This window comes from Microbacterium sp. LBN7 (assembly GCF_045690345.1).
Lineage (GTDB): Bacteria > Actinomycetota > Actinomycetes > Actinomycetales > Microbacteriaceae > Microbacterium.
Map to the genome: position 1 here is coordinate 280,818 of NZ_CP147856.1, position 55,752 is coordinate 336,569.

Sequence of the window (55,752 nt, forward strand, 5' to 3'; positions counted from 1 at the left end):
GACGCGGGCGATATACCGGCACCAGCAGAGTGACACGATGAGCGACGCGACACCGCCCGCATCCGAGCCGCCGGATTCCCCTCCGGCGCTCCCGCCGCCGCGTCGCCTCAGCATCCTGACCGCGCTGGAGCATCCCTTCGGCCTGGGGTTCGCTCTGGTCCTGGGCGGACTCGCCGCATTCGTGCTCGGCGTCGCACTCACGTCGCTTTCGACCATCCTCATCTACATCGCATTGGCGATCTTCATCGCCCTCGGACTCGATCCCGTGGTGAAGCGGCTCGAGCGGAACGGCATGTCGAGGCCGCGCGCCATCGCGGTCGTCTTCGGCGTCTTCCTCGTGGTCGTCATCGTCGTGCTCGCCTTCATCGTGCCTCCCGCCCTCCGGCAGATCGCCGAGTTCGCCCGCTCGATCCCCTCGGCGATCGCGCAGTTCCAGGCCTCCGACTGGTACCGGGGATTCGAGGCGCAGATCGGCGACGTCGTCGGCACCGCGCTCGATCAGCTCTCGGCCTTCCTCGCCGACCCGGGCAATCTGCTGCTGCTGGGCGGCGGTGCGCTCGCGATCGGCTTCGGCATCGGGAACGCGATCTCCGGGATCCTCATCGTCATCGTGCTGACGCTCTACTTCCTCGCGTCGCTGTCCACCTTCCAGACGAGCTTCTATCGCCTCGCGCCGGCGCGCGACCGGCCGAAGGTCGCCGAGCTCACCGAGACCATCACGGACTCGGTCGGCGCCTACCTGATCGGGATGGTGGTCCTCGCGGCCTGCAACGCCGTGTTCGCGACGATCCTGCACTTCGCGCTGGGGCTGCCGTTCCCCGCCTTCATGGGACTCGCCGCCTTCCTGATCACCCTCATCCCGCTCGTGGGACCCGTGCTCTACTGGATCATCGCCTCGGTGCTCGCGCTGTTCACCGACCCGCTCCTGGCGCTGATCTTCGCGGTGCTGTACCTGATCTACATGCAGTTCGAGGCGTATCTGCTCACCCCGCGGATCATGAACAAGGCCATCGCGGTGCCCGGCGCCCTCGTCATCATCGGCGCGCTCGTCGGGGGCACCCTGCTCGGACTGCTCGGCGCCCTGGTGTCGATCCCCGTCGCCGCCGCGATCCTGCTGATCATCAAGCAGGTCACCATCCCCCGGCAAGACGCCAAGACCTGAGGTCGGAGTCCGTCATGAGCACACCGAAGATCGCGGAGCTGCAGAGCCGACTGGCCGCCCTCGAAGAGGAGAACGCCGTGCTCCGCGGCGGCCTGCCGGTGTCCGGCCCGGGCTCCCCCGCGCCCGCACGGAGACGGCGGACCTGGGGACGGACGCTCCTCGCCACGGTGCTGATCACGCTCGGCGCGCTCCTCGCCCCTGTCGCGGTCGTCGCGACGTGGACGCACGTGCAGCTCACCGACACCGAGCGGTTCGTGAACGGATTCGCGCCGCTCGCCGACGACCCAGCCGTGCAGTCGGTGGTCACGACCCAGGTCGTCGCCGTCATCGGCGAGCAGATCGACATCCCCGCGCTCACCGCCGACGTCATCGACGGCATCATCGACCTCGGCACCGGCGAGCGCGCGACACGGGCACTCGAACTCCTGAAGGGTCCGGCTGCCGAGGGTGTGCAGTCGCTCGTCACGACCGTCGTGACCCGGTTCGTGGAATCCGACGCGTTCGCGGATGTGTGGGCATCGGCGCTGCGCGTGACCCACGCGCAGGTGACCGGAGCGCTGCAGAACGATCCGAGCGCAGCGGTCACCCTCGGTGAGGGCGGCACGATCGGCATCCAGCTCGCCCCGATCATCGACCGCGTGAAAGAGGTGCTCGTCGATCAGGGCATCGGCTTCGCCTCGTCGATCCCGGCCGTCGATCGCACCGTCGTGGTCGCGACATCCGACGCGCTGCCCACCGTGCAGCTCGCGTACGGCCTGGCGGTCGCCGCGGGACTGTGGCTGCCCTGGGTCGCGATCGCCCTGCTGATCGCCGGAGCCCTCGTGGCTCACCGCCGCTCAGTCGCGACGATCGTGTCGGCCCTCGCGCTGGCCGCCTCGATGCTGATCCTGATCGCCGGGTTCGCCGTGGGTCGTGTGTTCTTCGATGCGGCCATGCGCTCGGGTCCGATCCCCGCCGATGCGGCGGGCGTGATGTACGAGACCCTCGCGGGGCCCATGCGCGACACCGCCGTGGCCGTGCTGGTGCTCGCCGTCGCGGTCGCCGTCGTCACCTGGTTCAGCGGCCCGTTCGGGGTGCCGCGGCGACTGCGTGCCGCCGCACAGGCGGGCGCTGCCCGACTTCGGGCGGGCATGGCACGGCACGGGGTGACAGCGGGGCGTGCGGGCCGCTGGCTGCATGCCCAGCACACCCTCCTCCGTGTCGTGATCGCCGCCGTCGGCGCCGCCGTGGTCCTCCTCGTGCGTCCCCTCACGTCCGGCCTCGTCGTGTGGACGGTCGTGCTCGCCGCGATCGTCATCATGATCCTGGAGATCGTGGAGATCCCTCCGGACGAGACCCGCGCCGTGACCCCGGATGCAGACGATCTCGTCGCCGAGCGATCCGAGGCGTGACATGGCGAAGGAACGCAGGTCGCACGACGACGCGGAGACGACCGCCCCGCTCCCGGCCGCCCCGGACTTCGTCCTGCGACGGAGCAGGGGGCGGGATGCCCGAGCGCGGGCGCCCCGATCGGCGCAGGGGCCCTGGGTCGCGCCGCCCGGACGCAGCGACCCGATCGCACTCCTCGAGGAGCAGGCGGAGTCGCGCGTCTCCGAGCTCGTGCCGATCCGGTACGCGCGGATGGCCGCGTCAGCGTTCGCGTTCTATCGCGGCGCGGCGCTGCCGATGGCCGCCGATCTCGCGACCGCGGCGCACAGCGGCGTCATCGTGCAGCTCTGCGGAGACGCGCACCTGTCGAACTTCGGCGTCTTCGGCACCCCGGAGCGGCAGCTGATCTTCGACATGAACGATTTCGACGAGACCCTCCCCGGACCGTTCGAGTGGGACGTCAAGCGACTGGCGACGAGCTTCGCCGTCGCCGGACGGCAACGCGGATTCACGCCGTCGGAGATCCGGGAGTGCGTGGAGCAGGCGGTCCGCGGCTATCGCATCACCGTCAGCAGGGCGGCCGACGCGTCGGTGCTCGATGCCTGGTACGACCGGTTCGATGCGGACAGTGCGCGACATCGCATCCGATCGGAACGACGACGTCGGCGAGCCGATGACGAGGCTGTCGAGCGCCTGGAGGCCGCGCTGCGGAAGGCCCGCAAGCGCGACCGCAGGAAGTCGTTCTCGAAGCTGGTCGGCGTCGAGGACGGACAGCTCCGCATCACCGCGGACCCGCCCCTGATCGTCCCCGTGGAGGATCTGGTCGACGGCGTCGACGACGTGGACGACGCCGGGGCCATGCGGGAGATCCTCGACGCCTACCGTCAGACGCTTCCCGGAGCACGGCATCCGCTGTCCGAGTATCGATACCGGCACATGGCCAGGAAGGTGGTGGGAGTGGGCAGCGTGGGCACCCGAGCCTGGGTCATCCTGCTGAGCGGACGGGACGACGACGATCCGCTGCTGCTCCAGGCGAAGGAGGCGCAGCCCTCGGTGCTCGAGCGCTTCCTGGGACCGAGTCGGTATGCCGGATCCGGCGAGCGCGTCGTCAGAGGTCAGCGACTCATGCAGGCCGCGTCCGACATCTTCCTCGGGTGGCAGCAGGTCACGGGACTGGACGGTCGAACACGCGACTTCTACATCCGGCAGCTGCACGACTGGAAGGGCGGGATCGATCCGGAGACGATGACGCCGCGGGGTGCCGCGCTCTATGCACGCGTCTGCGGCGAGACCCTCGCGCGGGCTCACGCGCGCAGCGGTGACCGTCTCGAGATCGCCGGATATCTCGGCAGGGGGCGTCGGTTCGAGGATGCCGTCGTCGCGTACGCGGACTCGTACGCGGACCAGAACGATCAGGACCACGCCGCGTTCCGGGAGGCGCTCGCATCCGGGCGGCTGCCCGGCGGCGAGCGGGAGAGCGCGGAACCGTGACAGCGACGACGCGACGCGGGGATCCGGTGGCGCGCCATCGCGCGCGCTACACCGTCGTCCGCGATCGCCACGGGGTCGCGGGGTACACCGTCGCCCTCGCGCTGCTCGTGCTCTCGTACGCGCTGTGTGCCACGCAGCGATCCACCGATCCGAGTCCGTTCGCCTTCCTGCTCATCCTCGCGACCGTCGCCGTCATCTTCCACGTCACGGCGGTGCGCGCGATGATCCAGCACGTCGCCTGGGTCGTCCTGGCCGCAGCAGCCGTCGCGACGACGCTCGGAACCGTGTTCGGGGCCGCCGGGCACGTGCTGGACGTCGTCTTCTCCACGGCGTCGATGCTCGCCCTGCTCGTCGCCCCGGCCGCGATCGTCGCCCATCAGGCGAAGCGGCGCGGCTTCAACCTCGAGGCCCTGCTCGCGACGATCACGGCCTACGTGCTCGTCGGCCTGTTCTTCGCCTTCCTCTTCAATCTCCTGTCGCTCGTGACCTCGACGCCCATGTTCGGCGAGGGCAGCGAGGAGTCGCTCTCCAATCAGCTGTTCTTCTCCTTCACGACGCTGACCACGACCGGATATGGCAACATCGCGCCGGTCACCGCGGGCAGTCAGGCCGTCGCGGTCGCCGAGGCGATCACGGGCCAGCTGTTCCTCATCACCGCCGTGGCCCGCATCATGCGCGGAACAGGCGACAGGAGCGCGATCGACCGCGCACGCACCGCGACTCCGGAGGAGATCTCATGAGGAGATGGAACGTCGTCATCGTGCTCGGCTGCGCGCAGTTCGTCATGGTGCTCGACGGCACCGTGATGAACGTGTCGATCTCGACCGTCGTCGTCGACCTCGACACGACCGTCGCCGCGATGCAGGGGGCCATCACCTTCTACACGCTGACCATGGCGGCGTTCATGCTGCTGGGGGCGAAGCTCGGCGACGTGTGGGGTCGTCGCCGGGCCTTCGTGATCGGATCGTGCGTGTACGCGGTCGGCTCTCTCGTGACCGCGCTCAGCCCGAACGTGCAGACGCTCTTCCTCGGGTGGTCGGTCATCGAGGGGCTCGGGGCCGTGCTCGTGATCCCGGCGATCGCCGCTCTCGTCGCGGACAACTACCAGGGGCGCGACCGGGTCACGGCGTTCGCCGTGATCGGCGCCGTGTCGGGCGCGGCGGTCGCCGCAGGCCCGTTGATCGGCGGTTTCGTCACGACCTACTTCGACTGGCGCTACGTCTTCGTCGCCGAGGTCGTGATCATGATCGTCGTGGTGCTCTGCGCTCGAGTGATCACCGATGCGACACCGCGCACGAGCATCCGCATCGACCTGCTGAGCGTCGGACTGTCGTCGGCCGGGCTCGTCGCCGTCGTCTTCGGGATGCTGCAGAGCAAGATCTGGGGCTGGATCGTGCCCCTGCGCATCCCCGTCATCGGCGGCGTCGACGTGGCGCCGCTCGGCATCTCGCTCACCGCATGGCTCGTGGTCTTCGGCGTGCTGCTGATCGCGCTGTTCATCGTCCGGCAGCGCCGGCTCGTGCGCCTCGGGCGACCGCCGCTCGTGAACGTCGAGATGTTCGGGATCTCCTCGCTCCGCAGCGGGCTCTCGGTGCTCGGTGCGCAGTACGCCGTCACGGCCGGTCTCTTCTTCATGGTGCCGGTCTACCTGCAGATGACGCTCGGGCTCGACGCGCTGGAGACGGGGATCAAGATCTTCCCCCTGTCGGTGGCCCTCGTGCTGTTCTCGATCGTGGGGACCGGGCTCTCGAAGCGGATGTCGCCGCGGACGATCGTGCGGATCGGACAGCTGCTCCTGGTGTTCAGCTCGCTCGTGCTGCTCGGCTCGGCGACCAGCGATCTGCGGAGCGGACTCTTCGCCGCCGGCATGTTCCTGTCCGGGGCAGCCCTCGGGCTGCTGGCTTCGCAGCTGGGGAACGTGAACATGTCGAGCGTCTCCGCGAAGGAGACGAGCGAGGTCGGCGGGCTGCAGGGAGTGTTCCAGAACCTGGGTTCGTCGCTCGGCACCGCCTTGATCGGCTCGATCCTGATCGGAGCGCTGTCGACGTCGTTCGCCTCGGGCGTCGCGGAGAGCGATCTGCCCGCAGAGACGCAGACACAGGTGAGCGCCTCGACGGAGCACGGCGTCACGATCGTCCCGGCCGCCGACGTGCCGAAGATCGCCGAGGCCGCCGGCCTCAGCGAGGATGACGCGGATCAGCTCGCGCAGATCTACCGCGACTCGCAGCTCTCGTCGCTGCGGGTGGCGTTCTTCGGCCTGATCATCATCAGTCTCCTGGCGCTCTTCTTCTCCCGCGGCATCCCGAGCGGGATCGAGGTGCGTCGACGCACGGAGGCCGCCTGAACTTTCGTTAAATTGTGCACAACTCAATTGCGTGACATACTCCAAGTATGGCCGTGACCGATGAGATGGTGTGCTTCTCGCTCTACTCCGCCGCCCGCGCCACCACCCAGGCGTATCGTGCGCTGCTCGCCCCCTGGGGGCTGACCTACCCGCAGTACCTCGTGCTCGCCATCCTCTGGCACGAAGGCGACCAGACGATCGGCTCGCTGGGCGAGGCGATGCAGCTCGACTCCGGCACCCTGTCGCCCCTGGTGCGCCGCCTCGAGCAGGCCGGCCACGTCACGCGATCGCGCCGCGCGGATGACGAGCGGGTCGTCACGGTGACCCTCACCGCCGACGGCCAGTCGCTGCGCGGCGAGCTCGCGTCCATCCCCGCACAGGTGGCCGGCTTCTCCGGCATCCGCGACGACGAGCACCGCCGCCGACTCATCGCCGAGTTGCAGGAGCTCACCGCGCTGCTGCAGGACGCGACCACGAACGCCGCCGCCGCGCACGCTCGCGGCGGCGAATGACCACCGATCGAAAGGAAGAACCGCACCCCATGGAAGCTCTCTACACCGCAGAGGCCCTCGCCACCGGAGCCGGACGCGACGGCCACGTCGCCACGAGCGATCGCCGCGTCGAGTTCGATCTCGCGATTCCGAAGGAGATGGGCGGAAGCGGCGATGGCGCGAACCCCGAGCAGCTCTTCGCCGCCGGGTACGCGGCCTGCTTCCACTCGGCGCTGCAGAGCGTCGCCCGCGCCCAGAAGGTGCGCATCGCCGACTCCTCGGTGGGCGCGCGCGTGCAGATCGGCCAGAACGGTCGTGGCGGGTTCGGCCTCGCGGTCGAGCTCGAGGTCGTGATCCCCGAGATCCCGCACGAGCAGGCCCAGGCCCTCGCGGACGCCGCGCACGAGGTGTGCCCGTACTCGAACGCGACCCGCGGCAACATCGATGTCACCATCACCGTCTCCGACGACTGACCCGAGAGGCAGAACCACCATGCGCGCACTCATCCATTCCACATTCGGCACGCCCGAAGAGGTCCTCGAGGTCCAGGAGCGCCCCGTCCCGGAGCCCGGTCCCGGTCAGGTGCGCCTGCGCATCGTCCTCTCTCCCATCCACAACCACGATCTCTGGACGGTCCGCGGCACCTACGGCTTCAAGCCCGAGCTTCCCGCCGCCTCCGGCACCGAGGCGCTCGGCATCGTCGACGCCGTGGGCGAGGGTGTCGAGCACCTCGCCGTCGGCCAGCGCGTCGCCACCGGCGGCACGTTCGGCGCCTGGGCCGAGTACATCCTCGCGAGCGCGGCCGGACTCGTCCCGGTACCCGACTCGCTGCCGGACGAGAGCGCCGCCCAGCTCGTCTCGATGCCCTTCAGCACGATGACCCTGCTGCAGTTCCTGAACGTGACGGAGGGCGACTGGATCGTCCAGAACGCGGCGAACGGCGCCGTCGGGCGGATGCTGGCTCAGCTCGGCGCCGCCCGCGGCATCAACGTCCTCGGACTCGTCCGCCGTTCCGCCGGCGTCGACGAGCTCCGCGCGCAGGACATCGACAACGTGATCGCCACCGACCAGGACGACTGGAAGGAGCAGGCGGCCGCTCTCATCGGCGATGCCCGCGTCGTGGCCGGCGTCGACTCGGTCGGTGGAGCATCCGCCGGACAGGTGCTCTCGCTCCTCTCCGAGGGGGGAACGCTCGTGGCCTTCGGGGCCATGGACTCCCCCACCATGGAGATCGCGTCCTCCGACGTGATCTTCAAGCAGGCCACCGTGAAGGGCTTCTGGGGCAGCAAGGTGATCCCGGCGCTCGATCCGGCCGACCGCAAGGCCCTCTTCGGCGAGCTGTTCCAGCGCATCGCCGACGGAACCCTCACGCTTCCCGTCGCGGGCGTCTTCGACGCCGCCGACATCGCCGAGGCCGTCCGCGCCAACGGGACCCCCGGCCGCGTGGGCAAGGTGCTGCTGAAGTTCTGACGCGCATCGGGAGGCGGCCGGCGACGCCCCCTCCCGTTGCCCAGTGTCCGACCCCGGGTGCACACTCCCCTCATGGAGATCACACTCGCTCAGCCCGAGGGGCTCGTCGTCAGCCCGGCATTCAGTCACGTCGCCGTCGTGCCCCCGGGTGCGACCACGATCTACGTCGGCGGTCAGAACGGCGTCGACACCACGGGAGCCGTCGTCTCGGCCGATGCCGCCGAGCAGTCGGCTCGCGCCGTCGAGAACGCCAGGATCGCATTGGAGTCGGCCGGCGCGGGTCTCGGCGACGTCATCAGCTGGACCGTCCTCATCCATCAGGATGCCGATCTGCGCGCCGCCTACGGGGCCGTCGCGTCGAAGCTGGCGCGTGAGGGGGCGCCGCCCCTGGTCACCGCGGCACTCGTCGCGGGTCTCGGCGTCCCGGGAGCATTGATCGAGGTCAGCGCGGTGGCCGCGGTCATCCGCTGAGGCGCGCGGTCTCCGAGCGTGAGCGCCGGGCGCGGACCCACCTGTCGATGGCGACGGCCGCCCATGCGCCGCCGAGACCGATGATGACCACCACGCCGAGCGTGACGAGCGCGTAGGCCCCGGAGGTCACCGAGCTCTCGACGAGAAGCCTGCTCACGACGGGCGAGACCAGAGCCAGCAGGAGGACGACGTAGGCGGCGGGTGTGCGCTCCCTGACGATCAGCCACCCGCCGAGGCTCACGAGGAGCGTGATCAGCCCCTGATCAGTGACGAACTGCCAGACGCTGATCGGCTCGACGATGTTGCCCACGCCCCGTTCGATGCCGATCGTGGCCCAGAGCAGCAAGGTCACGCAGGCCAGGGTGACGGCGCCGAGACGCCGCGCGGCCGAGGTGGGGAACATCGCGAACGACACGATGTACAGGCCGAGACAGACCAGGAACTCGAAGACGTCGACGGCCGGGATGTCGGTGCCCAGGACCCCGGCGTAGTTCTCCGCCTGGATGAACGCGTCGAAGCTCGTGACGATGTTCAGGTAACCCGCGAACAGCACGCCGCCCATGCTCGCGCCGTATCGCGCATTCCTGTCGAATCGCACTCGCTCCGCCATGCCTAGACCTTAGCGATATATCCGTCGTCGACGGTCGACGCTCGGCGGTCCTGCGCGTTGCTACTATGCGAGAGGAGGTGCGGGTGGAAGACACAAGCAGCACGCAGGCGGACGGGGACTCGTCCTCGCCGCAGTCACGTCGTGACTTTCTTCGTCGAGCGGGAATCGGCGCCGCGGGTCTCGCGATCGGCGGGTCGGCAGGAGCCGCCGTCACCGCGGCGGCCACCGCCAGTCCGCCGGAATTCGCACCGCTTCCGACGCGCAAGGTCCCGGGATTCGATCACGTCGTCGTGGTCATGTTCGAGAACCGCAGCTTCGACAACATGCTCGGCCACCTCTACAGCGCCGAGGAGAAGTCGAAGGACGAGTTCGACGGACTCGCGCAGGGCTCGTACTCCAACCCCGGTCCGGACGGCGAAGCGATCGAGGCGCACATCTACTCCGGCTCCACAGACCACATCATGCAGTCGCCGCAGCCGGACCCCGGTGAGCACTTCCCGCATGTGAACACCCAGCTCTTCGGCACGGTCGATCCGGCGGGCAACGCCCACATCCGGAAGAACGGCCAGATGCCGCCGTTCAACACGCCCCCGACCGGAGCGACTCCCACGAACGACGGCTTCGTGCGTGACTACGTCATCAACTTCGAGCTCGACAAGGGTCGACCTCCGACGGCCGACGAGTACCGGATCGCGATGGGCGGCTTCAGCCCCGAGATGATGCCCGTGCTCTCGACCCTCGCGCGCGAGTTCGCCGTCTATGACGCGTGGCACGCCGCCGTTCCGTCCCAGACGTTCTGCAACCGCCTCTTCTTCCATGCCTCGACCTCTCACGGGTACGTCACGAACCACGGCGGCGACGGGTACTACAAGTGGATCGACGGGCCGGCGGCACCGACGATCTTCAACCGCCTCGAGGAGGCGGGCATCCCGTGGCGCATCTACTACGACGGATCGCAGCTGGTCTCGCTCACGGGACTCCTGCACTCCCCCGTGCTGCAGCCGTACTGGAAGACCAACTTCCGGGAGATGAGCCAGTTCTACGAGGACGTGAAGAGCGGCGATCTCCCGGCCTACAGCTTCATCGAGCCCCGCATGGTGTTCAACCACAACGACATGCATCCGCCGTGGGGCGCGCACGTCCGCGAGACCGACGTCGAGATCGACGGCGAGACCGTGCCGGTCTACAACAGCGCACTGTCCGATGTCCGCGCCGGCGATCGGCTGGTCCAGGACATCTACGACGCGATCCGCACGAGCAAGTCGCACAAGGGATCGAACGCGATGAACACCGCTCTCGTCATCACCTTCGACGAGCACGGCGGGACGTACGACCATGTGGCCCCGCCGCAGACGACGCCTCCCGACCGCAGCGGCCCCGGTGAGATGGGGTTCGTCTTCGATCGGCTCGGGGTGCGCGTGCCCGCCATCGTGGTCAGCGCCTACACGGCCCGAGAGACCGTCATCCACGATGAGATGCACCACGGCTCGATCATCAACACCCTGTGCCGTCAGCACGGGCTGTCGCCCCTGACGCTGAGGGATCAGACGGCGAACCCGATCTTCAACGCGATCAACCTCACCGAGCCTCGGCAGCCGTACACCTGGCCGAAGCCGCGCGCGCTCTACGTCGGGCGCAATCCGGAGGAGGATGATGCGACCTCGTCCGCGACCAAGCACAAGCACCGCCCGCTCACGGCTCCGGCCGTCGGCCTCACGGGCCTCCTCCTCGCCCGCTACAACCCGGGTTCGAAACCTCCCAAGACCTACGGCGAGGCGTACGAAGCGGTCACCCGGTACGGATCAGGGCTCTTCGGCGTCTACGACGAGTGAGCCTCGGCTCCCTGCTCAGATCCGGCCGCGCACCGGCGTCCGCTCGACGGGGTCGCCGTCGTCCGGCATCGCCATCTCCACGCGGACGCCCAGCAGGCGGATCTCGCGCTCGGCGTCCAGAGTCGAGCCGAGCGCGACAGCCGCGTCGATGACGTCGTCCCGTCGCTCGGTCGGAGAGGCGAGCTTGCGGCCCAGCGTCTTCGTCTCGAACGGCGCGTACCGAACCTTCAGATGGACGCGGATGACCGGCCGCCCCTCGGCTGCGCAGTCGTCGAAGGCCTGCCCGGCGAGCTCGCGGAGCGAGGCCTCGACCTCCGCCGTGGTCGTGAGGTTCTGCTGAAAGGTCGTCTCCCGACTGTGGCTGCGCGCGATCCAGGGCGTGTCGTCGACGACGTGCGGCCCGAGGCCGGATCCGAGGCCGTGATACCAGACGCCCATCTTCGGGCCGAACTCCGTCACGAGCTCCTGCTCGTCGGCATCCGCGAGCTCTCTGACCGTCTGGATGCCGTGATCGGCGAGGCGCTTCTGCACCTTCGATCCCACGCCCCAGAGATCACGCGTGGGCTTCGCACCCATCACCTCGAACCAGTTCTCCTCGGTGAGCCGGAAGGTGCCCCGGGGCTTGCCGAACTCGGTCGCGATCTTGGCGCGCACCTTGTTGTCGCCGATGCCGACCGAGCAGTGCAGGCCGGTCGCGTCGAGCACGGCCGCCTGCGCATCGCGCGCCGTCTGCTCCGGGTCGTCGGTGGTCACCCCGAGGAAGCACTCGTCCCAGCCGATCACCTCCAGCACGACGCCGGGGAGGGTTCGCAGCGCTGTCATGACCTCGGCGGAGGCGGCTGCGTACGCCTCGTGATCCACGGGCAGGAACACCGCGTCCTCCGGCGCCTTCCGCGCGGCGATCTTGAGCGGCATCCCCGAGCCGATGCCGAACTCCCGCGCCTCGTAGGATGCGGTCGAGACCACGGCGCGCTCGGTCGGGTCGCCGCGTCCGCCCACGATCACAGGACGGCCGGCGAGCTCGGGGCGGCGCAGCACCTCGACAGCGGCGATGAACTGATCCATGTCCACGTGCAGCACCCAGTCGGCCATGCAACGAGTGTGGCGGCTGGTGGACCGGATGTCACCCCTCTCAGCCGAGAGCGATGCCGATCGCCGTGCCGATCACGGCGAGGAGCGGGAGCGTCCCCTGCATCACCGCGGCACGGATCTTCGTGCGGTCCGAGAGCACCAGCACGAGCGCGGCGGCGGCCATCATGCCGGTGCCGGCGAAGACGAGCGTCAACCCGACGGTGGGTGACCCGACGATCACGAGACCGATGCCGAGCAGCGTCGTCAGCGCCAGGAAGAGGTTGTAGAAGCCCTGGTTGAAGGCGAGCTGCTTCATCGTGACGGCATCCGCCTCGCTGGCGACGCCGAAGATCTTCCTCGTCTCGGGCTCGGTCCACTTCAGCGACTCGAGCGCGAAGATGAACACGTGGAAGGCCGCAGCGGCTGCGGCGAGGACGAGACCGACGATGAGCATGGACCGATTCTCTCAGAACAGCCGGCTCAGACGAGGAAGATCGGCAGAAGTCCGGGGTTGTGCGCGTGCACGAGGACGGCGAAGACGACAGCGTCGAAGAGCAGGTGCACCGTCACGACATAGGCGAGAGAGTGCGTCCGCAGGAAGATGAAGCCCTGCAGCAGAGCGAACGGGATCGTGAGCAGCGGACCCCACTCGCGGTAGCCGAGCTCCCAGAGGAACGACACGAACACGATCGCCTGCAGCACGTTCGCGACCACGTCGGGGAAGTGCCGGCGCAGCAGGGCGAACACCGTGCAGATGAAGAAGAGCTCGTCCCAGATGCCGACGGCGCCGACGCCGACGAACAGTCGCACGATCAGCTCGGGCGTGTCGACGACCGGCCAGTTCTGATAGACGCCGCTGGTGATGAAGTAGAACGGCAGGATCAGCCACCCGAGCACCAGCACCGCGACGAGCCAGCCCCACTGGAGGCGGCCCCAGCGCTTGCGGGTGCGCCAGGGGAAGCTGATGGCACGGTCGCGGTAGACGAACCGGGAGATCACGTAGGGCACCACGACCGCCCCGCCCAGAGCGAGCGTGAACCGGAGCATCGCCATGTCGTCGAGCTCGGCGGCGAGCGGGATCACGCTGACGATCAGCATGCCCACGGCGATGAGCGACAGGTCCCTGGTCAGCGAGGGATCGGATGCTGTCACCTTCCCGCGCTCGAGAGCCCAGGCGGCACCGACGCCCAGCGCCAGCAGCACCCAGCCGAGCCACGGGATCTCCAGGACGAAGAACGCGGGCGCCGCGGCGCAGACGAGGAGCGCGGGCGCGATGCCGCGTCCGAGCGCGGTGTCGCCCCGCACGACGGTCACGCGCGGTCCCGCCGCCGATACACGAGATCGCGGATGTCGCGTCCCTTCGCGATGCCCTTGCGCTCGAACGCCGTCATGACCCGACCGTCGAAGCGCTCGGCCCACTCGCCGTCGAACGCGCGCTCGAACAGCGGCTCCGCATCGAGCACCTCGCGCATCTGCTGGGCGTAGTCCTCCCAGTCGGTGGCGAGTCTCAGGAGTCCGCCGTCGCGCAGCGCCCGCGCCGCGTTGTCGGCGAATCCTGGGCGCACCAGGCGCCGCTTGGTGTGCTTCTTCTTGTGCCACGGGTCGGGGAAGAAGATCCACACCTCCCGGGCCGCGGCCTCCGGGAGGAACGAGGCCAGCACCTCTGGCGCGTTGGCCTCGACGACGCGGAGGTTGCGAGCGCCCTCCCGATCGGCGTCGAGCATCGTGCGGGCGAGGCCGGCGCGGAAGACCTCCACGGCGAGGAAGTCGTCTGCAGGGCGCGACGAGGCCGCCGCAACGATCGCGTGGCCCTGCCCCGAGCCGATCTCGACGTACAGGTCGGCGGCGCGACCGTATTCCTCAGCGGGATCCAGGCGCGCCTCCGGGTGCACCGACGTCCAGGCCACGTCCCGCGGGACGTCGAGCAGATAGTGCGGGGCCAGGTCGGAGAAGGCGCGGTCCTGCGCCTCCGACATGCGGCCGCTGCGGCGTACGAAGGACACCGGCTCGTCACGGAAGGTGCGGGGTTCGGGCATGATTCCAGGGTAGTCGGCGGAGACGCTCACTCCGCGGGCGCGGTCACGAAGTCGATGAGCTCTTCGACGCGCCCCAGCAGCGCCGGCTCGAGGTCCCGGTAGGTCGTCACCTTCGAGAGGATGTGCTGCCACGCGCGCCCGGTGTCGGCCTGGGTCTCGTACGGCCAGCCGAACGCGCGGCAGATGCCGGTCTTCCAGTCGGTGCCGCGAGGGATCTCCGGCCACTTCGCGATGCCGAGGGCGCGCGGAGTCACGCACTGCCACACGTCGACGAACGGATGCCCGACGATGCGCAGGTGGCGGCCGTGCGGACCGCGCGCCACGGCATCCGCGATGCGGGACTCCTTCGATCCGGGAACGAGGTGGTCGACGAGCACTCCGTAGCGGCGGCTCGCGCTCGGCGGTTCCGCGGCCAGCAGATCGTCGAGCAGGTCGACGCCCTGCAGGAACTCGACGACGACGCCCTCGACGCGGAGGTCCGCGCCCCACACCTTCTCGACGAGCTCTGCGTCGTGCTTGCCCTCGACGAGGATGCGGCTGGGCAGCGCGACGCGTGCGCGCTGATCGGCGACGACGAAGGATCCGGATGCCGTGCGCCGCGGACCCTGCTCCGACGCTGCGGGAACGACGAGTCGCACGGGAGCGCCGTCGATCAGGAACCCACCGCCGAGCGGGAACAGCCGCTTTCGACCGAGGCGGTCCTCGAGCTCCACGTTGCCGCCCTGCACACGGGTCACGGCGCCGCAGTAGCCGTCGTCCGCGACCTCGACCACGAGGTCGATCTCGGCCGGCACCTGCGGCACCTTCTTCGCCCCGCGCTCGCGCCAGCCCGCCGAGAGCACATCCGATCCGTACCGGTCATCCATGCCTTCCAGCGTATGTGTCTCCGCTGATGGCGAACGGAGATCGGGCAAGGGATGCTGTCGCGTGTCGGCCTCTGTGCATAGACTCGTGCCATGGGGCTCGGCTGCCGGTCGGAGGGAAAAGCATGACGAAACGGTGGCTCACGCTGGCCGCGTTGACCGTGGCCGCCGTCGCAGGGGCGTTCTCCGCCTCCGCGGCATCCGCCACCGATCCGCTCACGCTCGACTCCGGGTACGTCACCGACGACGCCGGGGTGCTGAGCTCCGCGCAAGAGGATGCCGTCGAGGCCCGTCTGACGGAATTGAGCGCGAACTCGAACGCCGACCTCTTCGTCGTCCTGGTCGACGACTTCTCCTCCCCCTCTGACAACGCCGAGTGGGCGGACACGGTCGCGCAGAACAACAACCTCGGCTCCGAGCAGTATCTGCTCGCGATCGCCGTCGAGGGCCGCAGCTACTACATCTCCGCCGCACCCGACGGCCCGCTGAGCGACAGCAAGCTCGACGACGTCGAGAACAAGATGGTGCCGCTCGCCGCGCAGAACGACTGGGTCGGGGCGATCACGCTCGCGGCCGACGAGATCCAGGGCGACGGCGGCGCGGGCGCTCTGCGCGTGGCGCTGATCATCGGCGCCGTCGTGGCGGCCGGCCTGCTCCTGTGGCTCGTCATCGCGCTCGTCCGCCGCTCGCGACGCGACGCCGAGGTGCGGCGGCGCGGCGCGATGCCCGAGACGCCCGACCCGAACGATCCGTTCTCCACACTCACCGACGAGCAGGTCGAGACGCAGGCAGGGGTCGCCCTCGTGCAGGCCGACGATGCGATCACCTCGAGCAAGGAGGAGCTCGGATTCGCCGTCGCGCAGTTCGGCGAGGGCGCCACGGCCGAGTTCACGCATGCCGTCGAGGCGGCGAAGGCGAAGATGTCCGAGGCCTTCGACCTCAAGCAGAAGCTCGACGACGAGATCGAGGACACGATCCAGGACCACCGGGCCTGGCACATCCGCATCATCCAGCTCGCCGACGAGATCGGCGACGTCCTGGAGGAGAACACCGAGGCCTTCGACGAGCTGCGCAAGCTCGAGCAGAACGCCCCTCAGGAGCTCGAGCGGGTTCGCGGCGAGCGGGCGGCCCTGGCACCCGTTCTCGCATCGGCCGCTCCCGCCCTGGCGGCGCTGTCGGCCTCGTACGATCCCGCAGCGCTCAGCACCGTGTCGGACAATCCCGCTCACGCGCAGGAGCGCGCCACTCTCGCGGATCGCTCGATCGAGGCCGCAGGCCAGGCGATCGCGGCCGGTCGATCCGGCGAAGCAGCGTTCGCGATCCGCACCGCCGAGCAGTCGGTCGCGCAGTCGGCGCAGCTCGCACAGGCCATCACGGCGCTCGGGCAGGAGCTCGCGACGATCGAGACCCAAGCGCAGGCGCTGATCGTCGAACTGCAGGGCGATCTCGCCGCAGCCCAGCAGCTTCCGGATGCCGGCGGCACGATCGCCGCGGCCGCATCCGCGACGGCCCAGCAGGTGCAGCTGGCGCAGACGCAGCTGGCCGGCGCGGGCCGCAACCCGCAGGCCGCGTTCGCGACGCTCACGGCTGCGAACGCGCAGATCGACGCCGCCCTCGCGCAGGGTCGGGAGACCGCAGAACGCGCCCGTCGGGTGCAGCAGGTCCTCGACCAGACCCTGACTCAGGCGAACTCCGAGATCCGCGCGACGCGCGAGTACATCGAGACCCGCCGCGGCACGGTGGGCTCCACCGCGCGCACCCGCCTCGCCTCTGCCGAGGCCAGCCTGACCCAGGCGCAGAATCTGCGGGCGACGGATGCCGAGGCGGCACTGGCCGAGGCGAACCGCGCGGTCGAGCTGGTGCGCCAGGCGACCTACGCCGCTCAGTCCGACGTGCAGTCCTACAACTCCCCCTCCGCCGCGGACGACGGATGGGGAGGCGGGCTGTTCGGCGGCTCCGGCTCGTCGTCCGGCGGCTCGGGAATCGGTGGCGACATCCTCGGCGGCATCATCGGCGGACTCCTCTCCGGTGGTGGAGGCGGCGGAAGCTCCTCCCGCAGCAGCAGCTGGCGCTCCGGAGGGGGCGGCGGCTACCGCAGCTCCGGTTTCGGAGGAGGCTCCCGCAGCAGCTCGCGGAGCAGTTCCCGCAGCAGCAGCAGCGGCCGCAGCGGTCGATCCGGAGGTAGGCGCTTCTGATCCGCACATCGACAGGTACCCCAGGCTCACGACTCCGTCCCTCTGAAAGGAATCACGCATGACCAAGCAGTCCATCTTCGGACGTATCTCGACCCTCGTCCGCGCGAACATCAACTCGCTCCTCGACTCTGCCGAAGACCCGCAGAAGATGATCGATCAGCTCGTTCGCGACTACACGAACAGCATCGCCGACGCCGAGTCCGCGATCGCCGAGACCATCGGCAACCTGCGCCTGCTCGAGCGCGATCACGAAGAAGACGTCCAGGCGGCCACCGAGTGGGGCAACAAGGCTCTCGCCGCCAGCCGCAAGGCCGACGAGATGCGCACGACCGGCAACGCCGCGGACGCCGACAAGTTCGACAACCTCGCGAAGATCGCGCTGCAGCGCCAGATCAGCGCCGAGCGCGAGGCGACCGGCGCCGAGCCGCAGATCGCCGCGCAGACCGAGATCGTCGACAAGCTCAAGAGCGGCCTCAACGGCATGAAGGACAAGCTCGGCGAGCTGAAGAATAAGCGCAGCGAGCTGCTCGCCCGTGCCAAGGTCGCCGAGGCGCAGACCAAGGTGCAGGACGCCGTCGGTTCGATCAACGTCCTCGACCCCACCAGCGAGCTCGGGCGCTTCGAAGACAAGGTCCGCCGCCAGGAGGCCATCGCCCAGGGCAAGATCGAGCTTGCGGCCTCCAGCCTCGACGCGCAGTTCGAGAGCCTGGAAGACCTCGGCGAGCTGACCGAGGTCGAGGCGCGCCTCGCCGAGCTCAAGGCCGGCGGCACCGCGCCGCGCCAGGCCATCGAAGGCTCCTGACACACCCCGCCGATGCCCCGGACACCATTCGTCCGGGGCATCGGCGCTTTCTCCCCCGGAGGCAACCCATGGTGCGATTCCTCGTCGTCCCGCAGTGGCAGGGCTCGCCCGCACCGCGCGCGATGCTCCTCGTCGACGGCGCCTCCGCGATCGCCGGCGACCTTCCGCGCGCGGCGACGACCCTGCTCGATGTGCCCGTCGAAGCCGGAGAGTCACTCGGCACCGGCGTCCGTCGCCTGAGCGCGCTGCTGCGCACTCGCGAACTGGTGCGCGAGCATCTGCAGGAGGGCACCGTCATCATCGGCGGCGACTGCAGCGTCACCGTCGCGGCCCTCGCGGCGCTGCCGGGCGGAACGGATGACCTCGCGGTGGTGTGGTGCGATGCGCACGGCGACCTCCACACGCCGGAGACCTCGCCGTCCGGAGCCTTCTCCGGCATGGCCCTGCGCGCCGTGCTCGGGCAGGGAGAGGAGCAGGTCGTGCTCTCCCCCGGCATCCCGCGCGATCGCATCGTCACGGTCGGCATGCGCGACGTCGATGACGCGGAGGTCGACCAGCTCGACACGCTCACACAGCTCTCCGTCGACGACCTCGCGCGCACCGATGCGCTGGCCGAGGCCGTCAGCGCGACGGGAGCGGCCCGCGTCTGGGTGCACATCGACGTCGACGTGCTCGATCCCTCGGATCTCGCCGGAGTCTCCTCCGCCGCTCCCTTCGGCGTCTCTCCCGCAGTCCTCGGCGCGGCGATCCGTCGGCTGCGGGAACAGGTTCCGCTCGCGGGCGCCACCATCTCCGGTTTCGCGCCTCGCTCCCCGGCGGATGCGGTCGACGATCTGGGCGCCCTTCTGCGCCTGGTCGGGGCTGTCGCGTGAGCGCGGACTGGAGGCCGACGGCGGAGGCGGCGCTCGCCCGCGGGCGACGATTCGATCGTCGCATCCCCTCGTTCCTGCTGCGTTCGCCGATCAGCCGCGTCGGCTACTGGTGGGGCACGGGAGTCGGCTGGCTCTGGGGCTCGCTGTGGAGCACGGGCCCGGTCGAGCGCCGCGCGGGTCTCTGGATCTTCCAGGGCATGCCGAGATGGACATTCAACCGGGGCGGAGTGTGCGTCGGCGGATGCTTCCTCACCGGTGACACGCGTCCGACGGACGCGGTGCTGCGTCACGAGGCGGTGCACAAGGAGCAGTGGCTGCGCTACGGCTTCCTGATGCCGCTGCTGTACCTGTTCGCGGGACGCGACCCGCTGCGCAACCGCTTCGAGATCGAGGCGGGCCTGGAGGACGGCAACTACGTGCGCCGCGCGCGCTGACGGATCAGCGGTCGGCGGGCAGCAGTCCGAAGCGCTCGGGAGCGTGGATGAGCGCGGGCTCGATGTCGAGCGTGTGCGTCAGGTGATCCACGATGTCCGCCGTGCCGAGGTAGCCCCCGAGAAGCGTGACGTGCGTCTGGATCTCGTCGTCGCACATCATCTCGTCGGCCCATGCGCAGGTGGCGCGAGCGAGGGCCTGTCCTGGTGCGCACGAGCGCCCTGAGCCCGGTGCGCCGGACCGCTGTCCGCGAGCGAGCCACGTGACGGTCATGCGTCCGGGAGCCTCGACCACGCCGATGTCGGACGCGTCGGGGACCTCGATGAAGATGCGGCCGGATGCGCACAGGGGAAGAGTGCCCAGGAACATCTCGAGGTCGGCGAGCGAGTGCTCGTCAGCGGTCACCAGGTGGTGCGCACGGCGTCGCGCTTCGCGGCGCTGGGCACGCGTGCTGCGGAGCTCGAGGGAGGTGTTCATGGTGTCTCCATCGTACACCAAGTGAAGGCTTGCCTAACCTTCCTCGACGAGTGCCTTCTTCAGAGCTGCCAGCTCGGCATCCGTCATCCCGTTCGCACGCAGATAACCGGCTGCCGAACCCCAGCGCTCGTCGACCTGCTCCAGCAGCGCACGCATCACGGGCGCCGGCGACTGCGTCGCAAGGGCGACGGCGTGCACCGCCTCGGGATGCTGCGACCGGAGGTAGTCCGCGATGCGCTGCGAACGCTGCGCCGGCAGCTGCGACTCCGTGAGCGCGTAGTCGGCGATCACAGCCTCGCGATCAGCGCCGACGGCGGACAGCGCGAGCGCGACGGTCACGCCCGTTCGGTCCTTGCCCACAGTGCAGTGCACGAGCGTCGGCTTGCCCTCGGCGATGATCCGGATGGCGTCGACCAGACGCTCCCCGCTCTCCTCGAGCAGGTGCAGGTAGAGGTCGTCGAGGCTCGTGTCCGCCTCGAAGAACGAGCGCACCGACCCGAGGAACAGCGGAAGGTGCGTGGTCTCCGGGCCCTCGATCTCGGTCGGCTCCGCCGCGACCTCTTCGCCGTCGCGCAGATCGACGATGTGCTGGATGCTGCTCTGCAGCGCGGTCGCACCGCGGGGCGTCGCACCCGACAGCTGCCCGGATCGCAGCAGCACGCCCGAGCGGATCCGTCCGCCCTCCGCGGGGATGCCGCCGACGTCGCGGACGTTGTTGACGCCGTCGATGTCGAGGATCGTCATGCCTGCGCCTGCGGAGCACGAGGCGGCACCGGGTAGCGTCCGGCGATGACGATGCGGTTGAAGGCGTTGATGGAGACGCATGCCCAGCTCAGTGCCGCGTACTCCTTCTCGGTGAACACGCTCCCCACCAGGTCGTAGACCTCGTCAGACACACCGTCGTCGGCGATGAAGGTGAACGCCTCGGCGAGCTCGAGCGCTGCGCGCTCCCGGTCGCTGAACACGCCGCTCTCACGCCAGACCGGGATCTGGGTGATCGTGTCGGTGTCGAGACCGGCCTTGAGCGCCCGATCGACGTGGAGTCGGGCGCAGTAGCTGCATCCGTTCAGCTGCGAGCAGTGGATCATGACGATCTCCTTGAGTCGATCGTCGATGCCGTTGGCGGCGCAGATGTCGCCGACCGTCCTCGCGAACGCGTCGAGCGCCTGATACGCCGCCGGCTCGGTCTTGGAAAGGTGCACGCGCGTCTCGCTCATGTCTCCATGATATTCGTCGCGCGAACAGGGCGCCCTCGGTCATCGACAGGCGGTGAAATGCGAAATGCTCAGCACCAAGAAGGATGACTAGTGAATATGTCCGTAGATGTCCGCATATTGCTTGTCATATCGCTCCGCAATTTCCTGCCGCCGAATCCGAGGAGCAGAATATGGACGTGGCGATCGACATCACCGAGTTCAGCTATCTTCCCGCACAGGCCGAAGCCCTGGGCGTCCCTCTCCCCCCGGTCGAGCGCGTGACGCTCCCCCTCCCCGGTGGTCGCACAGTGAGCGCGCTGCGCTTCGGGATCGAGGCACCACGGGTCACGCTTCTGCACGGCGCCGGGCTGAACGCGCACACCTGGGACACCACCTCGCTCGCCCTGCAGCAGCCGCTGCTCGCGATCGACCTGGCCGGCCACGGAGACTCCTCCTGGCGGACCGACGCCGACTACACTCCGCGCACGCTCGCCGTCGACGTCGCCGCTGCCCTCGATGCCTGGACCGCACAGCCCCAGCTCGTCGTCGGGCAGTCTCTCGGCGGGCTCACCGGCGCGGCCCTCGCCGCGGCTCGACCGGACCTCGTGTCGGAGCTCGTCGTGGTCGACATCACCCCGGGCATCGACGTCAGCGCCGGGCCCGCTGCGCTGCGCGCCTTCTACGAAGGGCCCACTGACTTCGCCACTCGCGCTGAGCTCGTCGACAAGGCGATGTCCCTCGGCTTCGGGGGCACCCGACCGGAGACCGAGCGCGGCGTCTTCCTCAACACCCGCGTGCGGCCGGACGGGCGCATCGAGTGGAAGCACCACTTCGCACATCTCGCTGCTCGAGCGCTCGCTGCCCACGATCCGGGATCGGCCGTCGCCCCCTCCGCGCTGCACGAGACCGGCTGGGACGACCTGGCGGCCGTACGCGCCCCGATCACGCTGGTGCGCGCCACCCGCGGCTTCGTCAGCGAGGCGGATACCGCGGAGCTGCAGCGCCGCATCCCCGAGGCGCGCGTGGTCGTCGTCGACGCCACCCACAACGTGCAGGAGACGGCGCCGACGTCGCTCGCCGACCTCGTCGCCTCCGCCGCAGCCGGCACCTCCCCCGGCACCGGTTTGTGACGATTCGTTCCGCATCCGCCCCGCATCCCTCCCGCCATCCCTAGGCTCGATCCAACGGCACACAGCAACTGCCGCACCGAGAGGAAACGCCTCATGTTCCGACGCACCCGACGTCTCGCGCTGATCTCCGCCCTCGCGGCGACCGCCGTCATCCTCAGCGCCTGCTCCGGCACCCCCGCGGAGACCCCGTCCTCGTCTCCCGGGAAGCCCGACCCCGACGCGACCCTGCACGTGGGACTCGTGCTCGAGCCGACCAACCTCGACATCCGGCACACCAGCGGCGCCGCCATCGAGCAGATCCTCATCGACAACATCTACGAGGGTCTCGTGACGCGCACGCAGGACAACGAGATCGAGGGCCGGATCGCCTCCGACTACGAGGTGTCCGCCGACGGGCTCACCTACACGTTCACTCTGAACGACGGTGTCGCCTTCCACGACGGCACCCCGCTCACATCCGCCGACGTCGTCGCCTCCTACGAGACCGTGCGCACCGACGCGACCGTGCAGGGCAACGCGGAGTTCGCCTCGGTGGCCTCGATCACCGCGCCGGACGCCACGACCATCGAGATCGTGCTCTCCGCGCCGAACCAGAACTTCCTGTTCGCCCTCACCGGGCCCGCGGGACTGATCTTCAAGTCCGGTGACACGACGGACCTGAAGACGGCAGAGAACGGCACGGGTCCGTTCACTCTCACACGCTGGAACAAGGGCAGCACGATCACCTTCGCGCGCAACGAGGCCTACTGGGGCGAGGCGGCCGGTGTCGCCGAGGTGGAGTTCCAGTACATCCCCGACTTCACGGCCGGTGTGAACGCCGCACTCGCCGGCGACGTCGACGTGCTGACGGCGGTGGACCCGAACCTCGCGTCGCAGCTCGAGGACTCCGGGGACTTCACGCTCACCAAGGGCCGCACCACCGACAAGGCGACGCTGGCCTTCAACAACAAGAAGGCGCCGCTCGACGACGTGCGCGTGCGCGAAGCCCTGCGTCTGGCCATCGACCATGAGGCCCTGATCGAGGCCGTCGGAGCCGGCACCACCCTGTACGGACCGATCCCGGAGCTCGACCCCGGTTACGAGGACCTCTCCGACGTCATCTCGTACGACCCGGAGAAGGCCAAGGAGCTCCTCGCCGAAGCCGGCCAGGAAGACCTCGAGCTCACCCTCACCATCCCGAGCTTCTACGGGACGACCGTGCCGAAGGTCCTGATCTCGGACTTCGCGAAGGTCGGTGTGACCCTCGAGGTCGATTCCGTGGAGTTCCCCGCCTGGCTCGAGGACGTCTACACCAACCATGACTACGACCTGAGCTTCGTGCTGCACGTCGAGCCGCGGGACTTCGGCAACTTCGCGAATCCGGACTACTACTTCGGCTACGACAACGCCGAGGTCCAGGGGCTCTACGAGCAGGCGCAGGCCGAGGTGGATCCCGACAAGTCCGCCGAGCTCCTCGCGCAGGCCGCCCGCATCGTGTCCGAGGACCACGCCGCGGACTGGCTGTACAACGGCGAGACCGTCACCGCAGTGAGCCCGATCGTGGCCGGCTTCCCCGAGGACTCGATCAACTCGCGCATCAACCTCGCGGGCGTCACCGTCTCCGCCGAGAAGTAGGAGCGGTCGGCCCTCCGTGCTCCGCTACGCGCTCGTCCGAGGAGCCCTGCTCGTCGCAGGGCTCCTCGTGTCGAGCGTGCTCATCTTCCTGACGCTGCGGGTCTTCCCCGGCGACGTCGCGCAGCTGATCGCCGGGACGCAGGCCTCCCCCGCCGAGGTCGACGCCCTGCGCGAATCGCTCGGACTCGATCGCCCGCTCCTCGCGCAGTACACCGACTGGATCGGCGGCATCTTCCGGGGGGATCTCGGCACCTCGCTGCTCTCCGGTGCCTCCGTCGGTGAAGAGCTGTTCCTCAAGTCGCAGGTCACCGTCCCGCTCGGGATCATGTCACTGCTGATCGCTATCCTGATCGCCGTGCCCTTCGGGATCGTCGCGGCGCTCCTCCGCGGCCGTCGCGGCGGCACGGCGCTCAGCGTCGGTGCCCAGACGCTCGCGGCCGTCCCCGTCGTCTGGGCGGGCATGATGCTGATCGTGGTCTTCTCGGTCTGGCTCGGCTGGCTGCCGCCGCAGGGGTTCCCGCGCACCGGCTGGTCGACGCCGGGAAAGGCCATCGAAGCTCTGCTGCTCCCTGCGCTCACGATCGGGATCGTCGAGGGCGCGATGCTCATGCGCTTCGTCCGCAGCGCCACGCTGCAGGCGGCCGGCCAGGACTTCGTCCGCACCGCCGCCGCGAAGGGTCTGACGCGCACCAGGGCGCTGATCCAACACGGCATCCCTGCGGTGGGTCTGTCGATCATCACGGTCCTGGGACTCCAGGTGGCCGGGATCATCGTGGGATCGGTCGTGATCGAGCAGCTGTTCACGCTGCCCGGCATCGGACGGATGCTCGTGGCCGACGTCGGCACCCGCGACCTGATCAAGGTGCAGAGCGAACTGCTCGTGCTCACCGGATTCGTGCTCGTGGTCGGCTTCCTCGTCGATCTGCTGCACCGCGCGATCGACCCCCGACAGCGGGAGGCCGCATGATCCCCCGCTGGCTGACGAGGCTCTGGGCGACGGCGACCGGTCGCTTCGGGCTCATCGTCGTGGCGCTGATCGCCGTCACCGCGCTCGTGTCGTCGTTCTGGACGCCGTTCGATCCGCAGTCGTCGAACATCGGCGACCGCTGGCTGCCGCCCAGCTGGCCGCACCTGCTCGGCACCGACGACACCGGTCGCGACATCCTCAGCCTGATCATGGCCGGGGCACGGACGGCCGTGTTCGTCAGCGTCGGCGCCGGCGTGGTGGCGACCGTCATCGGCATCTCCCTCGCAGCGCTCGGAGCCCTCACCACGCGCTGGGTGCGAGAGACCGTCGCCGTGTTCGTCGACATCCTCATCGCGTTCCCCGTGCTGCTGATCGCCATGATGATCTCCTCCGTCTGGGGCGGATCGCTGTGGGTCGTCATCTGGGCGGTCGGGATCGGCTTCGGCGTCAACATCGCCCGTGTCACCCGTCCGGAGCTGAGGCGGGTGCAGCAGAGCGACTTCGTGCTCGCCGCCCGCGCATCCGGACTCACCCCCGCGCAGAGCCTCGCCCGGCACCTGCTTCCGAACGTCGCACCGGTGTTCATCGTGCAGCTCTCCTGGTCGATGGCCGTCGCCGTCCTCGCCGAGGCAGGGCTGTCGTACCTCGGCTTCGGCGCATCGGTGGTCGAGCCGAGCTGGGGCATCCTGCTGGCCGACCTCCAGCGGTACATCGGCGTCCATCCGCTCTCCGTGATCTGGCCGGGCCTGACCATCACCGTCACGGTCCTCGCCCTGAATCTGCTCGGCGACGGGCTGCGCGAGGCGACGGACCCGACTCTGCGCCACCGTGCGGCGGAGCTGCACACCCCGGCGGTGGTCGCATGACGCTCGCCGTGCAGGACCTGGTCATCGACATCGAGGGACGTCGGGTGGTCGACGGCGTCTCCTTCGACGTGCCGGACGGCTCGCGCCTCGGGCTGATCGGCGAATCCGGCTCCGGCAAGTCGCTCACCGCCCTCGCCGTGCTCGGACTCCTCCCCGAGGGGGCCACCGCGAGCGGCAGCATCCGCTGGAACGGCACCGAGCTGATCGGCATGCCGGATCGCGAGCTCGCGAAGCTGCGCGGCGACGACATCGGCATCGTCTTCCAAGAGCCCCGGACCGCGCTCAACCCGATCCGGACCGTCGGACGACAGATCGCGGAGTCCATCCGGATCCACGAGGGGCTCGGCCGCCGCGAGGCCCGAGACCGCGCGATCGCCGAGGCGGAACGCGTTCGCCTGCCCGATCCGGCGTCGATCGTGGACCGCTACCCGCACCAGCTCTCGGGCGGCCAGCGGCAGCGCGTGGCGATCGCCATGGCCCTCGCCTGCCGTCCGCGACTGCTGATCGCCGACGAGCCGACCACGGCGCTCGACGTCACGATCCAGTCCGAGATCCTCTCGCTGCTGCTGTCGCTCGTCGCCGAGGAGGGCATGTCGCTCGTCTTCATCACGCATGATCTCGCCGTGCTCGCGCAGGTGGCGACGGAGGGCGTCGTCCTGGAGCACGGACGCGTGATCGAGGCGGCACCCGTGTCCACCCTCCTGACCGCGCCGACATCTCCCGTCACCCGGGCTCTGCTCCGTGACGCGACCGCCACGCTCTGGCGACCGGAAGGCGGCGCGTCATGAGCCTGATCGAAGCGCGGGATCTGAGCCGGGACTTCGTCGTCCCGAAGCACTCATCCTTCGAGCGCACGCGTCGGCAGACCGCACTCGCGCCCACCGATCTCGACGTCGTCGAAGGATCGTCGATGGGGATCATCGGCGAGTCCGGCTCCGGCAAGTCCACGCTCGTCCGCCTCCTGCTGGGGCTCGATCGTCCGACGACCGGGACCGTGAGCGTGGACGGGCGCGCCGTGGACGCCACGGCCTCCGCGAAGTCCCTGCACTGGCTGCGCCGCGAGACAGGGCTGGTGTTCCAGGACCCGTACGCGTCGCTGGACCCGCGGATGTCGGCGGGGCAGATCGTGCGCGAACCGCTGTGGGCGCTCGGGATCGAGGGCGACCACCGGGCGAGGGTCCGCGAGGTCCTGGAGCAGGTCGGGCTGGAACCGGAGATGGCCGACCGCTATCCCCACGAGTTCTCCGGCGGGCAGCGCCAGCGGATCGCACTCGCCAGAGCCATCGTGCACCGTCCGCGCATCCTCGTCGGAGACGAGCCGCTGTCCGCTCTCGATGTCACGGTGCGCGCGCAGATCCTCGAGCTGCTGATCGAGCTGCGACGAACGACCGCCCTCACCCTGCTGCTCGTCTCGCACGACATCGGGGTCGTGCAGAACCTGTGCGACGCGGTCGTCGTGATGAAGGACGGCCACATCGTCGAGCGCGGCTCCACGAAGGACGTGCTCCTGCACCCGCAGGCGGCCTACACGAAGAAGCTGCTGTCGGCGATCCCGGTGATCCCCGGCTCCTGACCCGGCCTCAGCGACCACCGAAGAGGCTCCCCCGCCGCCGCCCCACGGGCTTGAGCACACGTCGCATGTACACGGTCCCGAGGTCGCGCCCGAACTTGTAGCCCACGCGTCCCATCCGCCCGGCCTCGACGAAGCCCAGCTTGGCGTGCAGACGGATCGAAGCCTCGGCTCCGCTGTCGCTGATGACCGCGACCATCTCCCGCAGTCCGATCTGCTCGCAGGCGTCGATGAGCGCTTGCAGCAGGGCCGCACCGAGCCCCTTGCCGCCGGCACCCGGCCCGAGGTAGATCGAGTCCTCGACCGTGTAGCGGTAGGCGTTCTTGCCCGCCCAGGGCTGCGCGAGCGCGTAGCCGATCACCTCGCCCCGCGATGAGACCGCGACGAGGAACGGCAGCTTCAACCGCTCGAGGAGCGCGAACTTGTCCCGCCAGTACGGGATGCTGCTGCGGCGCTCGTCGAGCGTCACTGCGGAGTTGCTGACGAAGTGGTTGTAGATCTCCCGGATATGGGCGAGGTCGTTGGCGCGTGCAGGACGGATGACGTATGAGAACACCTCCGGTGCCGCCTCCGGGCGCAGATGGCGCGGCAGGACACGACGACGGTCTCCCGGCTCGAACTGCATGGGTTCAGCTTAGGGAGGAAGGCGCGTCGCCCTCCACTCTCCAGTCCACCGGATCGGCGCCGAGTTCCTCGAGGAGTGCGTTCGCCCGGGAGAACGGCCGGGAGCCGAAGAAGCCGCGGCTGGCGGAGAGCGGCGAGGGGTGCGCCGACGCGATGACCGGCGTCTCGCCGAGCAGCGGCTGCAGGTTCGCGGCATCCCTCCCCCACAGGATCGCGACGAGCGGCTGGTCGCGGGCCACGAGGGTCCGGATCGCGAGTTCGGTGACGACCTCCCAGCCCCAGCCGCGGTGAGACGCCGCCGCACCCGGCTGCACGGTGAGGACGCGATTGAGCAGCAGCACGCCCTGGTCGCTCCACGCCGTCAGATCGCCGTGCGGCGCCGGTGGGATGCCGAGATCGCTCTCGCGCTCCTTGTAGATGTTCGCCAGGCTGCGCGGGAGCGGGCGCACCTCGCGGTCGACGGCGAAGGACAGACCGATCGGATGCCCGGGCGTCGGATACGGGTCCTGACCGGTGATGAGGACCCGCACCTCCGACAGCGGCCGCTGGAAGGCGCGAAGCACGTTCTCCCCGGCAGGAAGATAGCCGTGACCGGCTGCCTGCTCGGCACGGAGACGCTCCCCCAGGGCGGTGATCTGCTCCTGCGCCGGCGCGAGCGCCTCGGCCCAGCCCGGATCGATCTGCCCGTCGGCGGCGAGCTCGGCGAGGGTACGGGCCATCGTCAGTCGATGGATCGCACGCGCAGCGGGCCGCGGGCGAGAAGGTGCTGGGCCGACTGGGCGACCGGACGCATCGTGATCTGGTCGAGGTTGACGTGCGCCGGCGACTCCAGCGCGTAGGCGATGACGTCGGCGACGTCCTCTGCGAGGAGCGGCGCCTCGACGCCGGAGTACACGGCTTCGGCCGCCACCGTGTCGCCGCCGAGACGGTTCAGCGTGAACTCCTCGGTGTGCACCATGCCGGGAGCGACCTCGACGACGCGGACCGGCTCTCCGTTGAGCTCCTGACGGAGCACCTTGACGAGCATCGACTCCGCCGCCTTGGCGGCGTTGTATCCCGCCCCTCCGGCGTAGGCCGTCTGCGCGGCCGTCGACGTGATGAACACGGTGTCGGCGTGCCCGTCCGCTGTCGCCGCGCGGCGCAGGAGCGGGAGGAGCCCTGCCACCAGACGCTGCGTCGCCAGCACGTTGGCGTCGAACATCCACTGCCAGTCGTCGATCGACGCGTCCTCCACGCGATCCGTTCCGCGCGCTCCGCCCGCGACCTGCACGAGGGCGTGCACGGGCCCGGACTTCTCGAGCTCGGCCACGAGCGCGTCGACCGCTGCGGCGTCGGTGAGGTCGCAGGCGATGGCCGAGGCCCCAGTCTCCTCGGCGAGCGCGGTCAGCCGGTCCTCCCGTCGGGCGACGCCGACGACATCCCATCCGCGGGCGCGGAGCTCGCGCACCGTCGCCGCGCCGATCCCGGAGCTCGCACCTGTCACCACTGCACGTCTGATCACCATGCCTCCACCGTACGATGTTCCCGCGCGATTTCGCGGTCCGGCACTGTTACGTCACATTTCCCGTCCCTTGTTGACACGAGCCGATGTTCCGTACTCTCGCTGCAACGGCATCCGCCATCCGACCTTCACACGTTCCAGGGGGAACACATGACCGCACCCGAGTCCTGGCGCTTCGAGACCAAGCAGATCCACTCGGGTGCCGCACCCGATCCGGTCACGAAGGCCCGCGCCACGCCGATCTACCAGACGACGTCATACGTGTTCGACAGCGCGGACCACGCCGCGAACCTCTTCGCCCTCGCGGAGTTCGGCAACATCTACACCCGCATCCAGAACCCCACGCAGGACGTGCTCGAGCAGCGCCTCGCCGCGCTCGAGGGCGGCACCGGCGCCCTGGTCCTGTCCAGCGGTCAGGCGGCCTCCACGTTCGCCGTGCTCAACATCGCCGAGGCGGGCGACCACTTCGTCGCCTCGAGCTCGATCTACGGCGGAACGTACAACCTCTTCAAGTACACCCTCGCGAAGCTCGGCATCGAGGTCACCTTCGTCGAGAACCAGGACGACCCCGAGGAATGGCGCCGCGCGGTCCGCCCGAACACGAAGCTGTTCTTCGCCGAGACCATCGGCAACCCGCAGATCAACATCCTCGACATCCGCACGGTGGCCGACGTCGCGCACGAGAACGGCGTCCCTCTGATCGTCGACAACACGATCGCCACGCCGTACCTGATCCGCCCGTTCGAGTTCGGCGCCGACATCGTCGTGCACTCGGTCACGAAGTTCCTCGGCGGCCACGGCACGACCATCGGCGGCGTCATCATCGACGGCGGCACGTTCGAGTGGTCGAAGAACGTCGAGAAGTTCCCGGGTCTCACGGTTCCGGACCCCTCGTACCACGGCGCGAGCTACACCGCCGCGGTCGGCGACCCGCTCGCGTACATCATCAAGGCGCGCGTACAGCTGCTGCGCGACCTCGGATCGGCCATCGCCCCGCAGAGCGCCTGGAACCTCATCCAGGGCGTCGAGACGCTGTCGCTGCGCATCGAGCGCCACGTGCAGAACGCACAGGAGATCGCCGAGTGGCTCGACAGCCGCGATGACGTCGCGACCGTCAACTACTCCGGACTGCCCTCTTCGCCGTGGTACGCCAAGGCGAACGAGTACGCCCCCAAGGGTGTCGGCGCCGTGCTGTCCTTCGAGCTCAAGGGCGGTGTCGAGGCCGGCCGCGAGTTCGTCAACAGCCTGTCGCTGTTCAGCCACCTCGCCAACATCGGCGATGTGCGCTCGCTCGTGATCCACCCGGCATCGACCACCCACGCCCAGCTCACGCCCGAGCAGCAGCTCACGGCCGGCGTCACTCCTGGCCTCGTGCGTCTCTCGGTGGGCATCGAGAACGTCGACGACCTCAAGGCCGACCTCGAAGAGGCTCTCGCCGCGGCTCGCCGCGTGTCGGAGGCCGCTCGCGCCTGATCCGCACACCGCACGACACGAAGATGCCCCGAGCCCCTGCTCGGGGCATCTTCGTGTCGGCAGGCCTCCACACGGCGAGTGCACAGCACGGCCGCGCCAGAATGGGAGGTCTGCCCGAGGAGCGCACGATCGACACCACATCCGTCCGACCGACCACGCCGAGACCGTCCTCTCGGCGCTCCCGCGCGCGCACGCGACGGCTCATCGCGGTGGCCGGGCTGATCCTGCTGGTCGCGGTGATCTGCGTCTGGGTGCCCGGACTGATCGGCACGGCCGCGGCCGCCGCCCTGCCGTGGACCGGTGTCGCGCTCGCGATCGTGGCGGTCATCGCGCTGTTCCTCGCGCGTCGCGTGCTCCTCCTGCTGCTGGTCCCCGCTCTCGTCTGGGCAGTCGCGATCCTCCCCTCGCTCCCTGGTCCGGGCACCGGCCCGGCGACGGATGCCACGCCGCTGACCGTCGTCAGCCAGAACGTACGCGCGCATTCCGGCGGCGCCGCCGCGTCAGCCGACGATCTCGCGGCCCTCGACGCCGACGTGATCGCCCTCACCGAACTCGACGGGGACAGCCTGACCGCGGCGAGCGCGGCGCTGGCCGAGGAGTACCCGCACTCGTACGCGATCGGGACGGTGGGTGTGTGGAGCCGCTTCCCGATCGACGACGCGGTGCCGCTGACGCTCGGACTCGACTGGAAGCGCGCACTCCGCGTCTCGGTGCGCACTCCGGATGCCGACGTCGCCGTGTACGTCCTGCATGCGGCATCGGTGCGCCCGGGACAGCAGCACGATCGCGACATTATGCTGGAGGGCATCGCCCAGGCCGTCGCCGACGACGAGGCCGGCTCGATCATCGTCGTCGGAGACTTCAACGCCGCGTCGGCGGATCCGGCCCTGAGCGCGGTCCGCTCCCGGCTCGACTGGGTCCGACCGACCGACGGCACCCTCGGCATGACCTGGCCGGCCGCCCTGCCCCTCGTCCGCATCGACCACGTCTTCGTGCGGGGCCTCGACGTGCACAGCTCCACGACACGACGCGCCGGGAACAGCGATCATCTCGCGACCGTGACGAGCGTCAGCGTCGGGATCCGGGACGCGGACTCCGCCCCGGGACCGTAACGTTCGACGCACCGGTCCCCCGCCAGGCGAGAATGGGAACATGGACTGGCAGACGACCTCCGAGGACACGGTGCCCTCAGCGCCCGTGACGGAGGCCGATGTGCGGCTGCTCCGTGCTCGCCCTCCGGCGACCGGCGCGTGGCGCGACGGAGACCCCGTCGGCGGTCGGCGCTTCGGGAGCTTCGGCGCGTTCACGACCGAGAGCGGTGCGGTCCTTCCCGGCATCCGTCTCGCCTACGAGAGCTGGGGCGAGCTGAACGCCGCACGGGACAACGCCGTGCTCGTGCTGCACGCGCTCACCGGTGACAGCCACGTGCGCGGGGCGGCCGGTGCGGGTCATGCGACCGCCGGGTGGTGGGAGGACATCACCGGTCCCGGCGCTCCGCTCGACACGGACCGCTGGTTCGTGATCGCCCCGAACATGCTCGGCGGCTGCCAGGGCTCGACGGGGCCGGCGAGCGTCGCGCCCACCGGCTACGAGTGGGCCTCTCGCTTCCCCTACCTCACGATCCGCGACCAGGTGGCGGCGCAGGTGCGTCTCGCCGATGCCCTCGGCATCGACCGGTGGGCCGCTGTCATCGGCGGCTCGATGGGCGGCATGCACGCTCTCGAGTGGGCCGTCACGCATCCCGAGCGCGTCGCGCGTCTCGCCGTGCTCTCCTCACCCCCGGTCACCACCGCCGACCAGATCGCGCTGAACACGGTGCAGCTCGAGGCGATCCGGATGGACCCGCGCTTCCAGGGCGGGGAGTACTACGACCTCGGCGACGGCGACGGTCCTCACCGCGGCCTCGCCCTCGCCCGGCGGATGGCTCTGCTGAACTACCGCAGTCCGATCGAGCTCAACCAGCGGTTCCAGCGCTCGTGGCAGTCCGGCGTCTCCCCGCTCGGCCACGGCGGTCGCTTCGCCGTCGAGTCCTACCTCGACTTCCACGGGAACAAGTTCACGCGCCGCTTCGATGCGAACAGCTACATCACGCTGGTCGAAGCCATGAACTCGCACGACGTCGGGCGGGATCGCGGGGGTGTGGAGGAAGCTCTGCGCGCAGTCACGGCCAGGACACTCGTGATCGGCATCGACAGCGACCGCCTCTTCCCCGTGGACGGACAGCAGCGCATCGCGCGGAGCATCCCGGATGTCGTCGGCGGCGAGGCGGTCGTGCTCACCAGTGACTTCGGGCATGACGGCTTCCTCATCGAGACGGAAGCCGTCGGCACGCACCTGCGGCAGCTGCTCGCCGACTGAGCCCGAGGCTCAGCTCCGTACGAAGCGCCAGGGCAGGGTTCCGGCCTCGAGTCTTCCCTGCTCCCAGGCGAAGGCGCGCCCGGCGTCGGTGTCGAGCACGCGCGTCTGGAAGAGCTGCGCAGCGCCTGCAGAGGACAGCGCCGACGCCGCGTCGACGAAGCCGGTGAGCTGGTGCAGGGTGATCCACGTCGGCGGGAAGAGCACCCACTCACCGGCGGCGTGTCGCGCCAGAGCGTCGGCCGGGCTCGCCCAGGTGAGCTCCGCCACCTCGTCCGCCGACGCCACAGGCTCCGCAACGGGAGCCATCGCGAGGAAGAACCAGGTACGGATCCGCGTCGGCGCCTCGAGCGGCGGACGCCACTCCGACAGCGGCACCAGGTCCGCGACCGCGAGGCCGACCTCTTCGCGGGTCTCCCGGATACCGGCGCGACGCGCGTCGTCGCTCTCGGCCTCGCCGATACGCCGATCGGCCGGCTCGACCTTCCCGCCTGGGAAGACCCACGCACCGGCGAACGACCCGCGATCGGGACGGCGGATGAGAAGCACCTCGAAGCCGGGATCGGCAGCACGCAGCAGCACGACGGTGCCCGCCACGGGCAGGGATTCGTCGGGAGAGCTCACCCCGCCACTCTAGGACGCGACGAGTACAGCAGCGGAGGCGCGGCGCGCTTCGAGGCGGTACGACAGCAGGGCGATCAGCAGTCCGGCGACGGCGAGCCCTGCTCCGGTCAGCGCCGGAGCCGTGAACCCCCAGCCCAGGGCGATGACGACGCCGCCGAGGAAGGCTCCGAGGCTGTTGCCGATGTTCAGGGCCGAGTGGTTCATCGCGGCGGCGATCGACTGGTTGTCCCCCGCGACATCCATCAGCCGTGTCTGGATGGTCGGGCTGAGAACCGATGAGACGAATCCGACGATCAGGACCATCAGGCACAGAGTCACGATCCAGAACGACAGCACGGCGAGCAGGACGAACGTGGCTGCCATCACGGCGAGCCCGATCAGCAGCGTGCGGCGCAGGTCGATGTCGGCGAGGTGGCCGCCCACGAGGTTTCCGATCGTCATGCCGATGCCCATCAGGACGAGCACGATCGGCACGGCCCATTCCGGCGACCCCGCCACCTCGGTGACGACCGGTGCGATGTAGCTGTAGACGGCGAAGAAGCCGCCGAATCCGATCGCTCCGACGCCGAGCGTGAACCACACCTGCGGGATGCGGAACACCCCGAGCTCCTGGCGCATGGTGCGGCCCGGCGACCCGGGGTGCGCGGGCACGAACAGCGCGATGCAGAGCGTGGCCAGGGCGAAGACGAGCGCCACGACCGCGAATGCGGTGCGCCACCCCCACTGCTGGCCGAGGAAGGTGCCCAGCGGTACACCGACGACGTTGGCGACCGTCAGCCCCGTGAGGATGAACGCGACGCCCTTCGCCCGGTTGCCCGGACCCATCACATCGGCCGCGACGAGCGCGCCGATGCCGAAATAGGCGCCGTGCGGAAGGCCGGCGAGGAAGCGTGAGATCCCGACGAGCTCGAACGACGGGAGCACCACGGTCAGGGTGTTGAAGACCGTCAGAGCCAGCGCCAGCACGATCATGACGCGATGCCGCGGGTACCGCGCGACGAAGCCCGCGATGGTCGGGGCGCCGATGACGACGCCGAGCGCATACAGGGAGATGAGCCACCCGGCCTGACTCAGGGCATCCTCCCGACTCGAGGACCAGAGGGCGGGCAGCAGGTCACCGGCGATGTCGGGCAGCAGGCCCATGACCACGAACTCGGTCATGCCGATGCCGAAACTGCCGATGGCGAGAGAGAGGAGCGCCCTCTTCGCCGCACCCCTCGATTCTGTCGAGGGATTCACCGGATCAGCTTACCGGTCCCCGGACTCCTCGATCCGCCCCGTCCGGGTGAGGCTCATGAAGACATCGACCTCGTCCTCCCGGTCGACGACGAAGCCGTGGCGCTCGTAGAGGCGCCGCGCGGCGCTTCCCTGCAGCACGTTGAGCCGATAGAGCACGTCGTCCTGCAGGACCATCGTCAGGATGCGTCCGCCGACGCCACGCCCCTGGTGCGATCGAGCCAGGTAGAAGTGCTCGATCCAGTGGGTGTCGTCTTCGCGACGCACGGCGATGCAGCCGACATCCTCGCCGTCGACGACCACGATCCGCGTGACCGATGGATCATAGGCGTCGCGGAGCCGCTGCCGCACGCGGACCGCGTCATAGCGCCCGAGACGCTCCAGGTCTGCGCGGAGCACGATCGCGCGGAGATCGGCGAGCCAGCCCAGGTCCGCAGACTCCGCAGGGCGGAGAGTCACCTCCGCGCGAGCGCGACGGTCAGTCATCCGCCCCGTCGATCGCCGCCTCGAGCCGCTCGATCTTGGCATCGAGCTCTCCGGAGTACCCCGGACGGATGTCGGCCTTGAGCACCAGCGAGACCCGTGAGCCGAACGGCATCACGGCCTCGGTCGCGCGCTTCACGACGTCCATCACGGTGTCCCAGTCAGGCCCCTCGACCTCGGTGAACATGCTGGTGGTGCGGTGCGGCAGGCCCGATTCGCGGACGACGCGCACCGCCGCGGCGACGGCATCGTGCACGGAGTCGTCGGTGCGCTCGGCACCGCCGGCGGGGATGCCGCTCGGGGCGACGGAGAAGGCGATCAGCATGGTTCACTCCCTGGGTTTCGAAGGTCGGTGGGCAGGCACACGGGCGAGAGCCCGGATGCCGACGGCGAGAAGCACGAGGAGAAGGACGTTGCGCAGCGTGAGCACCAGGACCGGCAGCAGCTCCGCCCGCAGCAGCGCGTCATAGCTCAGCGGATAGACGAGGCAGGTCAGCGCGCACAGGGTCAGCACGATCAGCGCGGGCACGCGGGCCCGGATGCCGTCGAAGATGATCCACAGCACGACGGGTGCGATCAGCCAGGTCTGGAACTGCGGCGAACCGACCTTGTTCGTCACGATGAGCACGACGACCAGGCTCAGGGCGAGCGGCGGGAAGAGCCGGGCGAAGGATGCTCCGCGCGCGGCCTTCACGGCGCCGATCGCGGCCACGGCGGCCGCGGCGATGATCATGAGCGGCGTGAGGATCGCGGTGACCGCCTCCGTGCCGGACCCGGTGATCTGGAACGTCAGGATCTCGAAGCTGTACTCGATGCGCGCGGAGCCGGCGACAGCAAGCCACAGGAACGGCGTCGCCGCCACGGCCTCGATCTGCAGTCCGCGCCCCGTCTGCTCGGTGAGGAAGCCGAACACCTCGGTGTCCGCCCCGAGCAGCAGCAGCACCACGACGACACCGGCGCTGACGGCTGCGGCGGCGAGCAGCATCCGGATCCGCGCACGGACGGCCAGGATCGCCGCCAGGACCAGAGCACCCGGCCAGATCTTGATCCAGGCGCCGATCGTCAGCAGCGCGACGGCCACGACGGGTCGCGACGCGAGCCAGAGTCCGCCGATCACGGCGAGCGGGACGGTGATCGCGTCGATCCGGTAGATCGCGATGGGACCGAGGAGCAGGACGGCGGCGATCCAGAACCACGCGGCGACGCGCCGCGGCCGGGACGGCGCTCGTCCGATCAGGACGCCGAACGCGACAGCGTCGAGCACCGTGACCAGGAGCGCCCAGGCGACCAGGTAGGCACCGGAGACTCCGAGAAGCGGCACGAGCGGCGCGGCCAGTCCCGCGGTCAGCAGCATCGGCACGAGGGCGAGCTGTGGATAGACCCACGTCTCGCTGACACCCATGATCGCTCCCCCGCCGATCGCCGACGACGCCCAGGGCTCATAGACCAGGACGACGTCGCCCATGGGCTGGCTCGGATACACCCAGCCCAGCGCGGCCGTGACGAGGTGCACGAAAAGGAAGACACACCACAGCACGACCACGCGGATCGTCCGGGTCCGGCTCACGCCAGGACGTCCGCGATCGCGGACGGGAGAGCATCCGCGACATCCATCGCGACGATCGGGTGTCCCGGTGCGCCCTCGAGCACACCCGCGGCGATGCGGGCGGCATGGCCGTGCAACCACGCTCCCGCCGCTGCGGCCTCCGCCAGAGAGGCGCCGGGATTGGCGGCCGTGACCGCGCCGAGAGCGCCGGCGAGCACATCCCCGGTCCCTGCCGTCGCCAGCCAGCCGGTCCCGGCTTCCACGGCGATGACGGCTCCGGACGGGTCGGCGATCAGCGTTCGAGCGCCTTTGAGCAGCACGGTTCCACCGATCTTCGCGGCGACCTGGGACGCCGCCTCGGCACGGTCGTCGCCCGACGAGGGCACCCGCAGACGCTCCCGCAGCCTCGAGAACTCGCGCGCGTGCGGCGTCACGAGGAAGGGAGCGCGCGTGCCAGGCGCGAGGTCGAGTGCCCCGGCGTCGATGATCACCGTGGCCGACCCGGAGAGGATCTCCCGCAGCGCCAGGGTCTCGGTGTCGCTGCGCTCCCCCGGATCCGTGCCCGACCCGATCACCCAGACGTCCACCCGCGTTCCGCCCGCGTCGGGACCGGCGACCGTCTCCGGACGACGAGCCAGCACGGCATCCGCCACTCGGGACGCCCCGACGTACCGGACGAAACCGGCACCTGCCCGCCACGCGGCCTCGACACCGAGGACGGCGGCACCGGGGTAGGCGGGCGAGCCGGTGCGCAGCGCGACGACGCCACGGGCGTACTTGTCGTCGTCCGACGTCGGCACCCGGAGGAACCGCGCGGTATCGCTGCGTGTCCACTCGCGCACCTCGACCATGACTCCACGTTAGCGGGACGGCCCCCGCCCCGCGCACGCGGGGGTAACGTCGAACGGTGAGCCTCCTCTTCTCCCCACTGACCATCCGATCCGTCACGTTCCGCAACCGCCTGTGGGTGTCGCCGATGTGCATGTACAGCGCCGTCGACGGCGTCGTACAGGAATGGCACCACAGCCATCTCGCCCAGTTCGCATCGGGCGGCGCGGGGCTCATCGTGGCGGAGGCGACCGCCGTCGTGCCGGAGGGTCGCATCTCGCCGCGCGACGTCGGACTCTGGAACGACGACCAGCGCAACGCCTGGGCTCCCATCGTGCAGGCGATCCACGATCGCGGTGCGGTCGCCGGGATCCAGCTCGCCCACGCGGGTCGCAAGGCCTCGACCTGGTGGCCGTGGGCGGAGAGTCGCGGCTCGGTGCCGTCCGACGAGGGCGGGTGGACGACGAGCGCACCGTCCGCCGTCGCCTTTGAGGGCTTCGCTGATCCGGCCGCGCTGGATGCCGCAGGGATCGACCGCGTGGTCGACGCCTTCGCCGCGGCCGCCCGACGCGCGGTCGACGCGGGCTTCGACGTGCTCGAGCTGCACGGGGCGCACGGCTACCTGCTGCACCAGTTCCTGTCGCCGCTGTCGAACCTCCGCGACGACGAGTACGGCGGGTCGCTGGACAACCGCGCCCGACTGCTCCTGCGCGTCGTGGACGCCGTCCGCGCCGAGGTCGGCGAGGAGGTTCCGCTGTTCGTGCGCATCTCGGCCACGGACTACGCCGACGGCGGCTTCACCGCCGACGAGGCGGCTGTGGTCGGAGACTGGGCGTCTCAGCACGGCGCGGACTTCATCGACGTCTCCAGCGGCGGGCTCGTCGCCCACCAGCGGATCGAGGTCTTCCCGGGCTACCAGGTCCCCCTCGCCGAGACCGTCCGGCAGGGAGGACGCATCCCGGTCTCGGCCGTCGGACTCATCACGGCGGCGGAACAGGCCGAGCAGGTGCTCGCCGCGGGGGCGGCCGATGCGATCTTCGCCGGACGCGAATGGCTGCGCGATCCGCATTTCGGCCTCCGCGCGGCGCACGAGCTCGGCGCCGAGGTCGCCTGGCCGCCGCAGTACGACCGCGCACGCTGGCGCTGACCGGCGCCGTGCCGGACGAAGGCCGCCGCCCCGAGAACCGGGACGGCGGCCTTCGTCGTGAGGCGTGCGCGGTCAGCGTCCCCGGATGCGACGGGTCGCGTCCTGCACCTCGCCGACGAGCTCCTCCAGGATGTCCTCCAGGAACAGCACGGCGGTCGTGCGGCCGTCCGCGTCGCGCACCTTGGCCAGATGACGACCGGCACGGCGCATGAGCGCGAGGGCGTCCTCCAGATCGGTGTCCTCCTGCACGGGGACCATGTGGTGGATGCGCTTCGCCGGAAGCGGCTCCACCAGCTTCTCGGCGGCGTCCGGGCCGTCGGAAGCCCGCAGGATGTCCTTCAGATGGACGTAGCCGACCGGCACGGCATCCGCATCGACGATCACGTAGCGGGAGAACCCGTATCGGGCGACCGCCTTCTCGATGTCGTCGGGTGTCGTCGACTGCGGCAGCGTGATGAGGTCGCTGAGCGGAACGGCCACGTCGCGCGCCTTCTTGTCCGTGAACTCCACGGCGGCCGCCACGGTTCCCGCGGTGTCGGTCAGCACGCCCTCGCGGCGCGACTGATCGACGATGGTCGCGACCTCGTCGAGCGTGAAGGTCGAGGCGGCCTCGTTCTTCGGCTCGACCCGGAACAGTCGCAGCACGCCGTTGGCGGCCGCGTTCAGGAGCCAGATCACCGGCATGAAGATCTTCGACACCCACACGAGCGGGGTCGCCAGGATCAGCACCGCCCGGTCCGGCACCGAGAACGCGAGGTTCTTCGGCACCATCTCGCCGAACACGACGTGCAGGAACGAGACGATCAGCAGCGCGATCGTGAACGACACGACATCGACGACGCCGTCCGACCAGCCGAGCGCGTGCATCGGCACGGCGAGCAGGTGGTGGATCGCGGGCTCGGAGACGTTCAGGATCAGCAGCGAGCAGATCGTGATGCCGAGCTGCGATGTCGCGAGCATCAGCGTCGCGTGCTCCATGGCATAGAGCGCGGTCTTGGCAGCGCGCGAGCCCTCCTCGGCGCGCGGCTCGATCTGCGAGCGCCGCGCGGAGATGACCGCGAACTCGGCGCCGACGAAGAACGCGTTCGCGACGAGCAGCACCACGAGCCAGGCGAGTCCTCCCCAGTCGTTCATCGGGTGGCCTCCTCTGCGGTGTCGTGCGGTCTCGGGACGTATCTCACGCGGTCGACCCTCCGGCCGTCCATCCGGACGACCTGGAGCATGCCGCTGTCGACCGTCACCTCGTCTCCGACGGTCGGCACGCGCTCGAGCACGCTCATGACGTACCCGCCGACCGTGTCGTAGACGTCGCCCTCCGGAACCACGACTCCGGCGCGGCTTCGCAGCTCGTCCGGTCGCAGTTCACCCGGGAACATGATGCCGTCGCGCCCGCGGACGATGCCGGCCCTCGTGCGGTCGTGCTCGTCCGACACCTCGCCGACGAGCTCCTCGACGAGGTCCTCGAGTGTCACGAGACCCGCGGTGCCGCCGTACTCGTCGACGACGATGGCGAGCTGGTAGCCGCGAGCGCGGAGCTCGGAGATGAGACCGTCGACGTGCACGGTCTCCGGGACCCGGAGCGCGTCCGTCGCGAGAGCGCCCACCGGCACCTCCGCGCGACGCTCACGCGGCACCGAGATGGCCGCCTTCAGGTGCACGACGCCGGAGATGTCGTCGAGGTCGTCGTCGTAGACGGGGAAGCGGCTGTGGCCGGTGCGACGTGCCAGCTGGATGACGTCATCGGCGGAGTCGCCCGCGGCGAGCGCATGCATGCTCGGCCGGGCCGTCATGACATCGGCGGCGCTGAGCCGCGAGAAGGTGAGCGTGCGGTCGAGCAGGCTGGCCGTGTCGGCCTCGAGCAGCCCCGCGTTCGCGGAGCGGCGGACGAGGGACGAGAGCTCCTCGGCGCTGCGCGCACCGGAGAGCTCCTCCTTGGGCTCGATGCCCATGCTGCGCAGCACACCGTTCGCGCTGCCGTTGAGCACCACGATGGCGGGTTTGAACACCGTCGTGAACGCGACCTGGAAGGGGATGACGAGCTTGGCGGTCTGCCGCGGCAGCGCCAGCGCGAAGTTCTTCGGGACCAGCTCGCCGAGGATCATCGACAGCACCGTGGCGACCAGCATCGCGACGATGGTCGCGATCGGAGCGACGGCAGCCTCGGGGATGCTCCAGGCGAGGAGAGTCGGACGGAGCAGGTTCGACAGCGCGGGCTCCATCGTGTAACCGGTGAGGAGCGTCGTCAGCGTGATGCCGAGCTGCGCCGACGAGAGATGCGTCGACGTGTGCTTGAGGGCGCTGATCGTGAGCGAGAGCCGGGATTCGCCTCGTGCCTGACGCGCCTCGAGGTCGGCGCGGTCGAGATTGACCAGCGCGAACTCGCTCGCGACGAAGAGGCCGGTGCCGACCGTGAGCAGGAGCCCCACGCCCAACATGATGTAGTCCATCAGAGGTTCCTCTCCGGTGAGAGAGGCGGACAGTGGGGCGATGTACTGCAACTGGGAGGGTCGTCCATTATGCGGACGATTCTACAGAACCCGGCGGGGAGCGCGACTCGGCTACCAGCTGACGGGGAGGGCCTTGCCCTCCTCGTATCCCGCGGCCGACTGGAGGCCGACGAGAGCCCGGTCGTGGAACTCCGGGACCGACGCCGCACCGGCGTACGTGAACGATGAGCGCACGCCCGAGGTGATCATGTCGAGCAGGTCCTCCAACCCGGGACGGAGCGGATCCAGGTAGATCTTCGACGAGGAGATCCCCTCGGCGAAGAGCTCCTTGCGCGCACGCTCGTAGGCGTCGAGGCGGCCGAACCGCGCCTGGACCGCCTTGGTCGAGGCCATGCCCCACGATTCCTTGAAGATCCGTCCCTCTCCGTCGCGCTGCAGCTCCCCCGGCGCCTCGATCGTGCCGGCGAACCAGGAGCCGACCATGACGGATGCCGCGCCGGCGGCGAGCGCGAGCGCCACGTCGCGGGGGTACCGCACCCCGCCGTCCGCCCAGACATGGGCCCCGAGCTCTCGCGCCGCCTGCGCGGTCTCGAGCACCGCCGAGAACTGGGGTCGCCCGACCGCGGTCATCATGCGCGTCGTGCACATCGCGCCGGGGCCCACGCCGACCTTGAGGATCGACGCTCCCGCATCGACGAGGTCGCGCACGCCGTCGGCGGTGACGATGTTCCCCGCCACGATCGGCAGGCCCAGGTCGAGGTCGGCGACCGCGCGCAGCGCGCGCAGCATCCCCTCCTGGTGCCCGTGGGCGGTGTCGACCACCAGCACGTCGACCCCGGCGCCGGCGAGCGCCTTGGCCTTCGCGGCCACATCCCCGTTGATACCGACAGCGGCGGCGACGGCGAGGCGGCCGTCGGCGTCGAGCGCCGGACGATACAGCGTGGAGCGCAGCGCGGTGCGCGCGCTCAGCGTTCCCACCAGATGCCCGTGATGGATCACGGTCACCATCTCGACGTCGGCATCCGTGATCACGTCGAAGGCGTGGCGTTCCGAGCCGATGTCCTCCGCGTCGATCGACGGGACGCCGCTGTGCACGAGATCGCCCAGCTGCGCATCCGGGAGCGCCGTGGCCAGCCGCGTCGCCGGAAGGATGCCGAGCACCCGGCCGACCTCGATCGGCGCCTCGCCGCGGGCGACGACGATCCCGTGCCCTGCGGTCGGCGGGAGCAGACGGAGCGCGTCGGCGACGGACGCCTCCGGCGGGAGCACGATCGGCGTGTCCCAGAGCACGGGCTGAGCCTTGACGTCGCGGATCGCGGCGTCCAGGTCCTGCAGCGGCAGGTCCTGCGGAAGCACGCCGAGTCCGCCGCGGCGGGCGAGCACGGCCGCCAGACGCGGACCCGTCACCGAGTTCATGTTCGAGGCCACCAGGGGCAGCGTCGCCGGTGTCCCGTCCTGCGGCGCGAGATCGACCTGGAGACGACTGGTCACCGCGGATCGGCGCGGAACCAGGAAGACGTCCGAATAGGTCAGATCGACGGTCGGCTGCGCACCTGAGAAGTTCATGTCTCCACGGTACTCAGATCGCCGCGCGGTCGGCACACGGCTTCGACGATTGCCGGGGCGAAACACGTTAGGCTTGACAGTCGAGAGTGTGCGGACCCGGGCGCATCCTGCGCCGTCGTCTGCACCAGAGTGCTTCAGCGATGAAAGAGGGCGATACAGCGTGTCGAACCAGGTGACCGGCGTCGGAGGCGACGGGGGGTTCGGAGCCAATTCCTGGCTCGTCGAAGAGCTCTACGAGCAGTTCAAGGAGAACCGCGACTCGGTCGACAAGGAGTGGTGGCCGGTTCTGGAGAAGTACCACGCGGACACCACCGGCTCCGCGGCTCCTGCGGCTGCCCCCGCGGCCCCCGCTGACACGGCCGCGCATCCCGTCACGGCACCGATCCCGGTGATCGGCTCGCAGCCGGTCGCACGGACCACCACCAAGCCGGCGGCCACGGCTCCGATCCCCGCCCAGGCGCCGAAGCCTGCGGCGAAGGAAGCCGTCGACGCCGCCGAAGAGGACAAGGTCACCCCGCTCCGCGGCCTCCCCAAGACCCTCGCGGCGAACATGGACGAGTCCCTGACCGTCCCGACCGCGACCAGCGTCCGCACCGTTCCGGCGAAGCTGATGATCGACAACCGCATCGTCATCAACAACCACATGGCCCGCACGCGCGGCGGCAAGATCAGCTTCACGCACCTCATCGGCTGGGCGCTCATCCGCACCCTCGACGAGTTCCGCAGCCAGAACGTGTTCTACGCCGAGATCGACGGCAAGCCGTCCGTCGTCGCACCGGCGCACGTGAACCTCGGCATCGCGATCGACCTGCCCAAGCCCGACGGCACGCGCGCCCTCATGGTCCCGAGCATCAAGCGCGCCGACACCCTGAGCTTCACCGAGTACCTGTCGGCGTACGAGGATCTGGTCACGCGCGCCCGCGGCAACAAGCTGACCGCCGCGGACTTCCAGGGCACCACGGTGTCGCTGACCAACCCGGGCGGCATCGGAACCGTGCACTCGGTTCCGCGTCTGATGAAGGGCCAGGGCTGCATCATCGGCGCCGGCGCCCTCGAGTACCCGGCCGAGTTCCAGGGCGCGAGCGACAAGACGCTCAACGAGCTCGCGATCGGCAAGACCATCACCCTGACCAGCACCTACGACCACCGCGTCATCCAGGGCGCCGGGTCGGGCGAGTTCCTCAAGAAGGTGCACGAGCTGCTCATCGGGCAGCGCGGCTTCTACGACGACATCTTCGCGGCGCTGCGCATCCCGTACGCGCCGATCCGCTGGAACCCCGACATCGCGGTCGACCTCGCCGAGCGCGTCGACAAGCAGTCCCGCGTGCAGGAGCTCATCAACTCCTTCCGCGTGCGCGGCCACCTGATGGCCGACATCGATCCGCTGGAGTATGTGCAGCGGTCGCACCCCGACCTCGAGATCGAGAGCCACGGGCTCACCTTCTGGGACCTGGATCGCGAGTTCGTCACCGGCGGCTTCGGCGGCCGGCGACTCGCGAAGCTGCGCGACATCCTCGGCGTGCTGCGCGACTCGTACTGCCGCACGCTCGGCATCGAGTACATGCACATCCAGGACCCGGAGCAGCGCCGCTGGTTCCAGGAGAAGGTCGAGGTCAAGTACCAGAAGCCCGGCCACGACGAGCAGCTCCGCGTGCTCCGCAAGCTCAACGAGGCCGAGGCGTTCGAGACGTTCCTGCAGACGAAGTTCGTCGGCCAGAAGCGGTTCTCGCTCGAGGGCGGCGAGTCGCTCATCCCGCTTCTCGACGAGATCCTCCAGGGCGCCGCGACGGCCGGACTCGAGGGCGCGGCGATCGGCATGGCCCACCGCGGTCGTCTGAACGTGCTCACCAACATCGCCGGCAAGACCTACGGGCAGGTGTTCCGCGAGTTCGAGGGCACGCAGACCCCGGGCAACCAGCGCGGCTCCGGCGATGTGAAGTACCACCTCGGCACCGAGGGCACCTTCGTCGCCGACGACGGCTCCGAGCTGCCCGTCTACCTCGCCGCGAACCCCTCGCACCTCGAGACGGTCGACGGAGTCCTCGAGGGCATCGTCCGCGCCAAGCAGGACCGCAAGCCCATCGGCACCTTCGCCTGGCTGCCGATCCTCGTCCACGGTGACGCGGCCTTCGCAGGCCAGGGCGTCGTGGTCGAGACGCTGCAGATGTCGCAGCTGCGCGGCTACCGTACCGGCGGCACCATCCACGTGGTCGTCAACAACCAGGTCGGCTTCACGACGTCGCCGAACGACGGTCGCACCTCGGTCTACGCGACCGATGTCGCCAAGACGATCCAGGCGCCGGTGTTCCACGTGAACGGCGACGACCCCGAGGGCGTCATCCACGTCGCCCAGCTCGCCTTCGAGTATCGCGAGCGCTTCCACCGCGACGTCGTGATCGACCTGGTCTGCTACCGCCGACGTGGTCACAACGAGGGCGACGACCCCTCGATGACGCAGCCTCTGATGACCGACCTGATCCAGGCGAAGCGTTCGGTCCGCAAGCTCTACACCGAGTCGCTCGTCGGCCGCGGTGACATCACCGAGCAGGAGTACGACGAGGCGAAGGCGGACTTCCAGAACCGCCTCGAGATCGCCTTCGCCGAGACGCACGCCGCGGAGACCGGTGCGACGCCGATCGCGCCCGATCTCCTCCCGGTCGAGGAGCAGATCGGCGCACCGGACATCACCGGCGTGCCGAACGAGGTCATCCAGCTCATCGGCGATGCGTTCGTGAACAAGCCCGAGGGCTTCACGGTGCACCCGAAGATCCAGCAGCTGCTCGACAAGCGTCTCGACATGAGCCGCAACGGCGGCATCGACTGGGGCTTCGGCGAGCTTCTCGCGTTCGGTTCGCTGCTCGTCGAGGGCACGCCCGTGCGCTTCGCTGGTCAGGATGCGCGCCGGGGCACGTTCGTGCAGCGTCACGCCACCCTGCACGACCGCGCGAACGGCCAGGAGTGGCTCCCGCTGTCGAACCTCTCCGACGCGCAGGGCCGCTTCTTCATCTACGACTCGCTCCTCAGCGAGTACGCCGCCCTCGGCTTCGAGTACGGCTACTCCGTCGAGGCTCCCGAGGCGCTCGTCCTGTGGGAGGCGCAGTTCGGAGATTTCGTCAACGGCGCCCAGTCGGTCATCGACGAGTACATCTCCGCCGCCGAGCAGAAGTGGGGACAGCAGTCCAGCGTCACGCTGCTCCTCCCCCACGGCTACGAGGGCCAGGGACCCGACCACTCGTCGGCTCGCATCGAGCGCTTCCTGCAGCTGTGCGCGCAGGACAACATGATCGTGTCCCGTCCCTCGACCCCGGCGTCGTACTTCCATCTGCTGCGTCGACAGGCCTACGCCCGTCCGCGCAAGCCGCTGATCGTCTTCACCCCGAAGGCCATGCTGCGTCTGCGCGGCGCGACCAGCCCGGTCGAGGACTTCACCCAGGGTCGTTTCGAGCCCGTGATCGACGACCACCGCGATCTCGATCGTGCCGCCGTGAAGCGCGTGCTCGTACACTCCGGCAAGGTGCACTGGGATCTCCGCGCCGACCTCGAGAAGAACCCGAACCCGGAGATCGCCCTGGTCCGGCTCGAGCAGCTGTACCCGACGCCGATCGACGAGCTCAAGGCCATCACCGACTCGTACCCGAACGCCGAGCTGGTGTGGGTGCAGGAGGAGCCGGAGAACCAGGGCGCGTGGCCGTTCCTGGCACTCGCCTTCGCCGACGTCCCCGGTGACCGCTCCTTCCGCCCTGTGGCTCGCACGGCATCCGCATCGCCGGCCACCGGATCCTCCAAGGTGCACGCCGCCGAGCAGGCGAAGCTGCTCCGCGAGGCGCTCACGCTCGGCTGAGCGCTCCCGCCGACGACGAAGGCGCCTCGACCTCACGGTCGGGGCGCCTTCTCTCGTTCCCGTTGGACGCGTCAGTACCAGATGTCGAGCGACGGCGCGGGGAACGCGATCAGCGCGCGGTCGAGGGCTTCGACAGCCGCGGCGTCCGCGGTGATGCGCCCGGCTCCGTGCAGAGACGCTGCCCGCACCCCACCGGCGTACAGGGAGGACAGTACGGAGACGTCGAGCGAGATGTCCGGCGTCGCAGTCTCCACTCGGTCGACCGTCGCGGCACCGGCGCCGTCGACGCGGAGATGCCAGTCGCCGCTCGCGAAACCGAGCGGGTCCTCGACGCGGATGACGGTGTCGAGCGGAGCCGAGTACCGGCGGGCGGAGAGCGCAACCGGCACGTCGAGGATGCGCAGCCAGCCATGGTCGTGCACGACCTGCGTCACGCCGCGCGGGTCCGCCACCAGCCACGGCAGCGGATCGTCGAGCGGACGGAGATCGGCGGTGACCTCGTCGACGAGGTCGTGCTGCAGCGCGAAGCGCCAGAGCGCCGCCACGGCGTCGGGCGTCTCGGCGACCAGGAGCCCGATGTCGAGCCGGAAGCGAAACGAGTCGCCCTTCTCGTGCACCGTGTAGGCGAGCGCGCCGCGGAGTTCGCCGGCGTCGTCGAGGAAGCGGACCCCTCGCACCTTGTCGCGGTCCTGACCCGCCGGCGATGCGCCCGAGAGGCCCTCCCACCGACCCTGCCAGCCGGGGATGCGTCCTGATGCGGTGTGACGCGCACGCTCATGCACGGTGCCGATGTCGGCGGCCAGGGTATCGCGATCGACGTACTCGACCCGTCCGGACGGCGTCGCGCCGCCCCACCCGGCACGGCGGGTGTCGATCGTGAGATGCGCGACAGGGATCGCGGAGCCGAATCCGTACCGGCCGTAGATCGTCGCCTCGGAGACGGTGAGGCCGGCCATCGGGACTCCGGCGGAGGCCGCGGCGCGGAGTTCGCCCTCGAGCAGCGACCGGGCGATGCCGCGGCGACGATGAGTGGCGGCGACCGTCACCATGCTGATCGCCCACATGTCCAGTTCGCCACCGCCGGGGATGGTGAGCGGCCTCACCCAGGCGTTGGTCGTCGCGACCGGGAACGCAAACGCCGGTGCACCGGGCTCGTAGACCCCGATGTTGCGTCGCTCGGCGAACGTCTTCCGGTTCTGGGCGAGCGACTCCGCACTCGGCTCGGCTCCGAGGAAGCCGCGGTCGGCGGCCCGCTGGAACCCGCTCGCGCTCTCGTCGACCGTCAGATCGACGACGCGGTAGTCGAGTCCCGCGGCGCGCAGCCGTTCGGTCGAGGTCGGGTCGGCGGGCACATCACGCGCATCGATGGTCATCGATCCAGCCTACCGACGGCCTCCGACGGAGGGTCAGTGCTGAGAGGCCTGGACTTCGCGCAGACGGGCGAACACCTGATCGCGCAGCTGCTCCGGAGCCGTCTCCTTGCAGGCGCGGGCGACGACCTCGGTGAGCGTCGTGGCGACGAGAGCCTCGTCCCGGCACGATGCGCAGTTCTCGAGATGCTCCCGGATCTCGGTGTGCTCGGTCTTGCACACCTCGTTGCGGAGGTACTCCTCCAGATCCTGGCGGGCCTTGTCGCAGCCGCAGTCGCTCATTTCGTGCTCCTCGTGTCAGCCGCGGCGATGCCTCGCTCGGCGGCGTAGTCAGCCAGCAGCTCCCGCAGCATGCGCCTGCCACGGTGCAGGCGGCTCATCACGGTGCCGATGGGGGTCTTCATGATGTCGGCGATCTCCTGGTAGGCGAAGCCCTCGACATCCGCGAAGTACACCGCCAGCCGGAAGTCCTCCGGGACGGCCTGGAGGGCATCCTTCACGACGGATGCCGGCATGCGGTCGATCGCCTCGGCCTCGGCCGAACGGCCGTGCGTCGCGGTGGTCGACTCGGCGCCGCCCAGCTGCCAGTCCTCGAGCTCGTCGATCGTGCCCTGGTAGGGCTCGCGCTGCCGCTTGCGATAGATGTTGATGTAGGTGTTCGTCAGGATGCGGTAGAGCCACGCCTTGAGGTTGGTGCCCTGCGAGAACGTCGCCCAGGAGCCGTACGCCTTCACGAACGTCTCCTGCACGAGGTCGGCGGCGTCGGCCGGGTTGCGCGTCATGCGCATCGCGGCGGCGTAGAGCTGATCCATGAAGGGGATCGCCTGCTCCTCGAATTCGCGCCGAGGGTCGCCGACGGTCTCTGCGGTTGCGGTGTCATCCATCACCGGCCAGTCTAGGCCGCTGATGTCCAGCGTCCCGCGTTCCAGCGTGCCCAGCATGCACTCTCCTCCTCGGCGGACGCCCGCGCCTTCACGCCGTGGGCATCCTGTTCACTAAAGTGAGAACCGATGAGCGCGAACAGGTATTCCCCCGCCCGAGTCCAGGGCGCCTATGCCGCGCCCACCGTGGACGATCCGGTACACGCCGAGCTCACCATCCCCGGGTCGAAATCGCTGACCAATCGCGAGCTCATCATCGCCGCGATCGCCGACGGACCCGGTCGACTGATCGCCCCACTGCATTCCGACGATTCGGCGCGCATGGTCGACGCGCTGCGCGCGCTGGGCGTCGGCATCGAGGAGGTGGATGCCGGACACGAGTTCGGCCCCGACCTGGTCGTGACCCCCGCGAGGCTCGAAGGCGGCAAGACGGTGGACTGCGGTCAGGCCGGCACGGTGATGCGCTTCATCGCCCCGCTCGCCGGTCTCGCTGCCCACGACGTGCACCTCACCGCCCACGAGACCGCGCTGCACCGTCCGATGGGCGGATTGATCAGCGCGCTGCGCGACCTCGGCGTCGACATCGACGACGAGGGCACCTGGGCGCTGCCGTTCACGATTCGCGGTCACGGCCGCATCCGAGGCGGCCGTGTCGAGATCGACGCCTCCGCGTCGAGTCAGTTCGTCTCCGGGCTCCTGCTCGCCGCACCCCGTTTCGATGTCGGCCTGCACCTCGTGCACACCGGCGAGCACCTGCCGAGCCTCCCGCACATCGACATGACCATCGAGGCGCTGAGCCGACGCGGCATCCGCATCGAGCGTCCCGCGGTCGGCGAGTGGCTCGTCGAGGCCGGAGTCCCCCGCGCCAAGGAGATCGCGATCGAGCCCGACCTGTCCAACGCGGCGCCGTTCCTGGCTGCCGCGCTCGTCACGGGCGGCGCGGTGTCGATCACCGGATGGCCGGCGCACTCCACCCAGCCAGGCGCCCTCCTTCCGGAGATCCTGCAGGCCATGGGCGCGCACGTTGGCCGCCACGGCGGCACGCTCACCGTGCGCGCCGGGTCCGGCATCCGGGGACTCGACATGGATCTCTCCGCGGCGAGCGAGCTCACCCCCACTCTGGTGGGGCTCGCCGCCTTCGCGGACTCGCCGACGACGATCCGCGGCATCGGGCACATCCGTCTGCACGAGACCGACCGCATCGCCGCCCTCATCGGCAATCTCCGTGCCCTCGGCGGCGACGCCGAAGAGCTGACCGACGGTCTGCGCATCATCCCGGCTCCGCTGCACGGAGGTGCTTGGGCTGCGCATCACGACCACCGGATGGCCACCACCGGAGCGCTCATCGGCCTGCGCGTCCCCGGCGTCGAGATCGACGACATCGGCACCACCGCGAAGACCCTCCCGGAGTTCACGATGCTCTGGGAGCGGATGCTGCGAGGCTGACCGATGAGCTGGCTCGACGACACCGACGACCTCGACGACGACTTCGAGGACTTCGACGAGAGCAGCATCCGCACGCGCCCGAATCCGAAGGCGAATCGGCCGCGCACCAAGCGGCGGCCCGCCCATGACGACGCGCAGACCGGTCGCGTGCTCGGGGTCGACCGCGGCCGCTATACCGTGCTGCTCGACGAGGACACCGATGACGAGCACGTCATCAGCTCCGTCCGCGCGCGGGAGCTCCGCCGCATGCCGATCGTCACCGGCGACCAGGCGCGCGTGGTCGGCGACACCTCGGGAGACGAGGGCACGCTCAGCCGCATCATCGGCATCGCCGACCGCACCTCGCTGCTGCGGCGCAGCGCCGATGACACCGACCAGGTCGAACGGGTCATCGTCGCGAACGCCGACCAGATGCTCGTCGTCGTGGCCGCCGCTGACCCCGAGCCCCGCGCCCGGCTCGTCGATCGCTATCTCGTCGCCGCCCTGGATGCCGGCATCCGCCCGCTCCTCGTCGTGACGAAGACCGACATCGCCGATCCGACCGAGTTCCTCGCGCACTTCGACGGCCTCGACCTGCGCGTGTTCACCAGCGCGCTCGACGAGATGCCGGTGGAGGAGATCGGTGCCGCGCTCGTCGGCCACTCCACGGTGTTCGTCGGACACTCCGGTGTCGGCAAGTCGACGCTCGTGAACGCCCTCGTGCCGACGGCCGAGCGAGCCACCGGGCACGTGAACCAGGTCACCGGTCGCGGCCGCCACACATCGTCGTCGACCGTGTCCCTGAGGTATCACGGCGCGCTCGGCACCGGGTGGGTCATCGACACGCCCGGCGTGCGCTCCTTCGGCCTCGGGCACGTCGACCCGGCGAACATCCTGGCGGCATTCACCGAGCTGGCCGAGATCGCCGAGAACTGCCCGCGCGGGTGCACGCACCTCGCCGACGCCCCGGACTGCGCCCTCATCGAAGCCGCCGAGCGCGGCGAACTCAGCGAGACAGGACGCGCACGCCTCGATTCGCTGCAGCGGCTGCTGCAGACGTTCTCCGACAAGGCCGAGCAGACCCCCGGCCGATAGGGTGGACGGGTGACTCAGCGCCTCGAACCCGGAACCGCAGCCCCCGACTTCAGCCTCCTCGACCAGGACGGCACCCGCATCTCGCTCGCCGACCTGCGCGGCGAGAAGGTCGTCCTGTACTTCTACCCGGCGGCGATGACGCCCGGCTGCACGACCCAGGCGTGCGACTTCCGCGACAGCATCGGCTCTCTCCAGGGCGCCGGCTACCGCGTCATCGGGATCTCCCGCGACGAGCCCTCGACGCTGGCCGCGTTCCGCGAGCGCGACGGACTCACCTTCACCCTCCTCAGCGACCCGGACCACGCGGTCCACTCCGCCTACGGGGTGTGGGGCGAGAAGATGAACTACGGCAAGGTCATCGAGGGCGTCATCCGCTCGACCTTCGTCCTCAACGCGGACGGCGTCATCGACATCGCGCTCTACAACGTGAAGGCCACCGGCCACGTCGCCCGCATCCGCAAGCTGCTGGGTATCGACGCCTGAGACCGGGAGCGGCCTCCGGCGCTCACTCCGCTTCGCGCTGCTCGCCCTCGCGTCGCGCACTGGCGATGAGCAGGACGAAGCCGAGAAGGGCGGGGAGCCCCACGGCCAGCGTGAAGGTCCAGGAGATGGGCTGGATCGTGAGCGAGGCGAGTGCCAGCGCGACCGCGAGCACCTGGAAGACCACTCCCCCCGACCGCGCCCAGGAACGCCCGCTGCGGGTGCCGACGGCGAAGGCGATCAGGGCGGCGGCACCGATGATCGTGAGGACGATCAGCGCGAGCGCCGTCGGGAGTGATGCCGCGTCACCTGCTCCGAGTCCGGCGAGCTCGATGACCGCGAAGACGAGCAGTGCCGCCCCCTCCGCGGCGAGAACGACAGACGCCGCGAGAGCGAGTCCGGGTGCACGCACGATGTGTCTCCTGAGAATCGAATGAGAAGGCGGAAAACCCTTGATTTCGCAGGTTTCATGTAACAGAATAGACAGCGTCATGTGCTCCCACAGCGGCGTGGGGCGGGCGTTTCGCTCGCATCACAATTCGCGGGCATCCGTCCGCATCTCAACAGGGTAACTGAACCCGAACAGTAGCCCGAATCGAGCGGTCGCGTCGCGACATCTCTTTGAAATCCACACCGAGGAGCCCCCATGGACTGGCGCGACAAGGCCGCCTGTTTGACTGTCGATCCCGAGCTGTTCTTCCCCGTCGGGAACACCGGTCCGGCCGTCGACCAGATCGAGAAGGCGAAGACCGTCTGCGCCACCTGCACGGTGACCGAGATCTGCCTGCAGTACGCCCTCGAGAGCAGCCAGGATTCGGGCGTCTGGGGCGGTCTCTCCGAAGACGAGCGCCGCGCTCTGAAGCGCCGCGCCGCCCGCGCCCGCCGCGCCTCCTGAACCTCACGGAAGCGGCCTGAGACCTCGTGTCTCAGGCCGCTTTCCTGTGCGCGGTGCGCGGGGTGCGCGGGGTGATGCTCAGGGCTGCAGCCAGCGCAGCGGAATGTCGATGACCACCTCGGTGCCCTCGCCCTCGCTGCCACGCCACTCGATCGTGCCGCCGAGCTCGCCCTGGATGAGCGTGCGGATGATCTGAGTGCCGAGGCCCTGGCCGATCCGCCCCTCCGGCAACCCGAGACCGGTATCGTGCACGGTCACGCGGAGGTTGTCCTCGGTGCGGGTGGCATCGATCGTCACCAGGCCCTCCCGTCCTGCGAGTCCGTGCTCGACGGCGTTCGTGACGACCTCGGTGAGAGCCAGGGCGAGGGGCGTCGCGTACTCGCTCGGCAGCACCCCGAACCGTCCGGTCGACTGCGTGCGCGCCCGCGTGTTCGGCGCCGAGGCGACCTCGGCCACGAGCTTGAGGACGCGGTGGAAAACCTCGTCGAAATCGACCTTCTGCGTGAGCCCCTGCGCGAGCGTGTCGTGCACGACGGCGATCGAGTCCACGCGCCGCATCGCCTGCGTGAGGGCGTCGCGCGCCTCGTCGGAGTGCGTGCGCCGCGCCTGGATGCGCAGCAGCGACGCCACCGTCTGGAGGTTGTTCTTCACCCGGTGATGGATCTCACGGATGGTCGCATCCTTCGTGATGAGCTCCTGCTCCTGGTGACGGAGCTCCGACACGTCGCGGCAGAGCACGATGGCCCCGATCCGGGTGCCGTGGTCCTTGAGCGGGATGGCCCGCAGCGACACGGTCACCCCTCGAGCCTCGATGTCGGTGCGCCATGGTGCGCGCCCCGTGACGACGACGGGCAGCGACTCGTCGACCTGGCGCGACGGCGGCACGAGCCGCGTCGTCACCTCGGCGAGCGACTCGCCCTCGAGCTCGTCGTCGAAGCCCATGCGGTTGAACGCCGAGAGGGCGTTCGGGCTCGCGAACGTGGTGATCCCGTCGACGTCGATGCGGATGAGACCGTCCGAGGCGCGAGGCGCACCCCGCCGCGGCGACGTCGGTGCCGCGAGGTCGGGGAAGCTGCCGTCGGCGATCATCCGGAAGAGGTCGTTCGCGCACTCGTCGAACGTGATCTGCTGACGGGACGGCGTCCGCGCCTCTCCGAGGTTGGTGTGCCTGGTCACGACCCCGATGACGGTCGGCTCGGTTCCCGAACCCCGGCGCTCGCTCACGATCGGGACGGCGCGCACCCGCGTCGGCGTCTCCTCGAACCAGTCGGGTGAGGACGAGTCGACGATCGTCGCCGACTCGAAGGCCCCCTGCACCTGGGTGCGCCACTGCGGTCGCACCCTCTCCCCCACGATGTCCCGGTAGAAGAGCGTCGCCGCACCGCTGGGCCGCGCGTGGGCCACGGCGACGAACGATCCGTCCTCGGTCTGGATCCAGATGACGATGTCCGCCGACGCGAGGTCGGCGAGAAGCTGGCCGTCGCCGGCGAGCCGATGGAGCCACTCCACATCGCTGTCGGTCAGACGACCCTGGGCGTGGGCGAGATCACTGAGGGTTGACACCCCTACAGCCTAGGGCGACATGGCTCAGAGGATGGCCAGAGAGCTCGCGCGCCACCGGCGGTCGAAGCCCTCGAGACGCACGGCGACCGCGCGGGTGCGTCCCGGACCCGCCACGACCACGACGGCCTCGATCACCCCGTCCGTCGGCTCGCACACCCGGATCGACAGGATCTCGAAGGTCGGACGCGCCGGTGGGACTCCCCGCGCGCTGCGCGCCCTCGCCGAGAGGTTCGCCCTCGTCGCGAGACTCCGGAACGCTTCTTCGCTGAACCATCGGGCGAGCTGATCGACCTCTCTGACCCCGGCGAGCACCTCGAGCGCTCCCTGCGTCAGGCTGCGGAGCAGCGGAACGGGGTCCGGCAGCTCGACGGTGGGCGTGGGCTGCGGCGCGAAGTACTCGTGAAGCGTCATCATCGGACTCTCGATCGGGGCGGACTGCGCGCCAGTAGAGCACGGGGAGTCCGTCACCGTGGGCGTCGCCCGAGAGGAATGTGGATAACTCGTACGTCGTTCCCGGACGTGGCCTACTCTCGGTCGGATGCACTGGGATCGACTGTTCGAAGATCTCGAGGGTCAGCTGGCCTCGGAGTGGGAAGCCGAGCGCGCCGCCCTCGATGCCGAGTCGGAGCGCCTGCGGATCGCGCGTCTCGAGCTGCGTGCGCGACTGCGGATGCTGTGCGCCCTCGGCGCGGAGGCCGTGATCGACCTCGCGAACGGACGGCGCCTCCCGGTGACGCTGCGCGCTCTGGGAGCGGATTGGATCGCGGTGACCTCGCGCGTCGCCGACGGCACGCAGGCCGGCCCTTCGACGCTGCTCGTCCCCGAGCACGCGATCGCCGGAATCACGCTCGATCACGGCATGATCCTCGCGAGCCTCGAGGAGCCGGCCCCTTCAGAGCACGCGCTCCGCGAGCGGATGACGCTCGGGTTCGTGCTGCGCGATCTCGCGCGCCGTCGTGTCGCGGTGCAGGTGAGCACGCTCACGGGGGAAGACGCGCACGGCACGATCGATCGCGCCGCCGCGGATCATCTCGATCTCGCG

General features: G+C 69.7%; 57 protein-coding genes (1 of these 57 cut by a window edge). 30 read left to right on the top strand and 27 right to left on the bottom strand.

Annotated features, from left to right (window positions below):
• Positions 1-37 precede the first annotated feature (37 nt).
• The 9 genes from LBN7_RS01400 (at position 38) to LBN7_RS01440 (ending at position 8,797) form a co-directional block, all read left to right on the top strand.
• Positions 38-1,162: an AI-2E family transporter gene (locus LBN7_RS01400; RefSeq protein ID WP_407360746.1), complete on the top strand. Its 1,125-nt coding sequence runs from the start codon at positions 38-40 to the stop codon at positions 1,160-1,162.
• A 14-nt stretch (positions 1,163-1,176) separates the two neighbouring features.
• Entirely contained in the window at positions 1,177-2,553 is a 1,377-nt protein-coding gene (locus tag LBN7_RS01405) for a hypothetical protein (protein ID WP_407360747.1), read from the top strand.
• A 1-nt stretch (position 2,554) separates the two neighbouring features.
• Positions 2,555-4,021 carry a DUF2252 domain-containing protein gene (locus LBN7_RS01410; protein ID WP_407360748.1) on the top strand — a complete coding sequence of 489 codons (1,467 nt, stop codon included), beginning with the start codon at positions 2,555-2,557 and terminating at the stop codon, positions 4,019-4,021.
• Positions 4,018-4,761, top strand: a complete 744-nt coding sequence (locus LBN7_RS01415) for an ion channel (RefSeq protein ID WP_407360749.1) — start codon at positions 4,018-4,020, stop codon at positions 4,759-4,761. Before LBN7_RS01410 ends, LBN7_RS01415 begins: the two co-directional genes overlap by 4 nt.
• Complete coding sequence (locus tag LBN7_RS01420; RefSeq protein WP_407360750.1) at positions 4,758-6,365, top strand: MFS transporter; 1,608 nt, start codon at positions 4,758-4,760, stop codon at positions 6,363-6,365. The genes LBN7_RS01415 and LBN7_RS01420 overlap by 4 nt, the downstream gene beginning before the upstream one ends.
• Positions 6,366-6,412: 47 nt before the next feature.
• Positions 6,413-6,877 (top strand): MarR family transcriptional regulator, encoded by a 465-nt coding sequence (locus LBN7_RS01425; protein WP_341945706.1) that lies wholly within the window; start codon positions 6,413-6,415, stop codon positions 6,875-6,877.
• Between the two features lie 29 nt (positions 6,878-6,906).
• Positions 6,907-7,329 carry an organic hydroperoxide resistance protein gene (locus LBN7_RS01430; RefSeq protein WP_341945707.1) on the top strand — a complete coding sequence of 141 codons (423 nt, stop codon included), beginning with the start codon at positions 6,907-6,909 and terminating at the stop codon, positions 7,327-7,329.
• A 19-nt stretch (positions 7,330-7,348) separates the two neighbouring features.
• Entirely contained in the window at positions 7,349-8,326 is a 978-nt protein-coding gene (locus tag LBN7_RS01435; protein ID WP_407360751.1) for a zinc-binding dehydrogenase, read from the top strand.
• Between the two features lie 72 nt (positions 8,327-8,398).
• Positions 8,399-8,797: a RidA family protein gene (locus LBN7_RS01440; RefSeq protein ID WP_116635295.1), complete on the top strand. Its 399-nt coding sequence runs from the start codon at positions 8,399-8,401 to the stop codon at positions 8,795-8,797.
• Here the strand turns inward: LBN7_RS01440 and LBN7_RS01445 are convergent.
• Complete coding sequence (locus LBN7_RS01445) at positions 8,787-9,407, bottom strand: hypothetical protein (RefSeq protein WP_341945709.1); 621 nt, start codon at positions 9,405-9,407, stop codon at positions 8,787-8,789. The genes LBN7_RS01440 and LBN7_RS01445 overlap by 11 nt on opposite strands.
• A gap of 83 nt (positions 9,408-9,490) precedes the next feature.
• Here LBN7_RS01445 and LBN7_RS01450 point away from each other — a divergent pair, with 83 nt between their 5' ends.
• Positions 9,491-11,239, top strand: a complete 1,749-nt coding sequence (locus tag LBN7_RS01450) for an alkaline phosphatase family protein (RefSeq protein WP_341945710.1) — start codon at positions 9,491-9,493, stop codon at positions 11,237-11,239.
• A 15-nt stretch (positions 11,240-11,254) separates the two neighbouring features.
• On the opposite strand, the gene LBN7_RS01455 is transcribed toward LBN7_RS01450, so the two are convergent.
• Genes LBN7_RS01455 through LBN7_RS01475 form a run of 5 tightly spaced genes read right to left on the bottom strand, consistent with a single transcriptional unit; the run spans position 11,255 to position 15,212 of the window.
• Positions 11,255-12,331 carry a DNA polymerase IV gene (locus tag LBN7_RS01455; RefSeq protein ID WP_341945711.1) on the bottom strand — a complete coding sequence of 359 codons (1,077 nt, stop codon included), beginning with the start codon at positions 12,329-12,331 and terminating at the stop codon, positions 11,255-11,257.
• A 40-nt stretch (positions 12,332-12,371) separates the two neighbouring features.
• Positions 12,372-12,764, bottom strand: a complete 393-nt coding sequence (locus LBN7_RS01460) for a DUF1304 domain-containing protein (protein ID WP_116635298.1) — start codon at positions 12,762-12,764, stop codon at positions 12,372-12,374.
• A 26-nt stretch (positions 12,765-12,790) separates the two neighbouring features.
• Complete coding sequence (locus LBN7_RS01465) at positions 12,791-13,624, bottom strand: CPBP family intramembrane glutamic endopeptidase (RefSeq protein WP_341945712.1); 834 nt, start codon at positions 13,622-13,624, stop codon at positions 12,791-12,793.
• Positions 13,621-14,346, bottom strand: a complete 726-nt coding sequence (gene trmB / locus LBN7_RS01470; protein WP_341945713.1) for a tRNA (guanosine(46)-N7)-methyltransferase TrmB — start codon at positions 14,344-14,346, stop codon at positions 13,621-13,623. The genes LBN7_RS01465 and trmB overlap by 4 nt, the downstream gene beginning before the upstream one ends.
• 26 nt (positions 14,347-14,372) lie before the next feature.
• The gene (locus LBN7_RS01475) at positions 14,373-15,212 is read right to left on the bottom strand and encodes a DUF3097 domain-containing protein (protein WP_341945714.1); all 840 of its coding nucleotides are present in this window, start codon (positions 15,210-15,212) and stop codon (positions 14,373-14,375) included.
• A 122-nt stretch (positions 15,213-15,334) separates the two neighbouring features.
• On the opposite strand from LBN7_RS01475, the gene LBN7_RS01480 reads away from it, so the two are divergent.
• From LBN7_RS01480 to LBN7_RS01495, 4 genes are all read left to right on the top strand, one after another.
• The gene (locus LBN7_RS01480) at positions 15,335-17,404 is read left to right on the top strand and encodes a TPM domain-containing protein (protein ID WP_341945715.1); all 2,070 of its coding nucleotides are present in this window, start codon (positions 15,335-15,337) and stop codon (positions 17,402-17,404) included.
• 58 nt (positions 17,405-17,462) lie between these two features.
• Positions 17,463-18,206: a PspA/IM30 family protein gene (locus LBN7_RS01485; protein ID WP_116635302.1), complete on the top strand. Its 744-nt coding sequence runs from the start codon at positions 17,463-17,465 to the stop codon at positions 18,204-18,206.
• Between the two features lie 68 nt (positions 18,207-18,274).
• Positions 18,275-19,078 carry an arginase family protein gene (locus tag LBN7_RS01490; RefSeq protein ID WP_407360752.1) on the top strand — a complete coding sequence of 268 codons (804 nt, stop codon included), beginning with the start codon at positions 18,275-18,277 and terminating at the stop codon, positions 19,076-19,078.
• Positions 19,075-19,512 carry a Fe-S oxidoreductase gene (locus LBN7_RS01495; RefSeq protein ID WP_407360753.1) on the top strand — a complete coding sequence of 146 codons (438 nt, stop codon included), beginning with the start codon at positions 19,075-19,077 and terminating at the stop codon, positions 19,510-19,512. Before LBN7_RS01490 ends, LBN7_RS01495 begins: the two co-directional genes overlap by 4 nt.
• Positions 19,513-19,516: 4 nt before the next feature.
• On the opposite strand, the gene LBN7_RS01500 is transcribed toward LBN7_RS01495, so the two are convergent.
• The 3 genes from LBN7_RS01500 to LBN7_RS01510 are packed head-to-tail and all read right to left on the bottom strand — an operon-like array spanning position 19,517 to position 21,204.
• Complete coding sequence (locus LBN7_RS01500) at positions 19,517-19,987, bottom strand: SIP domain-containing protein (protein WP_407360754.1); 471 nt, start codon at positions 19,985-19,987, stop codon at positions 19,517-19,519.
• Between the two features lie 33 nt (positions 19,988-20,020).
• Entirely contained in the window at positions 20,021-20,731 is a 711-nt protein-coding gene (locus LBN7_RS01505) for a tyrosine-protein phosphatase (protein WP_116635306.1), read from the bottom strand.
• Entirely contained in the window at positions 20,728-21,204 is a 477-nt protein-coding gene (locus tag LBN7_RS01510; protein ID WP_407360755.1) for a carboxymuconolactone decarboxylase family protein, read from the bottom strand. The genes LBN7_RS01505 and LBN7_RS01510 overlap by 4 nt, the downstream gene beginning before the upstream one ends.
• Positions 21,205-21,374: 170 nt before the next feature.
• Between LBN7_RS01510 and LBN7_RS01515 the strand changes: the two genes are divergently transcribed.
• From LBN7_RS01515 to LBN7_RS01540, 6 genes are all read left to right on the top strand, one after another.
• Positions 21,375-22,313, top strand: coding sequence for an alpha/beta fold hydrolase (locus LBN7_RS01515; protein WP_407360756.1), 939 nt, complete (start codon positions 21,375-21,377; stop codon positions 22,311-22,313).
• A gap of 93 nt (positions 22,314-22,406) precedes the next feature.
• A complete protein-coding gene (locus tag LBN7_RS01520; protein ID WP_341945720.1) occupies positions 22,407-23,927 on the top strand; it encodes an ABC transporter substrate-binding protein in 1,521 nt (506 codons plus the stop codon).
• 16 nt (positions 23,928-23,943) lie between these two features.
• Positions 23,944-24,894, top strand: coding sequence for an ABC transporter permease (locus LBN7_RS01525; protein ID WP_407360757.1), 951 nt, complete (start codon positions 23,944-23,946; stop codon positions 24,892-24,894).
• Complete coding sequence (locus LBN7_RS01530; protein ID WP_341945722.1) at positions 24,891-25,760, top strand: ABC transporter permease; 870 nt, start codon at positions 24,891-24,893, stop codon at positions 25,758-25,760. Before LBN7_RS01525 ends, LBN7_RS01530 begins: the two co-directional genes overlap by 4 nt.
• The gene (locus LBN7_RS01535) at positions 25,757-26,548 is read left to right on the top strand and encodes an ATP-binding cassette domain-containing protein (protein WP_407360758.1); all 792 of its coding nucleotides are present in this window, start codon (positions 25,757-25,759) and stop codon (positions 26,546-26,548) included. The genes LBN7_RS01530 and LBN7_RS01535 overlap by 4 nt, the downstream gene beginning before the upstream one ends.
• On the top strand, positions 26,545-27,333 hold the full coding sequence (locus tag LBN7_RS01540; RefSeq protein ID WP_407360759.1) for an ABC transporter ATP-binding protein: 789 nt from the start codon (positions 26,545-26,547) through the stop codon (positions 27,331-27,333). Before LBN7_RS01535 ends, LBN7_RS01540 begins: the two co-directional genes overlap by 4 nt.
• Positions 27,334-27,340: 7 nt before the next feature.
• On the opposite strand, the gene LBN7_RS01545 is transcribed toward LBN7_RS01540, so the two are convergent.
• The 3 genes from LBN7_RS01545 to LBN7_RS01555 are packed head-to-tail and all read right to left on the bottom strand — an operon-like array spanning position 27,341 to position 29,458.
• On the bottom strand, positions 27,341-27,955 hold the full coding sequence (locus tag LBN7_RS01545; RefSeq protein ID WP_341945725.1) for an N-acetyltransferase family protein: 615 nt from the start codon (positions 27,953-27,955) through the stop codon (positions 27,341-27,343).
• Positions 27,956-27,959: 4 nt separating this feature from the next.
• Positions 27,960-28,673 (bottom strand): uracil-DNA glycosylase, encoded by a 714-nt coding sequence (locus LBN7_RS01550; RefSeq protein ID WP_407360760.1) that lies wholly within the window; start codon positions 28,671-28,673, stop codon positions 27,960-27,962.
• Positions 28,674-28,675: 2 nt separating this feature from the next.
• Positions 28,676-29,458: an SDR family oxidoreductase gene (locus tag LBN7_RS01555; protein ID WP_407360761.1), complete on the bottom strand. Its 783-nt coding sequence runs from the start codon at positions 29,456-29,458 to the stop codon at positions 28,676-28,678.
• A gap of 147 nt (positions 29,459-29,605) precedes the next feature.
• On the opposite strand from LBN7_RS01555, the gene LBN7_RS01560 reads away from it, so the two are divergent.
• From LBN7_RS01560 to LBN7_RS01570, 3 genes are all read left to right on the top strand, one after another.
• Positions 29,606-30,928 carry a bifunctional o-acetylhomoserine/o-acetylserine sulfhydrylase gene (locus LBN7_RS01560; RefSeq protein WP_116635316.1) on the top strand — a complete coding sequence of 441 codons (1,323 nt, stop codon included), beginning with the start codon at positions 29,606-29,608 and terminating at the stop codon, positions 30,926-30,928.
• Positions 30,929-31,029: 101 nt separating this feature from the next.
• On the top strand, positions 31,030-32,040 hold the full coding sequence (locus LBN7_RS01565; protein ID WP_407360762.1) for an endonuclease/exonuclease/phosphatase family protein: 1,011 nt from the start codon (positions 31,030-31,032) through the stop codon (positions 32,038-32,040).
• A 40-nt stretch (positions 32,041-32,080) separates the two neighbouring features.
• Positions 32,081-33,286: a homoserine O-acetyltransferase gene (locus tag LBN7_RS01570; protein ID WP_407360763.1), complete on the top strand. Its 1,206-nt coding sequence runs from the start codon at positions 32,081-32,083 to the stop codon at positions 33,284-33,286.
• Between the two features lie 9 nt (positions 33,287-33,295).
• On the opposite strand, the gene LBN7_RS01575 is transcribed toward LBN7_RS01570, so the two are convergent.
• The 6 genes from LBN7_RS01575 to LBN7_RS01600 are packed head-to-tail and all read right to left on the bottom strand — an operon-like array spanning position 33,296 to position 38,023.
• On the bottom strand, positions 33,296-33,907 hold the full coding sequence (locus LBN7_RS01575) for an NUDIX domain-containing protein (RefSeq protein WP_116635319.1): 612 nt from the start codon (positions 33,905-33,907) through the stop codon (positions 33,296-33,298).
• Between the two features lie 9 nt (positions 33,908-33,916).
• Entirely contained in the window at positions 33,917-35,146 is a 1,230-nt protein-coding gene (locus LBN7_RS01580) for an MFS transporter (RefSeq protein WP_407360764.1), read from the bottom strand.
• 9 nt (positions 35,147-35,155) lie between these two features.
• The gene (locus LBN7_RS01585; RefSeq protein ID WP_407360765.1) at positions 35,156-35,629 is read right to left on the bottom strand and encodes a GNAT family N-acetyltransferase; all 474 of its coding nucleotides are present in this window, start codon (positions 35,627-35,629) and stop codon (positions 35,156-35,158) included.
• The gene (locus LBN7_RS01590) at positions 35,622-35,951 is read right to left on the bottom strand and encodes an MTH1187 family thiamine-binding protein (protein WP_407360766.1); all 330 of its coding nucleotides are present in this window, start codon (positions 35,949-35,951) and stop codon (positions 35,622-35,624) included. Before LBN7_RS01590 ends, LBN7_RS01585 begins: the two co-directional genes overlap by 8 nt.
• A 3-nt stretch (positions 35,952-35,954) precedes the next feature.
• A complete protein-coding gene (locus LBN7_RS01595) occupies positions 35,955-37,193 on the bottom strand; it encodes a hypothetical protein (protein ID WP_407360767.1) in 1,239 nt (412 codons plus the stop codon).
• Entirely contained in the window at positions 37,190-38,023 is an 834-nt protein-coding gene (locus tag LBN7_RS01600; protein WP_407360768.1) for an NAD(P)H-hydrate dehydratase, read from the bottom strand. Before LBN7_RS01600 ends, LBN7_RS01595 begins: the two co-directional genes overlap by 4 nt.
• Before the next feature lie 56 nt (positions 38,024-38,079).
• Between LBN7_RS01600 and LBN7_RS01605 the strand changes: the two genes are divergently transcribed.
• On the top strand, positions 38,080-39,147 hold the full coding sequence (locus LBN7_RS01605; RefSeq protein ID WP_407360769.1) for an NADH:flavin oxidoreductase/NADH oxidase: 1,068 nt from the start codon (positions 38,080-38,082) through the stop codon (positions 39,145-39,147).
• Positions 39,148-39,219: 72 nt separating this feature from the next.
• On the opposite strand, the gene LBN7_RS01610 is transcribed toward LBN7_RS01605, so the two are convergent.
• From LBN7_RS01610 to LBN7_RS01620, 3 genes are all read right to left on the bottom strand, one after another.
• Entirely contained in the window at positions 39,220-40,281 is a 1,062-nt protein-coding gene (locus LBN7_RS01610; RefSeq protein ID WP_116635326.1) for a hemolysin family protein, read from the bottom strand.
• The gene (locus tag LBN7_RS01615; RefSeq protein ID WP_341945736.1) at positions 40,278-41,594 is read right to left on the bottom strand and encodes a hemolysin family protein; all 1,317 of its coding nucleotides are present in this window, start codon (positions 41,592-41,594) and stop codon (positions 40,278-40,280) included. Before LBN7_RS01615 ends, LBN7_RS01610 begins: the two co-directional genes overlap by 4 nt.
• Before the next feature lie 111 nt (positions 41,595-41,705).
• On the bottom strand, positions 41,706-43,160 hold the full coding sequence (locus tag LBN7_RS01620) for a GuaB1 family IMP dehydrogenase-related protein (protein ID WP_407360770.1): 1,455 nt from the start codon (positions 43,158-43,160) through the stop codon (positions 41,706-41,708).
• A gap of 160 nt (positions 43,161-43,320) precedes the next feature.
• Here LBN7_RS01620 and LBN7_RS01625 point away from each other — a divergent pair, with 160 nt between their 5' ends.
• Positions 43,321-47,001: a multifunctional oxoglutarate decarboxylase/oxoglutarate dehydrogenase thiamine pyrophosphate-binding subunit/dihydrolipoyllysine-residue succinyltransferase subunit gene (locus LBN7_RS01625; RefSeq protein WP_116635329.1), complete on the top strand. Its 3,681-nt coding sequence runs from the start codon at positions 43,321-43,323 to the stop codon at positions 46,999-47,001.
• 71 nt (positions 47,002-47,072) lie between these two features.
• On the opposite strand, the gene LBN7_RS01630 is transcribed toward LBN7_RS01625, so the two are convergent.
• From LBN7_RS01630 to LBN7_RS01640, 3 genes are read right to left on the bottom strand one after another with little or no spacing between them, the layout of a single operon-like run.
• Complete coding sequence (locus LBN7_RS01630; RefSeq protein WP_407360771.1) at positions 47,073-48,374, bottom strand: GNAT family N-acetyltransferase; 1,302 nt, start codon at positions 48,372-48,374, stop codon at positions 47,073-47,075.
• Between the two features lie 33 nt (positions 48,375-48,407).
• On the bottom strand, positions 48,408-48,653 hold the full coding sequence (locus tag LBN7_RS01635; RefSeq protein ID WP_116635331.1) for a zf-HC2 domain-containing protein: 246 nt from the start codon (positions 48,651-48,653) through the stop codon (positions 48,408-48,410).
• Positions 48,650-49,312: a sigma-70 family RNA polymerase sigma factor gene (locus LBN7_RS01640; protein ID WP_116635332.1), complete on the bottom strand. Its 663-nt coding sequence runs from the start codon at positions 49,310-49,312 to the stop codon at positions 48,650-48,652. The genes LBN7_RS01635 and LBN7_RS01640 overlap by 4 nt, the downstream gene beginning before the upstream one ends.
• Before the next feature lie 69 nt (positions 49,313-49,381).
• Here LBN7_RS01640 and aroA point away from each other — a divergent pair, with 69 nt between their 5' ends.
• From aroA to bcp, 3 genes are read left to right on the top strand one after another with little or no spacing between them, the layout of a single operon-like run.
• The gene (gene aroA / locus LBN7_RS01645) at positions 49,382-50,698 is read left to right on the top strand and encodes a 3-phosphoshikimate 1-carboxyvinyltransferase (protein ID WP_407360772.1); all 1,317 of its coding nucleotides are present in this window, start codon (positions 49,382-49,384) and stop codon (positions 50,696-50,698) included.
• A 3-nt stretch (positions 50,699-50,701) separates the two neighbouring features.
• The gene (gene rsgA, locus LBN7_RS01650; protein WP_407360773.1) at positions 50,702-51,772 is read left to right on the top strand and encodes a ribosome small subunit-dependent GTPase A; all 1,071 of its coding nucleotides are present in this window, start codon (positions 50,702-50,704) and stop codon (positions 51,770-51,772) included.
• A gap of 9 nt (positions 51,773-51,781) precedes the next feature.
• Positions 51,782-52,255 carry a thioredoxin-dependent thiol peroxidase gene (gene bcp, locus LBN7_RS01655; protein WP_116635335.1) on the top strand — a complete coding sequence of 158 codons (474 nt, stop codon included), beginning with the start codon at positions 51,782-51,784 and terminating at the stop codon, positions 52,253-52,255.
• Between the two features lie 22 nt (positions 52,256-52,277).
• Here the strand turns inward: bcp and LBN7_RS01660 are convergent, their stop codons facing one another.
• Positions 52,278-52,664: a hypothetical protein gene (locus LBN7_RS01660; RefSeq protein ID WP_341945741.1), complete on the bottom strand. Its 387-nt coding sequence runs from the start codon at positions 52,662-52,664 to the stop codon at positions 52,278-52,280.
• Positions 52,665-52,898: 234 nt separating this feature from the next.
• On the opposite strand from LBN7_RS01660, the gene LBN7_RS01665 reads away from it, so the two are divergent.
• The gene (locus tag LBN7_RS01665; RefSeq protein ID WP_028503730.1) at positions 52,899-53,147 is read left to right on the top strand and encodes a WhiB family transcriptional regulator; all 249 of its coding nucleotides are present in this window, start codon (positions 52,899-52,901) and stop codon (positions 53,145-53,147) included.
• A 78-nt stretch (positions 53,148-53,225) separates the two neighbouring features.
• Here the strand turns inward: LBN7_RS01665 and LBN7_RS01670 are convergent, their stop codons facing one another.
• The gene (locus tag LBN7_RS01670; protein WP_116635337.1) at positions 53,226-54,710 is read right to left on the bottom strand and encodes a sensor histidine kinase; all 1,485 of its coding nucleotides are present in this window, start codon (positions 54,708-54,710) and stop codon (positions 53,226-53,228) included.
• Positions 54,711-54,734: 24 nt separating this feature from the next.
• On the bottom strand, positions 54,735-55,121 hold the full coding sequence (locus tag LBN7_RS01675; protein WP_407360774.1) for an Rv3235 family protein: 387 nt from the start codon (positions 55,119-55,121) through the stop codon (positions 54,735-54,737).
• Between the two features lie 127 nt (positions 55,122-55,248).
• Here LBN7_RS01675 and LBN7_RS01680 point away from each other — a divergent pair, with 127 nt between their 5' ends.
• Positions 55,249-55,752, top strand: the 5' portion of a protein-coding gene (locus tag LBN7_RS01680; protein WP_116635338.1) for a hypothetical protein. It continues 108 nt past the right edge of the window; 504 of the gene's 612 nt are visible here — the first part of the coding sequence; its start codon is at positions 55,249-55,251; its stop codon lies beyond the right edge, outside the window.

Excerpts from the sequence above, each read along its gene's own strand:
- LBN7_RS01400 (WP_407360746.1), top strand. The coding sequence starts at position 38 with ATGAGCGACGCGACACCGCCCGCATCCGAGCCGCCGGATTCCCCTCCG.
- LBN7_RS01405 (WP_407360747.1), top strand. The coding sequence starts at position 1,177 with ATGAGCACACCGAAGATCGCGGAGCTGCAGAGCCGACTGGCCGCCCTC.
- LBN7_RS01410 (WP_407360748.1), top strand. The coding sequence starts at position 2,555 with ATGGCGAAGGAACGCAGGTCGCACGACGACGCGGAGACGACCGCCCCG.
- LBN7_RS01420 (WP_407360750.1), top strand. The coding sequence starts at position 4,758 with ATGAGGAGATGGAACGTCGTCATCGTGCTCGGCTGCGCGCAGTTCGTC.
- LBN7_RS01425 (WP_341945706.1), top strand. The coding sequence starts at position 6,413 with ATGGCCGTGACCGATGAGATGGTGTGCTTCTCGCTCTACTCCGCCGCC.
- LBN7_RS01430 (WP_341945707.1), top strand. The coding sequence starts at position 6,907 with ATGGAAGCTCTCTACACCGCAGAGGCCCTCGCCACCGGAGCCGGACGC.
- LBN7_RS01435 (WP_407360751.1), top strand. The coding sequence starts at position 7,349 with ATGCGCGCACTCATCCATTCCACATTCGGCACGCCCGAAGAGGTCCTC.
- LBN7_RS01440 (WP_116635295.1), top strand. The coding sequence starts at position 8,399 with ATGGAGATCACACTCGCTCAGCCCGAGGGGCTCGTCGTCAGCCCGGCA.
- LBN7_RS01445 (WP_341945709.1), bottom strand. The coding sequence starts at position 9,407 with ATGGCGGAGCGAGTGCGATTCGACAGGAATGCGCGATACGGCGCGAGC.
- LBN7_RS01455 (WP_341945711.1), bottom strand. The coding sequence starts at position 12,331 with ATGGCCGACTGGGTGCTGCACGTGGACATGGATCAGTTCATCGCCGCT.
- LBN7_RS01460 (WP_116635298.1), bottom strand. The coding sequence starts at position 12,764 with ATGCTCATCGTCGGTCTCGTCCTCGCCGCAGCCGCTGCGGCCTTCCAC.
- trmB (WP_341945713.1), bottom strand. The coding sequence starts at position 14,346 with ATGCCCGAACCCCGCACCTTCCGTGACGAGCCGGTGTCCTTCGTACGC.
- LBN7_RS01475 (WP_341945714.1), bottom strand. The coding sequence starts at position 15,212 with ATGGATGACCGGTACGGATCGGATGTGCTCTCGGCGGGCTGGCGCGAG.
- LBN7_RS01480 (WP_341945715.1), top strand. The coding sequence starts at position 15,335 with ATGACGAAACGGTGGCTCACGCTGGCCGCGTTGACCGTGGCCGCCGTC.
- LBN7_RS01485 (WP_116635302.1), top strand. The coding sequence starts at position 17,463 with ATGACCAAGCAGTCCATCTTCGGACGTATCTCGACCCTCGTCCGCGCG.
- LBN7_RS01490 (WP_407360752.1), top strand. The coding sequence starts at position 18,275 with ATGGTGCGATTCCTCGTCGTCCCGCAGTGGCAGGGCTCGCCCGCACCG.
- LBN7_RS01500 (WP_407360754.1), bottom strand. The coding sequence starts at position 19,987 with ATGAACACCTCCCTCGAGCTCCGCAGCACGCGTGCCCAGCGCCGCGAA.
- LBN7_RS01505 (WP_116635306.1), bottom strand. The coding sequence starts at position 20,731 with ATGACGATCCTCGACATCGACGGCGTCAACAACGTCCGCGACGTCGGC.
- LBN7_RS01510 (WP_407360755.1), bottom strand. The coding sequence starts at position 21,204 with ATGAGCGAGACGCGCGTGCACCTTTCCAAGACCGAGCCGGCGGCGTAT.
- LBN7_RS01515 (WP_407360756.1), top strand. The coding sequence starts at position 21,375 with ATGGACGTGGCGATCGACATCACCGAGTTCAGCTATCTTCCCGCACAG.
- LBN7_RS01520 (WP_341945720.1), top strand. The coding sequence starts at position 22,407 with ATGTTCCGACGCACCCGACGTCTCGCGCTGATCTCCGCCCTCGCGGCG.
- LBN7_RS01530 (WP_341945722.1), top strand. The coding sequence starts at position 24,891 with ATGATCCCCCGCTGGCTGACGAGGCTCTGGGCGACGGCGACCGGTCGC.
- LBN7_RS01535 (WP_407360758.1), top strand. The coding sequence starts at position 25,757 with ATGACGCTCGCCGTGCAGGACCTGGTCATCGACATCGAGGGACGTCGG.
- LBN7_RS01540 (WP_407360759.1), top strand. The coding sequence starts at position 26,545 with ATGAGCCTGATCGAAGCGCGGGATCTGAGCCGGGACTTCGTCGTCCCG.
- LBN7_RS01545 (WP_341945725.1), bottom strand. The coding sequence starts at position 27,955 with ATGCAGTTCGAGCCGGGAGACCGTCGTCGTGTCCTGCCGCGCCATCTG.
- LBN7_RS01550 (WP_407360760.1), bottom strand. The coding sequence starts at position 28,673 with ATGGCCCGTACCCTCGCCGAGCTCGCCGCCGACGGGCAGATCGATCCG.
- LBN7_RS01555 (WP_407360761.1), bottom strand. The coding sequence starts at position 29,458 with ATGGTGATCAGACGTGCAGTGGTGACAGGTGCGAGCTCCGGGATCGGC.
- LBN7_RS01560 (WP_116635316.1), top strand. The coding sequence starts at position 29,606 with ATGACCGCACCCGAGTCCTGGCGCTTCGAGACCAAGCAGATCCACTCG.
- LBN7_RS01565 (WP_407360762.1), top strand. The coding sequence starts at position 31,030 with ATGGGAGGTCTGCCCGAGGAGCGCACGATCGACACCACATCCGTCCGA.
- LBN7_RS01570 (WP_407360763.1), top strand. The coding sequence starts at position 32,081 with ATGGACTGGCAGACGACCTCCGAGGACACGGTGCCCTCAGCGCCCGTG.
- LBN7_RS01585 (WP_407360765.1), bottom strand. The coding sequence starts at position 35,629 with ATGACTGACCGTCGCGCTCGCGCGGAGGTGACTCTCCGCCCTGCGGAG.
- LBN7_RS01590 (WP_407360766.1), bottom strand. The coding sequence starts at position 35,951 with ATGCTGATCGCCTTCTCCGTCGCCCCGAGCGGCATCCCCGCCGGCGGT.
- LBN7_RS01600 (WP_407360768.1), bottom strand. The coding sequence starts at position 38,023 with ATGGTCGAGGTGCGCGAGTGGACACGCAGCGATACCGCGCGGTTCCTC.
- LBN7_RS01610 (WP_116635326.1), bottom strand. The coding sequence starts at position 40,281 with ATGAACGACTGGGGAGGACTCGCCTGGCTCGTGGTGCTGCTCGTCGCG.
- LBN7_RS01615 (WP_341945736.1), bottom strand. The coding sequence starts at position 41,594 with ATGGACTACATCATGTTGGGCGTGGGGCTCCTGCTCACGGTCGGCACC.
- LBN7_RS01620 (WP_407360770.1), bottom strand. The coding sequence starts at position 43,160 with ATGAACTTCTCAGGTGCGCAGCCGACCGTCGATCTGACCTATTCGGAC.
- LBN7_RS01630 (WP_407360771.1), bottom strand. The coding sequence starts at position 48,374 with ATGACCATCGATGCGCGTGATGTGCCCGCCGACCCGACCTCGACCGAA.
- LBN7_RS01635 (WP_116635331.1), bottom strand. The coding sequence starts at position 48,653 with ATGAGCGACTGCGGCTGCGACAAGGCCCGCCAGGATCTGGAGGAGTAC.
- LBN7_RS01640 (WP_116635332.1), bottom strand. The coding sequence starts at position 49,312 with ATGCTGGGCACGCTGGAACGCGGGACGCTGGACATCAGCGGCCTAGAC.
- aroA (WP_407360772.1), top strand. The coding sequence starts at position 49,382 with ATGAGCGCGAACAGGTATTCCCCCGCCCGAGTCCAGGGCGCCTATGCC.
- rsgA (WP_407360773.1), top strand. The coding sequence starts at position 50,702 with ATGAGCTGGCTCGACGACACCGACGACCTCGACGACGACTTCGAGGAC.
- LBN7_RS01665 (WP_028503730.1), top strand. The coding sequence starts at position 52,899 with ATGGACTGGCGCGACAAGGCCGCCTGTTTGACTGTCGATCCCGAGCTG.
- LBN7_RS01675 (WP_407360774.1), bottom strand. The coding sequence starts at position 55,121 with ATGACGCTTCACGAGTACTTCGCGCCGCAGCCCACGCCCACCGTCGAG.